The sequence below is a fragment of the Euzebya rosea genome (assembly GCF_003073135.1).
In the GTDB taxonomy this organism is placed as follows: domain Bacteria; phylum Actinomycetota; class Nitriliruptoria; order Euzebyales; family Euzebyaceae; genus Euzebya; species Euzebya rosea.
Genome location: NZ_PGDQ01000003.1, coordinates 1 through 57,671, shown reverse-complemented (window position 1 = coordinate 57,671; position 57,671 = coordinate 1). Strand labels below are relative to the sequence as shown.

General features: G+C 71.2%; 48 protein-coding genes (1 of these 48 running past the window's edge). 9 read left to right on the top strand and 39 right to left on the bottom strand.

From position 1 onward, the window contains the following. Positions 1–713, bottom strand: the 5' portion of a protein-coding gene (locus CUC05_RS03265; RefSeq protein ID WP_108664652.1) for an MFS transporter. 568 nt of this gene lie to the left of the window's left edge; only the first 713 of its 1,281 coding nucleotides appear in the window; it begins with the start codon at positions 711–713; its stop codon lies beyond the left edge, outside the window. A gap of 134 nt (positions 714–847) precedes the next feature. Here CUC05_RS03265 and CUC05_RS03260 point away from each other — a divergent pair, with 134 nt between their 5' ends. Further along, the gene (locus tag CUC05_RS03260; RefSeq protein ID WP_108664651.1) at positions 848–1,495 is read left to right on the top strand and encodes a winged helix-turn-helix domain-containing protein; all 648 of its coding nucleotides are present in this window, start codon (positions 848–850) and stop codon (positions 1,493–1,495) included. 51 nt (positions 1,496–1,546) lie between these two features. Here the strand turns inward: CUC05_RS03260 and infB are convergent, their stop codons facing one another. From infB to CUC05_RS25085, 3 genes are all read right to left on the bottom strand, one after another. Then, positions 1,547–4,489 carry a translation initiation factor IF-2 gene (gene infB / locus CUC05_RS03255; RefSeq protein WP_205712105.1) on the bottom strand — a complete coding sequence of 981 codons (2,943 nt, stop codon included), beginning with the start codon at positions 4,487–4,489 and terminating at the stop codon, positions 1,547–1,549. A 205-nt stretch (positions 4,490–4,694) separates the two neighbouring features. Then, complete coding sequence (gene nusA, locus CUC05_RS03250; protein ID WP_170127904.1) at positions 4,695–5,879, bottom strand: transcription termination factor NusA; 1,185 nt, start codon at positions 5,877–5,879, stop codon at positions 4,695–4,697. A gap of 43 nt (positions 5,880–5,922) precedes the next feature. Continuing rightward, positions 5,923–6,381: a ribosome maturation factor RimP gene (locus CUC05_RS25085; protein ID WP_170127903.1), complete on the bottom strand. Its 459-nt coding sequence runs from the start codon at positions 6,379–6,381 to the stop codon at positions 5,923–5,925. Between the two features lie 361 nt (positions 6,382–6,742). Between CUC05_RS25085 and CUC05_RS03240 the strand changes: the two genes are divergently transcribed. Both CUC05_RS03240 and CUC05_RS03235 read left to right on the top strand, forming a co-directional pair. Continuing rightward, positions 6,743–7,801: a PucR family transcriptional regulator gene (locus CUC05_RS03240; protein ID WP_170127902.1), complete on the top strand. Its 1,059-nt coding sequence runs from the start codon at positions 6,743–6,745 to the stop codon at positions 7,799–7,801. 173 nt (positions 7,802–7,974) lie between these two features. Next, complete coding sequence (locus CUC05_RS03235) at positions 7,975–11,547, top strand: M14 family zinc carboxypeptidase (protein ID WP_108664648.1); 3,573 nt, start codon at positions 7,975–7,977, stop codon at positions 11,545–11,547. Positions 11,548–11,649: 102 nt separating this feature from the next. On the opposite strand, the gene CUC05_RS03230 is transcribed toward CUC05_RS03235, so the two are convergent. From CUC05_RS03230 to ispG, 3 genes are read right to left on the bottom strand one after another with little or no spacing between them, the layout of a single operon-like run. Next, the gene (locus tag CUC05_RS03230) at positions 11,650–12,720 is read right to left on the bottom strand and encodes a potassium channel family protein (RefSeq protein ID WP_157965157.1); all 1,071 of its coding nucleotides are present in this window, start codon (positions 12,718–12,720) and stop codon (positions 11,650–11,652) included. A 10-nt stretch (positions 12,721–12,730) separates the two neighbouring features. Then, positions 12,731–13,579 carry an inositol monophosphatase family protein gene (locus CUC05_RS03225; protein ID WP_108664646.1) on the bottom strand — a complete coding sequence of 283 codons (849 nt, stop codon included), beginning with the start codon at positions 13,577–13,579 and terminating at the stop codon, positions 12,731–12,733. A 12-nt stretch (positions 13,580–13,591) separates the two neighbouring features. After that, positions 13,592–14,761 carry a flavodoxin-dependent (E)-4-hydroxy-3-methylbut-2-enyl-diphosphate synthase gene (gene ispG / locus CUC05_RS03220; protein ID WP_108664974.1) on the bottom strand — a complete coding sequence of 390 codons (1,170 nt, stop codon included), beginning with the start codon at positions 14,759–14,761 and terminating at the stop codon, positions 13,592–13,594. Between the two features lie 128 nt (positions 14,762–14,889). Here ispG and CUC05_RS03215 point away from each other — a divergent pair, with 128 nt between their 5' ends. Together CUC05_RS03215 and CUC05_RS03210 are read left to right on the top strand one after the other, a co-directional pair. Further along, positions 14,890–15,540 carry a hypothetical protein gene (locus CUC05_RS03215; protein WP_108664645.1) on the top strand — a complete coding sequence of 217 codons (651 nt, stop codon included), beginning with the start codon at positions 14,890–14,892 and terminating at the stop codon, positions 15,538–15,540. Positions 15,541–15,585: 45 nt separating this feature from the next. Further along, the gene (locus CUC05_RS03210) at positions 15,586–16,554 is read left to right on the top strand and encodes an endonuclease/exonuclease/phosphatase family protein (RefSeq protein WP_108664644.1); all 969 of its coding nucleotides are present in this window, start codon (positions 15,586–15,588) and stop codon (positions 16,552–16,554) included. Between the two features lie 592 nt (positions 16,555–17,146). Here CUC05_RS03210 and CUC05_RS03205 read toward each other — a convergent pair. The 16 genes from CUC05_RS03205 to CUC05_RS03130 all read right to left on the bottom strand — a co-directional run bounded on the left by CUC05_RS03205 (position 17,147) and on the right by CUC05_RS03130 (position 36,079). After that, positions 17,147–18,325, bottom strand: a complete 1,179-nt coding sequence (locus CUC05_RS03205; RefSeq protein ID WP_108664643.1) for a M50 family metallopeptidase — start codon at positions 18,323–18,325, stop codon at positions 17,147–17,149. A 59-nt stretch (positions 18,326–18,384) separates the two neighbouring features. After that, the gene (dxr, locus tag CUC05_RS03200) at positions 18,385–19,557 is read right to left on the bottom strand and encodes a 1-deoxy-D-xylulose-5-phosphate reductoisomerase (protein ID WP_108664973.1); all 1,173 of its coding nucleotides are present in this window, start codon (positions 19,555–19,557) and stop codon (positions 18,385–18,387) included. Next, positions 19,551–20,813 carry a dual-specificity RNA methyltransferase RlmN gene (rlmN, locus tag CUC05_RS03195; RefSeq protein WP_108664642.1) on the bottom strand — a complete coding sequence of 421 codons (1,263 nt, stop codon included), beginning with the start codon at positions 20,811–20,813 and terminating at the stop codon, positions 19,551–19,553. The genes dxr and rlmN overlap by 7 nt, the downstream gene beginning before the upstream one ends. A gap of 5 nt (positions 20,814–20,818) precedes the next feature. Next, on the bottom strand, positions 20,819–21,673 hold the full coding sequence (locus CUC05_RS03190; protein ID WP_108664641.1) for a phosphatidate cytidylyltransferase: 855 nt from the start codon (positions 21,671–21,673) through the stop codon (positions 20,819–20,821). 24 nt (positions 21,674–21,697) lie between these two features. Next, positions 21,698–22,279 carry a ribosome recycling factor gene (gene frr, locus CUC05_RS03185; RefSeq protein ID WP_108664640.1) on the bottom strand — a complete coding sequence of 194 codons (582 nt, stop codon included), beginning with the start codon at positions 22,277–22,279 and terminating at the stop codon, positions 21,698–21,700. A 72-nt stretch (positions 22,280–22,351) separates the two neighbouring features. Continuing rightward, a complete protein-coding gene (gene pyrH / locus CUC05_RS03180; protein WP_108664639.1) occupies positions 22,352–23,071 on the bottom strand; it encodes a UMP kinase in 720 nt (239 codons plus the stop codon). 160 nt (positions 23,072–23,231) lie between these two features. Further along, complete coding sequence (locus CUC05_RS03175) at positions 23,232–23,852, bottom strand: translation elongation factor Ts (protein ID WP_108664638.1); 621 nt, start codon at positions 23,850–23,852, stop codon at positions 23,232–23,234. A gap of 40 nt (positions 23,853–23,892) precedes the next feature. Next, entirely contained in the window at positions 23,893–24,840 is a 948-nt protein-coding gene (gene rpsB / locus CUC05_RS03170; RefSeq protein ID WP_108664972.1) for a 30S ribosomal protein S2, read from the bottom strand. Between the two features lie 554 nt (positions 24,841–25,394). Then, complete coding sequence (locus CUC05_RS03165) at positions 25,395–26,000, bottom strand: murein hydrolase activator EnvC family protein (protein WP_108664971.1); 606 nt, start codon at positions 25,998–26,000, stop codon at positions 25,395–25,397. Between the two features lie 102 nt (positions 26,001–26,102). Continuing rightward, the gene (gene whiG, locus CUC05_RS03160) at positions 26,103–26,870 is read right to left on the bottom strand and encodes an RNA polymerase sigma factor WhiG (RefSeq protein ID WP_108664970.1); all 768 of its coding nucleotides are present in this window, start codon (positions 26,868–26,870) and stop codon (positions 26,103–26,105) included. A gap of 151 nt (positions 26,871–27,021) precedes the next feature. After that, complete coding sequence (locus tag CUC05_RS03155) at positions 27,022–27,963, bottom strand: tyrosine recombinase XerC (RefSeq protein ID WP_205712104.1); 942 nt, start codon at positions 27,961–27,963, stop codon at positions 27,022–27,024. Positions 27,964–28,082: 119 nt separating this feature from the next. Then, entirely contained in the window at positions 28,083–29,216 is a 1,134-nt protein-coding gene (locus CUC05_RS03150) for a DNA-processing protein DprA (RefSeq protein WP_108664637.1), read from the bottom strand. Further along, positions 29,213–30,697: a YifB family Mg chelatase-like AAA ATPase gene (locus CUC05_RS03145; RefSeq protein WP_108664968.1), complete on the bottom strand. Its 1,485-nt coding sequence runs from the start codon at positions 30,695–30,697 to the stop codon at positions 29,213–29,215. Before CUC05_RS03145 ends, CUC05_RS03150 begins: the two co-directional genes overlap by 4 nt. Beyond that, positions 30,694–31,059, bottom strand: coding sequence for a YraN family protein (locus tag CUC05_RS03140; RefSeq protein WP_108664636.1), 366 nt, complete (start codon positions 31,057–31,059; stop codon positions 30,694–30,696). Before CUC05_RS03140 ends, CUC05_RS03145 begins: the two co-directional genes overlap by 4 nt. A 90-nt stretch (positions 31,060–31,149) precedes the next feature. After that, on the bottom strand, positions 31,150–35,439 hold the full coding sequence (locus CUC05_RS03135; RefSeq protein ID WP_108664635.1) for a cell wall-binding repeat-containing protein: 4,290 nt from the start codon (positions 35,437–35,439) through the stop codon (positions 31,150–31,152). A 97-nt stretch (positions 35,440–35,536) separates the two neighbouring features. After that, a complete protein-coding gene (locus CUC05_RS03130) occupies positions 35,537–36,079 on the bottom strand; it encodes a TetR/AcrR family transcriptional regulator (protein WP_108664634.1) in 543 nt (180 codons plus the stop codon). 158 nt (positions 36,080–36,237) lie between these two features. Between CUC05_RS03130 and CUC05_RS03125 the strand changes: the two genes are divergently transcribed. Beyond that, complete coding sequence (locus CUC05_RS03125; RefSeq protein WP_157965156.1) at positions 36,238–37,650, top strand: vanadium-dependent haloperoxidase; 1,413 nt, start codon at positions 36,238–36,240, stop codon at positions 37,648–37,650. 184 nt (positions 37,651–37,834) lie between these two features. Here the strand turns inward: CUC05_RS03125 and CUC05_RS03120 are convergent, their stop codons facing one another. The 9 genes from CUC05_RS03120 to CUC05_RS03080 form a co-directional block, all read right to left on the bottom strand. Beyond that, positions 37,835–38,155, bottom strand: coding sequence for a DUF2469 domain-containing protein (locus CUC05_RS03120; RefSeq protein ID WP_108664632.1), 321 nt, complete (start codon positions 38,153–38,155; stop codon positions 37,835–37,837). A 31-nt stretch (positions 38,156–38,186) separates the two neighbouring features. Continuing rightward, positions 38,187–38,936, bottom strand: a complete 750-nt coding sequence (lepB, locus tag CUC05_RS03115; RefSeq protein WP_108664631.1) for a signal peptidase I — start codon at positions 38,934–38,936, stop codon at positions 38,187–38,189. Positions 38,937–38,958: 22 nt separating this feature from the next. Then, entirely contained in the window at positions 38,959–39,309 is a 351-nt protein-coding gene (gene rplS, locus CUC05_RS03110) for a 50S ribosomal protein L19 (protein ID WP_108664630.1), read from the bottom strand. A 151-nt stretch (positions 39,310–39,460) separates the two neighbouring features. Continuing rightward, the gene (gene lepB, locus CUC05_RS03105) at positions 39,461–40,249 is read right to left on the bottom strand and encodes a signal peptidase I (protein ID WP_108664629.1); all 789 of its coding nucleotides are present in this window, start codon (positions 40,247–40,249) and stop codon (positions 39,461–39,463) included. Continuing rightward, positions 40,246–40,947, bottom strand: coding sequence for a tRNA (guanosine(37)-N1)-methyltransferase TrmD (trmD, locus tag CUC05_RS03100; protein WP_108664628.1), 702 nt, complete (start codon positions 40,945–40,947; stop codon positions 40,246–40,248). The genes lepB (CUC05_RS03105) and trmD overlap by 4 nt, the downstream gene beginning before the upstream one ends. A 6-nt stretch (positions 40,948–40,953) precedes the next feature. Continuing rightward, positions 40,954–41,469: a ribosome maturation factor RimM gene (rimM, locus tag CUC05_RS03095; RefSeq protein WP_108664627.1), complete on the bottom strand. Its 516-nt coding sequence runs from the start codon at positions 41,467–41,469 to the stop codon at positions 40,954–40,956. 49 nt (positions 41,470–41,518) lie between these two features. Continuing rightward, the gene (locus tag CUC05_RS03090) at positions 41,519–41,755 is read right to left on the bottom strand and encodes a KH domain-containing protein (protein ID WP_205712103.1); all 237 of its coding nucleotides are present in this window, start codon (positions 41,753–41,755) and stop codon (positions 41,519–41,521) included. 15 nt (positions 41,756–41,770) lie between these two features. After that, positions 41,771–42,322 (bottom strand): 30S ribosomal protein S16, encoded by a 552-nt coding sequence (rpsP, locus tag CUC05_RS26010; RefSeq protein ID WP_108664625.1) that lies wholly within the window; start codon positions 42,320–42,322, stop codon positions 41,771–41,773. A 162-nt stretch (positions 42,323–42,484) separates the two neighbouring features. Further along, complete coding sequence (locus CUC05_RS03080) at positions 42,485–43,426, bottom strand: calcium/sodium antiporter (protein ID WP_157965155.1); 942 nt, start codon at positions 43,424–43,426, stop codon at positions 42,485–42,487. A gap of 113 nt (positions 43,427–43,539) precedes the next feature. Between CUC05_RS03080 and CUC05_RS03075 the strand changes: the two genes are divergently transcribed. Further along, complete coding sequence (locus CUC05_RS03075) at positions 43,540–43,884, top strand: metallopeptidase family protein (RefSeq protein WP_205712102.1); 345 nt, start codon at positions 43,540–43,542, stop codon at positions 43,882–43,884. A gap of 291 nt (positions 43,885–44,175) precedes the next feature. Here the strand turns inward: CUC05_RS03075 and CUC05_RS03070 are convergent, their stop codons facing one another. From CUC05_RS03070 to ffh, 3 genes are all read right to left on the bottom strand, one after another. Next, a complete protein-coding gene (locus CUC05_RS03070) occupies positions 44,176–45,630 on the bottom strand; it encodes an HNH endonuclease signature motif containing protein (protein ID WP_108664623.1) in 1,455 nt (484 codons plus the stop codon). 208 nt (positions 45,631–45,838) lie between these two features. Then, positions 45,839–48,451, bottom strand: a complete 2,613-nt coding sequence (locus tag CUC05_RS03065) for a putative bifunctional diguanylate cyclase/phosphodiesterase (RefSeq protein ID WP_157965154.1) — start codon at positions 48,449–48,451, stop codon at positions 45,839–45,841. A gap of 269 nt (positions 48,452–48,720) precedes the next feature. Continuing rightward, complete coding sequence (gene ffh / locus CUC05_RS03060; protein WP_108664621.1) at positions 48,721–50,250, bottom strand: signal recognition particle protein; 1,530 nt, start codon at positions 50,248–50,250, stop codon at positions 48,721–48,723. A gap of 36 nt (positions 50,251–50,286) precedes the next feature. Here ffh and CUC05_RS03055 point away from each other — a divergent pair, with 36 nt between their 5' ends. Continuing rightward, the gene (locus tag CUC05_RS03055; RefSeq protein ID WP_108664620.1) at positions 50,287–50,802 is read left to right on the top strand and encodes a PH domain-containing protein; all 516 of its coding nucleotides are present in this window, start codon (positions 50,287–50,289) and stop codon (positions 50,800–50,802) included. Positions 50,803–50,810: 8 nt separating this feature from the next. Here the strand turns inward: CUC05_RS03055 and CUC05_RS03050 are convergent, their stop codons facing one another. From CUC05_RS03050 to CUC05_RS03035, 4 genes are read right to left on the bottom strand one after another with little or no spacing between them, the layout of a single operon-like run. Continuing rightward, positions 50,811–51,632 carry a GNAT family N-acetyltransferase gene (locus tag CUC05_RS03050; RefSeq protein WP_108664619.1) on the bottom strand — a complete coding sequence of 274 codons (822 nt, stop codon included), beginning with the start codon at positions 51,630–51,632 and terminating at the stop codon, positions 50,811–50,813. A gap of 43 nt (positions 51,633–51,675) precedes the next feature. Next, a complete protein-coding gene (locus tag CUC05_RS03045; RefSeq protein ID WP_108664618.1) occupies positions 51,676–52,470 on the bottom strand; it encodes an ABC transporter permease subunit in 795 nt (264 codons plus the stop codon). Continuing rightward, positions 52,467–53,399, bottom strand: a complete 933-nt coding sequence (locus CUC05_RS03040) for an ABC transporter ATP-binding protein (protein WP_108664617.1) — start codon at positions 53,397–53,399, stop codon at positions 52,467–52,469. The genes CUC05_RS03045 and CUC05_RS03040 overlap by 4 nt, the downstream gene beginning before the upstream one ends. 34 nt (positions 53,400–53,433) lie before the next feature. Beyond that, positions 53,434–54,315, bottom strand: coding sequence for a WYL domain-containing protein (locus CUC05_RS03035; RefSeq protein WP_108664616.1), 882 nt, complete (start codon positions 54,313–54,315; stop codon positions 53,434–53,436). 269 nt (positions 54,316–54,584) lie between these two features. On the opposite strand from CUC05_RS03035, the gene CUC05_RS03030 reads away from it, so the two are divergent. Next, a partial coding sequence (locus tag CUC05_RS03030; RefSeq protein WP_170127901.1) for a cell wall-binding repeat-containing protein occupies positions 54,585–57,671 on the top strand: 3,087 nt, incomplete at its 3' end.

Genomic DNA, 57,671 nt, shown 5'->3' with positions numbered 1-57,671 from the left:
ACCGCCACGGCGAAGAAGGCCGTGTTCCCGGCGTTCATCACCATCGACGCGGTCCCCATGCGCAGCAGCAGCGGATCACGACGCAGCGCAGCGAACCCCTCCGCCACCTCGGTCCCGGCCGGTCGCCTGGGCGCGCGGTCCACGACGGGCAGGCGAAGCGGACGCACGATCGCGGCCGCGACCCCGTAGAGCACCGCGGGCACGGCCATGCCGGCGCCCATCGACCCTGCGGCGATCCACCCGCCGATCGGTGCACCGAGTCCGTCGTTCATGGCCAGCTGGGTGCCGACGAGCCTCGAGTGCGCCGTGGCGAGGGCTGTGCGGGGAACCAGGGCCGGGACCGCGACCTCGGCGGTCGTGTCCGCCACCATCTCCGTGGAGCCGGCCAGGAGTGCGGCGACGTAGACGGCGCCGAGGCGCCAGTCCCCCAGCACCACCGCCGCCACGACCGCCCCGAGCCCGAGGCCACGCAGCACGTTGGACCAGACGAGCAGGCTGCGGTGGTCGTGGCGGTCAACGAGGACCCCGGACGGCAGCGTCGCCGCGGCGACCGCAGTCATGAAGGCCACCTGCACGCCCGCGACGAGGGACGGCGACGTCGTCACGGTCGTCGCCATGACCGGGAGGCCCGCCACGAGGATGCCGTCGGCGAGGTTGCCCGAACCCGTGGACAGCCAGAGCCGGCCGAACCCCGTGCGTTGACGCCTGCCCATGGCCCACCCTCCCCTATCATCGACCGCAGAGGGTTCTCTGCGGTTCGGCAACCGTAGGACCGCAGAGACCTCTTTGCAAACAATTCTCTGCAAACATCTGTTTGCAGTTCACGATCCCCCGAACGAGTTCCGTCATGACCTCCGGCTCCCCACCCCCACCCCCGCCTCGACATCAGGCCGACCGCGCCACCGAACGCGGCCGTCCGCTCACCCCGGAGATGCTCAAGGCGATGGCCCACCCGCTTCGCCTCCAGCTCCTCGAGCTGCTGGAGACGCACGGTGCGGCCACGGCCAGCAGCCTGGGCCGCGAGGTGGACGAGTCGAGCGGCACCACCAGCTACCACCTCCGGCGGCTGGCCGACGTGGGCCTGATCGAGGAGGCCACCGACATCGGCACCGCCCGCGACCGCTACTGGCGTAGCACGCCGGGGGGCTGGTCGCTGGAGCGCGAGCTGATGGACGCCCCCGGGACGAGGAGCGAGGCTCGCATGGTCGTCGAGGAGCTGAGCCGCTCGCGACACCAGCGCCTGATGACCTGGCAGCGCGACCAGGAACGGTGGCCAGCGGCGTGGCGAGACGCCACGATGATCGCCAACTCCCGGCTCAACCTGACGCTGGAGCAGACGGCCGCGCTGACCACACGGCTGCTGGAGGTGGTCGAGGAGTTCCGCGCGCAGCAACACGACATCGGCACAGCCGGCACCGTGCGGGTCATGGTCCTCAACGACGTGTTCCCGACCGGCCCGCCCCCGGACGGCATCTCCGACGACCCCGGGGAATGAGGAACGCCACCCGGCATGGCCGGGTGGCGTCGAGCTGCTGGAGGCGCTGCGCTAGTCGCGCGCGACCTCTCGCTCCTCGTAGACCTCGAACTCGTCCCCGACCTTGATGTCCTGGAACTTGTCGAGGCCGATACCGCACTCGAAGCCCTCACGGACCTCGGCGACGTCGTCCTTGAAGCGACGGAGCGAACCGATGGTGTCATCGGCGACGACCACGCTGTCACGGATGACGCGCACGTTGGCGTTGCGCTTGATCGTGCCCTCGGTGACGTAGGACCCGAAGACGAACCCGGCGCGCGGGACCTTGAAGACCTCGCGAACCTCGGCGCGACCGACGGTGAACTCCTCGAAGGTCGGTGCCAGCAGGCCCTTGACGGCCGCCTCGATGTCCTCGATCGCCTTGTAGATGATCGAGTACTGCCGCAGGTCGACGCCGGTCTCCTCGATCGTCTGCCGGGCGTTGGCCTCGGGACGAACGTTGAAGGCGATGATGATCGCGTCGGAGGCGTCGGCCAGCACGACGTCGTCGTTGGTGACCGCACCGACGCCCTTGCGGACGATGCGGGTGCGAACGCCCTCGAGGTCGAGCTTGTCCATCTCGGCGGCGACCGCCTCGACGGTACCGGAGACGTCACCCTTGACGACCAGGTTCAGGTTGGTCAGCTGACCCTCCTTCACCGCGTCGCCGAGACCCTCCAGGGTCAGGCGGGGACGGTTGGCCAGCTCTTCCTTGCGGGCACGGGCGGCGCGGTCGCCAGCGATGTCACGGGCGGTGCGCTCGTCGTCGACCACGCGGAACTCGTCGCCCGCGTCGGGGACGTCGGACCAGCCGAGGACCATGACGGGCTTGGACGGCTCGGCCTCGGTCACGCGCTCGCCGACGTCGTCGAACATCGCGCGGACCTTGCAGGAGGCCACGCCGGCCACCATGTTGTCGCCGACCCGCAGCGTGCCGTTCTGGACCAGCACCGTGGCCACCGCACCGCGTCCGCGGTCCAGGTGCGCCTCGATGACGGTGCCGCGGGCATCGCGGTTGGGGTTGGCCTTGGTCTCCTCGACGTCGGCCTGCAGGAGGATGAGGTCCAGCAGCTCGTCGAGGTTCTCGCCGGTCTTGGCCGAGACGTTGACCATGGTGGTGTCGCCGCCGAACTCCTCGGCGATGAGCTCGTACTCGGTCAGCTGGGTGCGGACCTTGACGGGGTCGGCGTTCTCCTTGTCGATCTTGTTGACCGCCACCATCAGCGGCACGTCGGCCGCCTTGATGTGGTCGATCGCCTCGACCGTCTGCGGCTTCACGCCGTCGTCGGCGGCCACCACGAGGATGGCGACGTCGGTGACGGACGCACCACGTGCACGCATGGCCGTGAAGGCCTCGTGACCCGGGGTGTCGATGAAGGTGATCTTCCGACCGTCGCGGGTGACCTGGTAGGCACCGATGTGCTGGGTGATGCCGCCCGCTTCGCCCGACACGACGTCGGCGTTGCGGATGGAGTCCAGCAGCAGGGTCTTTCCGTGGTCGACGTGACCCATGACGGTGACGACCGGCGGGCGGTCGATCAGGTCGGCGGGGTCGTCCTCGACCTCGTCGTAGTCGGCGAACAGCAGGTCGTCGGCGTCGACGAAGTTGATCTCCGCGTCCATCTCCGCTGCGACCAGCTCGATGAGGTCGTTGGACATGGACTGGGTCACCGTGACCATCTCGCCCATGCGGAACAGCACGGCCACGATGTCGACGGCGTTGACGCCGATCGCCTTGGCGAACTCGTTGACGGTCACGCCGGGGACGACATCCACGGGGCCCTCGACGGCGGCCTTGACGGCCTCCTTCTGACGGCGACCGCGGCGCGGACGGTTGTTCTGCTCGAACTGCTCCTGCGGCGACAGGTCACCGCGGCGCTTCTTGCCCTTCTTGCCGCGACCGGGACCGGCAGGCGCACCTGCGGGACGACCGGGACCGGCGGGGCCACCGCCGGGACGGCCGGGGCCACCGGGACGGCCGGGGCCACCCGCGGGACGGCTCGGCCCACCCTTGGGGGCGGCCTTGAGGGGCGGCGGGATGGACCGCTTGCCCGATCCCTCCTGGGGCAGCTTGGTCTCGACCTTGCGCACGGGCTCGACGGCCTTGCCGCGGAGCATGCGCTCGGGGATCGTCGGCTGGCCCGGACGGGGCGGACCCGACGTCGCAACACCGGGCGTGCCCATGGGGGGCTGGCCGGGCTGCTGGGGGGCACGCGGGCCGCCGTCCTGCGGGCCACGGGCGGCCGGCTGGGCCGGTCGCGCGGGCTGCTGGGGCGGCTGCTGCTGCTTGGGCTTCTCGCCGGGCCGGTACACGACACCCTGCCGGGCGATCGCCGCGGCACGGCTGGGGTCCAGCGGCGTGTTGCCAGCCGGGCGGGCCTGGTCGCCAGCGGGGGCACCGGGCGTCGCCTGGGCGGCCGCGGGCTGCTGGGCCGGCGGGCTGGCCGGACGCGCAGGCGGGGCACCACCGGGACGTGCCGGCGGCGGTGTGGCTGCCGGACGCGGGGGCGGGCCCCCGGGGCGCGCGGTCTCGCCAGCGGGTGCCGAGGGCGCGGCCGGCGTCGGCTGGCCGCCGACGCTGGTGCTGCCGGAGTCGGCCGGCCGGAACGGCTGGGCGGGAGGACGCATGCGAGCCGCGGGCGGTGCCGCCGACTCGCCGGCTTCCTCGGCCTGCGCAGCCTTGCGCAGGTGAGGGGGAAGGATGCGGCTTGCGGTCCGCTCCTTCGGCTTCGCCTCCGTCATGGCCCGTTCGTACTCCTCGGCCTCACGGCGCTGCCGTTCCTTCTCTGCGGCTTCACGCTCTGCCGCGGCCTTGCCCAGGCTCTCGCGGAAGCGCAGCGCATCACCCTCCGATACGGAGGACGAATGCGACTTCGCCTCGATTCCGAGCTCGCTGACACGATCCAGGACCTCCTTGTTGGACAGACCTGTCTCCTTGGCGAGTTCGTAGATGCGGACCTTGCTCAGTGCAACCACTCCTGTGGATGGATCGCGCCGCTGTCAGCGGCGCACAAACCCACCGTACGGACGGGGCCCGCAGGTGGGGGTGAGGGTTCGTGAAGTTGTTCGGGGTGTCGGCCTCTCGGCGACGGTGTCCCTGGCTGCGGGTGTCATGTGCAGCGCGTGTGGGCCTCCGTGGCGCCGACGTCGTCCCGTTGGGGGCGGCGGCCGAGTGACCAGACTACTCCTCCCCTGCCGACCCTGCTTCCCCACCATCGGCCGGGTCGGCCTGGGCGGGGACGTCGGTGGGGGTGTCGACGGGGGTGTCGGTCGAGGTCTCGACGACGTCGTCGCTGGGGGCCACCGCCGGCTCGGCGCCGGGTTCGGCCGGGGCGATGGGGTTGCCGTACTCGTCGATCTCGCCGCGGTCGAGGGCGGCCTGGAAGGCGGCCTGCTCCTCGGCGAACTGGGTCTCGGACTTGATGTCGATGCGCCAGCGGGTCAGGCGGGCGGCCAGGCGGGCGTTCTGCCCCTCGCGGCCGATGGCCAGCGACAGCTGGTAGTCGGGCACGACGACCAGCGCGGTCTGCTCCTCCGGGTAGAGGTACACCTCGCTGACCTTGGCCGGCGACAGGGCGTTGGCGACCAGCTGGGCCGGCTCGTCGGACCAGGTGACGATGTCGATCTTCTCCTGGTTCAGCGCCTCGACGATCGACCGGACCCGGCTGCCACGGGGCCCGACGCAGGCGCCGACGGGGTCGACGGCCGGGTCGTTGGTGGCCACGGAGATCTTGGTCCGGTAGCCGGCCTCGCGGGCGACCGCCTTGATCTCGATGACGCCCGCCTCGATCTCGGGGACCTCCAGGGCGAACAAGGACGCGACCAGGTCCGGGTGGGACCGGCTGACGATGATCTGCGGGCCCTTCAGGGACTTGCGAACCTCGGTGACGATGCAGCGCATGCGGGCACCGTGCTCGTAGCGTTCGGTGGACACCTGCTCGGCGTGGGGCAGCACGGCCTCGGCGTTGCCCAGGTCCAGGACGACGACGCGGTTGTCGTGGATCTGGATCGTCCCCGACACCAGGTCGCCCTGCTTACCGGAGTACTCGCCGTAGGTCAGCTCGCGCTCGGCCTCGCGCAGGCGCTGGGTCAGCACCTGCTTGACGGTCTGGGCGATCATGCGGCCACCGGCGTCGGCGGGGGTGTCGACCCACTCGTCGACGACGTTGCCCTCCTCGTCGAGGCGCTGGGCGAACACCGTGACCTCGCCACTGGAGCGGTCGATGACCACGCGGGCCTCCTCCGCCTCGGCGTTGGACCGCTTGTAGGCGTTGGCCAGTGCACCCTCCATCGCCTCGAGCACCGTCTCGAACGACAGGCTCTTCTCACGCGCGATCGCCTCGAGCGCTGGGATCTCTACCTTCATCGCGGCTGTCCTTCCGATGTCTCTTCGTCCCTCACCACCAGGCTCACCAAGGGAGCTGCTGTGTGGCCTTCATGATGCGGTCGTAGCTGATCTCGTGGGTGTCGCCGGCCTCGTCGCGGACGACGACGGCCTCGGCCGTGGTCGAGGCGATCTCGCCGATGACCTCGGCGGAGTCCTCGTCGTCGCCGTGGACGACCTTGACCAGGCGGCCCTCGACGCGGTCGAAGTCGCGCTGCGTGCGCAGCGGCCAGTCGGTGCCGGGTGAGGTGACCTCGAGGGTGTAGCGGTCCTTGACGGGGTCGTGTTCGTCCAGCAGCCGGGCGAGCTGCTTCGACAGCTTCTGGCACGTGCCGACGTCAACACCGCCCTTGCGGTCCACGATCACGCGGATCCGGGTGCGGCTGCCGCCGCCCTTCACCTCGATGTCGACCAGGTCCAGCGCTGCCTCGTCGGCGAGCGGCCGGGCGAGCTCGTCGATGGTGTCGGTCAGCGTCGCGGCCATCGGGTGCTCCTTCGGGTGGTTCGGTCGAGTCTGCAGTGGAGAACAAAAGAAGCGGGCGCAAGCGCCCACTTCGTGCCACCCGGTCAGTTGTCCAACACACGTCATCGGCGTGCCGGCCAGCCGCCGGTGCGGCAGGCAACTCAACAGCGTAGCAGCACCCTTTCTCCTTGCCGTGGCAAGCGCGCCGGTTCTGTCCGCGTCGTGACCCGCAGTGCGACCGAGGGGGTCGCCTGGGTGGAACACGGTGTCGAGGAGAGGAACCTCGGTGCGTGACCGCGCGACTGCACCCCGTGAGACCGACGGTTCGAGAAGGGGTAGGATGCGGCCGCCGTCCCCCGGAACCCACGGATCCCGCCGACCGATGAGTCCCCCATTCGACCGACAGGCCGAGGACCGCCCGTCCTCCCTCGGCTCGACAGCCATGGACGGCGATGGTTCGTCGACGTCCGTGCGCACGTCGGCCGCCACCGTCCCCGACGAGGTCACCGTCCCCGCCGAGGTCACTGTCCTCGACGAGGTCACCGTCCCCGACGAGATCGTCCTGGACCAGCCCGCCCCGGCTTCTCGCCAGGAACGGGTCCGTCGCACCGTGGAGCGCATCCAGCGCCTGCACGAACGAGACGTCCGGACCCTGCTGCTCGGCGACCGTGAATCCCGCCACCAGTCCGCCGCCGACCTGATCGACGACAACGCCTACCCGGTCGGCGTACCCGTGACCGCGGTCGTCGTGATGGCCGGGGCGGACGACAGCCACGTCAACGGCCTGACGGCGGACCTCATCCACCAGGTCCTGCGCCGCAGCGTCCGTCGGGCCGACCGCGCCGGGATCCTCCACCTTCCCCGTCGGACCCACGGCGTGCTGCTCGTGCCCTCGCTCGCTCCCGGCACCGAGGAGCCCGACGGCGGTGTGGCACGCCAGCTGCTGGAGGAGGCAACCGCCCGATGGGCCGAGGCCGGCGCCATCGGGGACCCGCCGTCGGTCGGCGTCGGGGCCGAACGTCGTAACCTCAGCTGCGCGGTGTACTCCTACCGACAGGCGATGGGGGCCGCGCGCATCGCCGGGACCATGCCGGCCTTCGCCCCCCTCGCCTCGTGGGGAGACCTCGGTGTGTTCGGCATGCTGTCGGGCCTCGGTCCCGATCAGCTGTCGGCGATGGTGCCCAAGGCGATCCGGGCGCTGCAGCGCATCGAGGACGGGGTGCTGCTGGACACCCTCGAGGCGTTCCTCGACAACAGCGGGCAGGTCAAGGCAACCGCGTCGACCCTGTACCTGCACCGGGCGTCGCTGTACCAGCGCATCCGTCGGATCGAGGAGATCACCGGCATGCGCCTGGACGACGGCCAAGCGCGGCTGCACCTGCACCTCGGGGTCAAGGCCGCCCGGGTGCTCCAGGCGATGACCCGGCCGCCGCAGGCCTGAACACCGTTCGAACACACTGTCGCGCGGCGGACACACAGGACGCGACCTCGTGCTGATACCGGTCCACCGGGGGCCCTTCTAGCGTCCACCTCGCGTTCACCCGGCCTCGCCCGAGGGGCTGGACACGCCGCGGTCGCGCACCGCGACCGTCCCGTCGCTGAAGGAGTCAAGACATGCCGTTGTCCCCTGTCCGCACACGGTTGGTGTCGCGTATCGCGGTACTGATCCCGGTCGCCGCGTTGCTGCTGGCGACCCTGCCCCTGTCCGGTGATGCCGACGCCGACCAGCGGGTCACCGATGAGTCCGTGACGCAGTTCCTGCTGGTCCACGTGCCCGACTCCACCCACATCCAGATGCTGGAGACGGCCGGCTACGACGTCGCCGAGGTGAACGCCGCCGACGACGGGGGCTGGGAGCTGAGCGTCCTCGCCAGCGACGGCCAGGCCGAGGCGCTGCCCGGGTTCGCACGGATCGTGGACAGCGCGCCCGCCCCCACCCTGGAGGACCTGCAGGACGACCTGTACGGCAACGTCCTCGTCGAGCCGGAGGAGATGCAGGAACGCGTCGTCGCGGAAGCCGAGATGGCGGCCTTCGCCGAGAGCACCCCCTCACCCGCCCCGGTCGTGGAGGATCGCTACATCGACGTCCTGCGGGCCGACTGGTTCGCCAACAGCGTCGGGATCTTCATCTCCGTGGAAGCGCACTCCGAGGAGGGATCGGGCGACGTCCTCACCGTGACCGCGAACGGCCAGGAGTTCCCGATGTCGCGCTTCACCGACGCCGGGCAGTACATGTACCACCGCTTCAGCTCGCCCGAGCGCGTCGTGTCGCCGCCGGCCCAGGTGACCGTCAGCAACGACGACGGTGAGTCCACGACCGTGCCGACCCGCCAGTGGACGTCCGGCTCGGTGACCCCGTTCCCCGCCGAGTTCGAGTGGGGCTTCACCAACGAGGGGTACATGGACGCGGTCCAGATCACCCAGGAGATCATCGAGATCGCCGCGTACAACCCGGGCATCACCGAGATGATCGACCTGCCGTACCTCACCAACGGCTACCGCCGCCAGGCGATCGCCCAGTCCGCGGGCACCAGCTCGAACCAGGTCATGTACCTGCTGAGCGACGCCTACGGCAGCGAAGGGGGCAACGACTGGACGCTGGTCCTGGAGAACCCGGGCACGCCGGACGCCACCACCGCCGTGGCGGTCGACGGAACGACCATCACCGTCACGCTGGCCACCGACGGCGACAGCAACGCCATCGCCACCGCGGCGGAGGTCGTCGACGCCCTCAACGGCAACCCGGCCGTCGCGGCGATGGGCTCGGCGCACACCTACCGGGGAAGTGCCGGCACCAGCCCCGTCCTCGCCGGGACCTACCCCCTCAGCGACCGCCTCTCCGCACCCGAGCACATCTCCCGTGAACCTGCCCAGGTACGGGCCCTCCGCATCGGTGCCCAGCGCGACGGAACCCGGCCCGGCGTGATGATCTACTGCCAGGAGCACGCGCGTGAGTGGGTCACCCCGCTGGTGTGCCTGGAGACCGCCCACCGCCTGACCGCCAACTACGGCACCGACCCGGCCACCACCACGCTGGTCGACACCCTCGACATCTTCATCGTGCCGACCGTCAACCCCGACGGCACGAACTTCTCGATGTACGACTACAACTTCCAGCGCAAGAGCATGACCAACTACTGCACCCCGGACAACTCCGACACGGGTCGGTGGAACTCCATGGGTGTGGACCTGAACCGCAACTACCGGGTGGGCAGCGCCCACGACGGCTACGACGGCGCTAGCACGACGTCGTGCACGAGCGGCACCTACGCCGGTCCTGCCGAGGGCAGCGAACCCGAGGCCCGCAACGAGATGTGGCTGGCCGCGACCTACCCCAACATCGAGTTCGCGATGAACACCCACTCCCACGGTGGGTACTTCATGTGGGCCCCGGCGTCCTACATCCAGGAGGGACGCGTCACCCTGCCGCGTCCGACGGCCGGTATCGAGGAGTACTTCGAGGTGACCGCCGAGTCGATCCTGCAGGACATCAAGTCCTTCCGCGGCACGGTGATCGAGCCGGGTCGTGCCGGCCCCGTCATCGACGTCCTGTACTCCGCCGCCGGCAACTCCGCCGACGACCACTACTACGAGTACGTCGACGAGGAGACCGAGGTCGGTCGCGACCCCGACATCTTCGCGTTCAACTTCGAGGTCGGTGCGCGCATCTACGACGCCGTCGACGACTCCTGGGACAGCACCGGGTTCCAGCCCGACTTCGAGGAGGAGGGCTTCTACCAGGCGATGGAGTTCGCCAGCGGCATGTACGGCCTGCTGGAGGTCGTCAAGGCCTTCGGCGAGGACACCCAGGCGCCGGTCACCTCCACCAACATCGCCGACGACCAGTGGTTCGAGGAACCGGTCGACGTCACCTTCGATTCCGACGAACCGGCCACCATCCACTACACGACCGACGGCAGCGAGCCCACCCTGGACTCGCCGGTCATCGAGCGGCGCTACATCCGTGACATCCCCATGCCGCTGACCATCAGCGAGCAGACGGTCCTGCGCTGGATCGCCGTGGATGCGTCCGGCAACGTGTCGGACCCCCAGCAGGTGACCGTCCGCTTCGAGCCGGCACCGACGCCGACCCCGACGCCGACCCCCACCCCCACGCCGACCCCGACCCCGAACCCGGGTCCGGGCCCCAACCCCGGTCCGGTCACCCCGACCGAGACGCCCACCGAGGAGCCGACGGAGGGTCCCGACCGGGTCCTGTCCATCACCCCCGGCGGCGTCGACGACGCCGACCCGACCGACCTGTCCATCGAGCTGTCGAAGCTGACCAACCCCGGCACGCGGGCGTTCGCCCAGGCCGGTGACAGCGCACTCGTCGCCTCCGACACCGTCTTCGCCGACGCCCTTGCGTCGGGGACCCTGCAGACCGACGGCCGTTCGCTGCTGCTGAACGAGGCCGACGAGCTGGAGCCGGAAGTCCTCGCGGAGCTGCAGCGGCTCGGTGTCGACGACGTCATCGTCCTCGGTGGCACCGCGGCCATCAGCGAGGCCGTCACCGACGAGCTCGAGGCGGAGGGCTTCTCCGTCACCCGCATCGCTGGTGCGACCCGGACCGAGACGGCGGTTGCGATCGCCGAGGCGGCTGCCGACGACGCCGGGCTCCTGCTGGCCCGGGCCTATCCCGCCGACGGGTCGTCGGACGCCACCCAGGCGTTCGCCGACTCGCTGGCTGCCGGTGGGTGGGCGGCACAGGCCGGCACCGGCCTGCTGCTGACCCAGTCCGACGAGCTGAACGGCTCGGCGGCGACCCACCTCCAGTCCACGTCGGCCGACGACGTCACCGCCATCGGTGGCGCCGCAGCGATCGCCGATGTGGTCCTGGACGCCGTCGAGGCGCTGGGTCTGTCGACGGATCGCGTGCAGGGCCCCAACCGGTTCGCGACCGCGGTTGCGATCGCCGAGGCACGTGGCTTCGACGCGAGCAACCCGGCCGAGCGCGTGATCGTGGTCGAGGGACAGGACGCGCAGTCGTGGGTGGCGGGCTTCACCGCTGCCGCGCTGTCGGCGTCCACCGACGCCCCGATCCTGCTGGCCAACGGCGACGACCTGCCGACGGAGACCATGTCCTTCCTCGAGTCGGCGTTCGCGCCGGCCGAGTCGGGCACCGTCGTGGTCTGCCTCGCCGCGCAGGCGGCGTGTGACGCCGCCGAAGCCGTCTTGGAGTCCTAGCCCTCCACGACGCAACCACGACGGCCGCCGGCACCTGCCGGCGGCCGTCGCTGGTTCTCGGCTGCCGGTGGCTGCTTCGGCTCCGGTTCGGGCCCGGCGGGATCAGCCGGTGGCCGGGCGCCGTCGCTCGTGGGTCGGGCGGCCGTTGTCGGCGTTGAGGCGGTCGAGGTCCTCCCGCGCGCCGATCAGGACCAGCACGTCGCCCGTTCCGAGGGGCACGGCCGGGTCGGGGCGGGTGCTGAGGCCGGCCACACCGGCCCGGCGGATCGCGACGACGTTGATGCCGTAGGTGTCGCGCAGGCGAGCGGTGGCAAGGGTCAGGCCGACGACGGGGGCGTCACTTCGGAGCTCGATCTCCTCCAGGACGATGTCGACGTCGGAGGCGTGGGTGACCACGTCGAGGAAGTCCACGACCGACGGCTTGGTCAGCAGTGCCGCGATGCGATGGCCACCGATCTCGCTCGGGGAGATCACCCGGTCCGCACCAGCCGCATGGGCCTTGGAGCTGTTGCGCGCGTCCTTGAGCCTGACCACGACGAAGAGGTCGGGACGCATCAGCTTCGCGGTGAGCGCGATGAGGACGTTCTCGGCATCGTCCTCGGTGACGGCAGCCACGCCGTAGGCCCTGCGGATTCCGGCGTCATCGAGGACCGACTCCTCCGAGGCGTTGCCGAGCAGGTGGGGCAGCCCCCGCTCGGCGGCGTAGTGCAGGCGGTCGGGGTCCACGTCGATGACCACCTGCTGGGTCTGGTCGCGGAGGAGGTCGTCGGACACCTGCCGTCCGACACGCCCGAACCCGCAGACGATCATGTGCTGGTCGAGGGCCTCGAGCTGCCGGTTCATTCTGCGTCTCCCCACGAGGTCGAGGAGGTGTCCCTCGACCAGGAACTCGATGACGTTGACGGTCAGGAACGTGAAGCTGCCCACGCCGAGCACGATGATCGCGCTGATGATGGCGCGGCCGGTGGCGTCGAGGTCGACGATCTCGGTGAAGCCGACGGCAAACACCGTGATGACCACGAAGTAGATCGCGTCACCCACGGTCGCGCCCTGGGTGGCCATCAACGCCACGACGCCCGCGACGGACACCGTGACGAACAGCCCGAGCGCGAAGAACAGGCGTCGGGTCACCGGCAGGCGACCGACGTTGATCTCCGTCGGGGGTGAACTCACCCGGGGGATGCTACGGCCCGATGGTGATCAGGCGGCGCAGCTCGTCGTGCACGGCGGGCGGGGACGCCAGGAAGTCCGTCGTGACGGTCGTCACGGCGTTGCCGTCGACGTCGGTGACCCGAGCCCCTGCCTCCAGCACGATCGTCAGCCCTGCTGCCACGTCCCACTTGCCCATGCCGCCGGCCCACGTCGCGTCGATGCGGCCGCTGGCGACGCTGGTCAGGTCGGCGACCGAGCACCCCTGCATGCGCGTGCCGAGCGCTCGCTGGACGAGGGCGACGTAGCCCGCCCGCATCCGCTCCTGACCGCCCCAGGCCTCGGGCGCACGGGGGGTCAGCGCGTAGCACATCAGCGTCCGGTCGACCCGGTCGACGGTCGAGGCATGGATCGGCACGCCGTTGCGCGTCGCGCCCATCCCCCGTGCTGCGCTGAACACGGTGTCGTGGCGTGGCAGGACGATCACGCCGACCAGCAGCTCGTCGGCGGGGCCGGCAAGGCCGATGGACACGCCCCAGTCGGGCAGGCCCTTGAGGAAGTTGGTCGTCCCGTCGATGGGGTCGACGTACCACCGCCGGGCATCGTCGAGGGCGACCGAGTCGGGCCCCGTCCCCTCCTCCCCCACCACGGCGTCGTCGGGGAACGCCTCGATCAGGCGTCGCTTGACCAACGCCTCGACCTGGCGGTCGGCCTCGCTCACCAGGTCGGCGTGGCCCTTCTCCTCAGTGGCCACGCCGCGGTGGTACCAGCTCATCGCCAGGTCACCGGCTTCCACGGCGATGGCCGTGGCCACCTGCCGGGCATGCCGCAGGGCAGCGTCGTCGTGATGGGCGGGGGCGGCGGTGCGGGCGATGCTGCTCACTGGCCCCGCAGGCTAGCTGACGACGGCGGGGGAACCGTCACCGCGTTCGGCGCGGATCTCCTCGGCCATCTCGTTGGCCATGTAGACCAGCGTCTCGACGATCTCGTCCTCGGCGACGGTCCACAGGACCTCGCCCTTCTTCAGGATCTGGCCCTTGCCCTTGCCGGCGGCCACGCCCAGGTCGGCCTCGCGAGCCTCACCCGGACCGTTGACGACGCAGCCCATGACGGCGACGCGGAGCGGCACGTCGATGCCCTCCAGGCCCTTCTGGACGTTCTCGGCGAGGGTGTAGACGTCCACCTCGGCCCGACCGCAGGACGGGCACGAGACGACATCGAGGCCACGCTCGCGCAGGTGCAGGGCCTCGAGGATCTCGATGCCGGCCTTGACCTCCTCGACGGGGTCGGCGGACAACGACACGCGGATGGTGTCGCCGATGCCCTCGCTGAGGAGGGCACCGAGGCCGACGGCGGACTTGACCCGACCGGTCTTCAACGGCCCCGACTCGGTGACGCCGAGGTGGAGGGGGTAGTCGGTCTGCTCGCTGAGCAGCCGGTAGGTCTGGATCATCGTCCACGGGTCGGAGTGCTTGACCGAGATCGCGATGTCGGTGAAGTCGACGTCCTCGAGGATCTTCACCTCGTCGAGGGCACTCTCGACCAGCGCGGCCGGCGTCACGCCACCGTGCTTCTCCAGCAGGCGTGCCTCGAGCGACCCGCCGTTGACGCCGATGCGGATCGGGATGCCAGCGTCCTTGGCGGCGTCGCCGATGACCTTCACCTTGGAGGTGTCGCCGGCCTTGTGGATGTTGCCCGGGTTGATCCGGACCTTGGCCACGCCTGCCTCGATGGCCGCCATCGCGTACTTCCACTGGAAGTGGATGTCGGAGACGACGGGGACGGTGGACTGCTTGGCGATCGCGGCCAGCGCGTCGGCGTCCTCCTGTCGGGGGACGGCCACGCGCACGATGTCCACGCCAGCGGCGTTGAGCGCGGCGATCTGCTGCAGGGTCGCGTTGACGTCGTGGGTCGGTGTGGTCGTCATCGACTGCACGCTGATGGGTGCGTCGCCGCCGACCTTGACGCCGCCGACGTCGATCTGGCGGGTCGTTCGACGGACGGGAGGGGTGAGGTGCTCGGGCTGGGCAGGAGCGGTGGACAGGACCGGAAGCGACGTGACCATGGTGGCCACCAACCTACCCAGATCCGCGCCCGTGCCACTCGTCCACTGCGCCACGGTCGTCGGCCGGTTGTCCACAGGTGGAGGCATCTCGTCGGCCGTCGGGCTCGCGGATCGGTCAGTGTCGGGCCATGGACCAATCACGCCACACCACCGCTCCCGCCTGGGAGGACCAGCAGCAGCTGCTCGTGGACCTCGCCGTCGACGACCTCCGCGCCGGCCTCGACATCCGCCCGACCATGGTGGCCTTCGACGCCGACGGCCCGCTGTTCCTCGCGACCGTCCGCCCCTTCGACAAGGGCCGGCACCACGACGCCATCATCGAGGTGGGTGCCCTGGCGATGGCGCTGCAGGCCCGCCGGCTGGCCATCTCGCTGGGCGGGCGGGCGTGGTCGCAGGACGACCCGATCCCGCCCGTGCTGCCCGACGTCGGGGACCTACGGCAGCGAGTGCTGGTCGTCCACAGCGTCGACGCGGCGAACGGGCCGGCCGACTGCCGCACGACGGTGTGGCCGGTACGCGGCGCCCGGGTCGGCGAGGACGTGTCGCTCGGTGATCCCGTGGCGTCCGACGACGGGGTCGGATGGGTCGTCGACGCGATGGCGGTCATGGTGGACCCCCGCAACCAGGAGCCCGTCAGCGAGCAGGAGGTCGCCGAGCAGGTCATCCGCTGCGACCGCCTCGGTCACCAGCTGGCCTGGTCCGGCCCGGGGCTTGTTCGGCTGGACCGCGCGATGACCGCCCACTTCGGCGGCCCCTGGCTGGCCGGCGAGGCGGCCTGACCCGCCGATTGGCCGCGACCCCGCAGGGTGTGATGCGGTGGGGACGTGCGCACCGCCCTCGCCCTCCTCCTGCCGTGGAGCATCCTGCTGCTGCCCCGCGTCCCCGTCGTGGGCGAGCTGGTGGGCGTCCTGCTGCCGGTGATCGGGCTTGCCGCGGCGGTCGCTGCGGTGTGGGTGCACCGACGACGCCCGCCGGCGGTGGACGGTCGGGCCGTGCCGACCGTGGTGGCCGCCGCGACCCTCGCGCTGGCCTGCGTCGCCGGGACGGTGCTGCCGTGGACCCCCATGGACCTCGACGCGCCCCGCGGTCCGACGGTGGAGATCGTGTCGGCCAACATCCGGTCGGCCAACGACGGCGATGCCGCAACCGACGAGCTGCTGGCCACCGGCGCCGACGTCGTGGTGACGGTCGAGACGCCGATCCTCGCGATCGAGGGGTTGCAGGCGGTGTACCCGCACCGCACGACGGCCCTCCCCCGGCGTCTGGGCGGGGTGACCGTGTGGTCGCGGTACCCGCTGCAGCGCCTGCCCGACCTCGACGGGCTGCAGGAGGCCCGGTCGGTCGTGGTCCGGGTCGACGCACCCGCCCCCTTCGTGCTGGTGGCCATGCACCTCCCGCGGCCGTGGGCCACCAGCCGAGGCCTGGTCGGTGACCCACCGCACGCGACCCGATACGAAGCCGACCTGCTGACCCAGCAACGACTGGCCGAGTCGCTGGCCGCCGGCCTGGCGGACGTCGAGGGTCCGGTCGTCGTCGCGGGCGACCTGAACCTGACCGACCGCGGGTACGGCTACCGCCAGCTGACGACGGTGGTCGACGACGTGATCCGGTCCTCGTGGGCGTTGCCCACGTCGACCAAGCCGCTGTTCCTGCCGCTGCGGCTGCGCATCGACCACATCATGGTCGGCGGCGGCTGGTGCGGCCGGAGCCGCGGCCACGTCCCCCTCCCCGGCAGCGACCACGACGCCATCGGGGCTGCCGTCGGCCCCTGCCCCCGCACCACCACCGCCTGACCCACCCTCCAGCCGGCCCGCCTGCGCCTCGGCCCCGGCGCCCCGGCCCCGACCCCCGACGCCCCGGCCCCGACCCCCGGCGTGTGCGATCCCCACCCACCTCGGACGTCCAACTCGCACACCCTCCACGTGCTGACCGGCCCCGACTCCCGGCGTGTGCGATCCCCACCCGCCTCGGACGTCCAACGCCCACACCCTCCACCCGCGTGTGTCATCCCCTCCCACTGGGGGCGTGCATGCCACACGGCAGCCGACCCCGTGTGCGATCCCCACCCGCCCAAGCTGCCGATCGCGCACGCCCAGTCAACGGGCCAGCGCGCACGCGGTCCACCCGCTGACCGGCCCCGACCCCCGACGCCCCGGCCCCGACCCCCGGCGCCCCGGCGTGTGCGATCCCCACCTGCCTCGGACGTCCAACGCCCACACCCTCCACCCGCGTGTGTGATCCCCTCCCACTGGGGGCGTGCATGCCACACGGCAGCCGACCCCGTGTGCGATCCCCACCCGCCCGAGCTGCCGATCGCGCACGCCCAGCCAGCGGACCAACCCGCGCCAGCGGACCAACCCGGACCAACCCGGCAGCGCGCGGCGGCTACTGGACCAGCTGGGACGCCGGCTGGGTGATGTCGAGGTAGAGGGCGGTGGTCGTGAGGACCACGAAGAAGGCGATGACCGCGAGGGCGATCGGCGTGACCACCGACGGGTTCAGGCGGAACTTGGGACGCGAGCGGCCGTCCTTGCGCAGCTTGCGGACGCCCTCGACGCCCTCCTCGACGGCCAGCACGGCAACGTGACCGCCGTCCAGCGGGGGCAGCGGCAGCATGTTCAGCAGCCCGAGCACGAGGTTCAGCTGGGCCAGCACGACCAGCACGGCGAAGACATCGCCCTGGTTGCCGAGCTCGTTGACGATCTGCCCGGCCCCGACCAGGCTCGTGGCGCTCTCCGCGGGGCGGGGTTCGTCACCGGCGACGGAGCCGAAGAACGAGGTCAGCCCGTCGAGGCTGAAGATGCGGGTCAGCCCGTCGACGGTCGCGCGGGTCATGAACCACATCGAGTAGTCGCGCCCGGTGATCTCCACGCTCGCCGAGGGGCTGAAAGCCGTCCGGGTGCCGTCGACCAGGCCGAGGGGCTGCACGGCACCCTCCGGGGCAACGCCGAGGAACCCGGCGCCAGCCCGCTCGGGGTCGGGGTGGTCGGCGTCGAGCACGGCCTCGGTGGTGATGGTCTCGCCGTCACGTACCACCGTCAGCGCCAGCGTCTCGCCGGCCGCACCCTCCACGATCTCGCGGATCGGGGCGAACCCGTCGACCTCCTGCCCGTCGACGGCCACGATGACGTCGCCCGCCTGAAGGCCGGCGGCGGCGCCGGGGCTGTCCTCCACGACCATGGCCACCTCGTTGGTGGACATCGGCAGGCCGACGAAGGCCAGGCCGCCGATGAGGAGGAGGAACGCCAGGAGGAGGTGCGTGGCCGACCCGGCGGACAGCACGATGACGCGCTTCCACGGCTTTTGCTGGTAGAACAGCCGGCCGTCGTCGGCGGGGTCGACCTCCTCCCACGGGGTCATCCCGGCGATCTTGACGAACCCGCCGGCGGGGATCGCCTTCAGGCCGTACTCGGTCTCACCGACGTGGCGGGACCAGACCGTCGGCCCGAAGCCGATGAAGTACCGCTCGGCCTTCATGCCGAACGCCTTCGCCGTGACGAAGTGCCCCAACTCGTGCAGGGCGATGGAGAACACGATGGTGAAGACGAAGATCGCGACGAACATGCGGTTGGGTCATCTCCTGGTCGTGTGGCGGGCCGGTCCGGTCGGTCGACCGGGCCCTGTCACCGTCGGCGGATCAGCGCTGCGGCGGTGCGTCGTGCGTCGGCCTCTGCGGCGAGCACCTGCTCGACCGATTCCGCCGCGTGCACGTCGTGGGACTCCAAGGTTGCCGCGACGACCTCGGTGATGCCGAGGAAGTCCAGCCCTCGTTGCAGAAACGTCTCCACCGCCACCTCGTTGGCGGCGTTGAACGCCGCCGGCGCGGTGCCGCCGGCTCGGCCGGCCTGAACTGCCAGGCGGACCATCGGGAAGGTGTCGTCGTCCAGGGGCTCGAAGGTCAGGTTCTGCGCCGTCGTCCAGTCCATCGTGGTCGGCGCGAACGCCAGCCGCTCCGGCCAGGTCAGGGCCAGCTGGATCGGCAGCCGCATGTCGGGCGGCGACAGCTTGGCCACCGTGGCGCCGTCGACGAACTCCACCATCGAGTGCACGATCGACTGCGGGTGCACGACGACGTCGATGCGGTCGTAGTCGATGTCGAACAGCAGGTGGGCCTCGATGACCTCCAGGCCCTTGTTGGCGAGGGTCGCGGAGTTGATCGTGATGACCGCACCCATGTCCCACGTCGGGTGGGCGAGCGCGTCGTCGACGGTCACCGTCTTCAGCTCGTCACGGGTCCGCCCGCGGAAGGGCCCGCCGGAGGCGGTGAGGACCAGCCGTCCGACCTCCTCGGCCCCGCCGCTGCGCAGGCACTGGGCGATCGCGGAGTGCTCGGAGTCGACGGGGACGACCTGGCCGGGGGCCGCCGCGTCGTGGACCAGCTGGCCGCCGACGATCAGGGACTCCTTGTTGGCCAGCGCCAGCTGGCTGCCGGCGTGCAGGGCCGCCATCGTCGGGGCCAGGCCGATCGAGCCGACCATGCCGTTGACGACGACGTCGGCGCCACAGCCGGCCACGATCGCCGCGGCGTCCGGGCCGTCGACGACCTCCACGCCGGGCAGCGCCTCCCTGATCTCGCGGGCAGCGTCGGCATCGGCCACACCGACCAGCGACGCACCCGACCTGCGGGCCTGCTCGATCACGTCCGTCGAGCGGCCGCATGCCAGCGCCACGACCTCGAACCGGTCCGGCCAGCGCTCCACGACGTCGAGGGTCTGGGTGCCGATCGACCCGGTGGCCCCCACGAGGGCGACGGTGCGTCGTCCCGTGGTGGGCGAGGGTTCGACGGGGCTCACGATCGTCCGGTGATCCGCTCGGCCGCCCCGACGGCGACGGGCAGGATCCTGCCGCTGGCGACCTGGTAGTTGGCGTACAGCTGTCCGCAGGCCGCGTCGATGTCGTTGCCGCGGTTGGCCCGGATGGTGGCGGAGATGCCGCCGTCGACCAGCACGTCGGCGAACGCCCGCTGCTGCTCCACCGTCGGCGCCGACCACGGCACGGCCGGGGTCGGGTTCATCGGGATGAGGTTGACGTGCGCGGAGCCGCCGGGCATGTGGTGGCTGAGCAGTCGGCGCAGCTGGTGGGCCTGGGCGACGTCGGTGTTGACGTCGGCGATCATCACGTACTCGAAGGTGACGCGGCGACCGGTGGCCTCCAGGTAGTCGCGTGCGGCGGCGAGCAGCTCCTCGAGGGGATGCTGGCGGTTGACCGGGACCAGGTCGTTGCGCAGGCCGTCGTCGGGGGCGTGCAGGCTGACCGCCAGTGTGATCGGCAGGTCCAGCGCCTGGAGCTTGCGGATGCCGGGGACCAAGCCGACCGTCGAGACGGTGATCGAGCGCGCCGACAGGCCGAACGGGCCGTGCAGCCACTTCACGCAGTCGAGGGTCACGTCGAGGTTGGCCAGCGGCTCGCCCATGCCCATGAACACGATGTTGGTGACGTGGTCGGGCACGCCGTCGGGCAGGGGGGACAGCTCGGGCCAGTCGGCGGCGCTGCCCTCGGGGTCGGTCAGGAGGCGCTGCATGACGGTGACCTGGCGAAGGGTCTCGCCGACGCCGAGCTGGCGGCGGAAGCCGATCTGCCCGGTCGCGCAGAACGGGCAGCCCATGGCGCAGCCCGCCTGGGTGGAGATGCACACCGTGGCCCGCGCCGCGCGCTTCTCGGTCCTCGGGTAGAGCATGAGGACGCTCTCGATCTCCTCCTTGCGCTCGCCGTTGCCGCACTCGAGCAGGACCTTGCGGGTCAGGCCGCCGTCGGCCTCGCTGACCTTGACCACCCGCGGACGCGTCTGCATCGCCGCCGACAGCTCGTCACGCAGCGCCGCCGGCAGGTTGGTCATCTCCTGCGGGTCCTCGACCCCCTTGGTCAGCCACTCCGTCAGCTGGCCGCGCCGGTACCCGGGCTGGCCCTCGAGCAGCACATCGAGTCCGGCCTCGGTGTAGGGGTCCGGCGGGGTCTTGCCGGGGTCCGGCGGGGTCTTGCCGGGGCCAGGAGGGGTGGTGACGGCGCCGGACGGGGGTGACGTGGTCGGCGTGGCGTCGGACGTGTCGGACATCGGTATCAGATCCCGAATGCGAGGAGGACGAGGTGGGTGACGGGCAGGGCGAACAGCAGCGCGTCGATGCGGTCCATGACGCCGCCGTGTCCGGGGAAGATGCCGCCGAGGTCCTTGATACCCAGATCACGCTTGACCAACGATTCGGCGAAGTCACCGAGGGTCGCGGCGACCACGACCGCGGCCGCGAGGGCGAGGGCGGGGACCAGGTCGACCCCCGGAACGGTACGCGTCGTGACCAGCGCCGCCATCAGCAGCGTGGTGGCCATCGCGCCGGCGAAGCCCTCCCACGTCTTGCCCGGGCTGACGGCGGGGGCGATCCTGTGCCGGCCGAAGTTGCGGCCGAAGGCGTAGGCCCCGATGTCGTTGGTGACGGTCAGCGCGGTGCCGGCCAGGACGTACCAGTGCCCGTCGGGACGACGCAGCAGCATCGCAAGCGAGCTGGCGGCGACGACGACCCACACCAGCATCAGCGCCAGCGCCGCCATGCGGGACACCGCGTGGCCGGCCGCGTTGGTCACGAGGACGACGACGAAGCCGGCGAGCAGCGCGACGTACAGCCCGTGGACCTGCACGTCCGGCCCCCACCAGTAGGTGCCGAGGAGCATCACCGGTGCCGCCACCGCCGCGACGATGGTCGGTGGACGTGCCTTGGTCCGTGCGAACGCGCCGTCCAGCTCGTACAGCGCGATCACGACGTTGACGGCGACGAACACCAGGAACAGCACCGGCTCGAGCAGGAGGCTGCCGATGTACGCACCGGCAAGGCCCAGGCCCACGCCGATCGCGACGGGCAGGTTGCGACCGCCCCGTGGCGTCGCAGCCGCCGGGGCACCGTCAGCGGGTTCGGGGACCGCCATGAAGGATGAGGATGCAGGAGGTGGTCAGACCTCCAGCAGCTCGGCCTCCTTGACCTTCAGCAGCTCGTCGATGCGGGCGGTCGCCGCGTCGGTCCGCTTCTGCAGGTCGTCCTCGGCGCGACGCAGGTCGTCCTCGGTGATCTCGCTCTCGCCCTCGAGGCGCTCGAGCTCGGACTTGGCGGCACGGCGGGCGTTGCGGACGGCGATGCGGCCGTCCTCCGCACGCTCGCGGGCGATCTTGACGAACTCCTTGCGGCGTTCCTCGGTCAGGTCGGGGAACACCACGCGGATGACGTTGCCGTCGTTGTTGGGGTTCAGCCCGAGGCTGGACATCATGATCGCCTTCTCGATGTTGCTGAGCGCCCCGCGGTCATAGGGGGAGATCAGCAGCACGCGCGCCTCGGGTGCGGTGACGCCGGCGATCTGCTGCAGCGGCGTCATGGTGCCGTAGTACTCGACCGGCAGCTCGGTGAGCAGCTGGGGGTTCGCACGGCCCGTGCGGATCTTGGCGAACTCGGCCTTGGTGTGCTCGACGGCGCCGTCCATCTTCAGCTCTGCGTCGTCGAGGATGTCGTCGGTCACGTCGTAGTCCTTCGCTGGATCCATCGGCCCGGGACCTGCCGGCTGCTCTGTGTGTCGTCCCGTTGCTCAGCTGTAGCCATCGCTCAGCTGTGTGTGTCACTCAACTATCGTCCCGATCGGCTCGCCCGTCACGGCCCGGCGGATGTTGCCCTCCGTCCGCAGGTTGAACACGATGATCGGCAGGCCGTTGTCCATGCACAACGAGATGGCCGTGGCGTCCATGACCTTCAGCCCGTCCTTGAGCACCCGCAGGTAGTCGAGGCGGTCGTACTTCGTGGCGTCCGGGTGGATCGCCGGGTCGGCATCGTAGACGCCGTCGACCTTCGTCCCCTTCAGGATGGCCTGGGCGCCGATCTCCAGCGCGCGCTGGGCGGCGGCGGTGTCGGTGGAGAAGTACGGCGCACCGAGGCCGGCGGCGAAGATGACCAGCCGCTTCTTCTCCAGGTGGCGCACGGCGCGGCGGCGGATGTAGGGCTCGGCGAGCTCCTGCATCGCGACGGCGGACTGCACCCGGGTGTCCAGTCCACGCTTCTCGCAGGCGTCCTGCAGGGCCAGGGCGTTGATGACGGTGGCCAGCATGCCCATGTGGTCGGCGCTGGAGCGCTCCATGCCCGAGGCCTGGGGCGAGGCACCACGGAAGATGTTGCCACCGCCGACGACCACCCCGATCTCGACGCCAAGGCCGGCGACCTCGACCAGCTGGTCGGCGACGGAGGCCACGACCTGCGGCGAGATGGAGTTCGCTTCGTCGGCGAACGCCTCACCGGACAGCTTGAGGAGCACTCGGCGGTACTGCTTGTTGGGCGAGTCGGCCATCAGGGATCTTTCCGTTGGGATGGGACGGCGGTGGCGCGGGGGCCCCGTCGGAGCGGGGTCGGCGTCGGGGCCGGCGGCGATGGTAGTGGACGTCCCGGGGGTCGGGGCGAACGAACGCCCCTGCGCGACGAGTCGGGCAGGGGCGTTGACGTTGGTGGCGCTAGGCGCCGATGGAGAAGCGGGCGAACCCGCCGATCTCGATCTTCTCACCGGTACGAGCGCTGGCCTCGGTGACGAGCTGCTCGATGGTCTTGCTGGTGTCCTTGACGAAGGGCTGGTTCAGGAGGACCTGCTCCTTGAGCAGCGAGTTGACCCGACCCTCGACGATCTTGTCGATGATGTGCTCGGGCTTGCCCTCCTCGATCGCCTGCTGGCGAGCGAAGTTGGCCTCCTTCTCCTTGAGCGCCTCGTCGACCTCGTCCTCGCTGACCGCAACCGGCTTGGCCGCCGCGATGTGCATCGCGATGTCCTGGGCCAGGACCTTGAAGGACTCCTCCTTGGCCACGAAGTCGGTCTCGCAGTGCAGCTTCAGCATGACGCCGACCTTGGCCGGCATGCCGGGGGTGGGGGTGTGCAGGTAGGCGTGCACGAGCCCCTCGTTGGCGGTGCGGTCACCGGCGCGCTCGGCGGCCTTGCGGCCGGTCTTGGCGCGGACGATGTCGGCGGCAGCGTCGAAGTCGCCGCCGGCCTCCACCAGTGCGTTCTTGCAGAGCATCATGCCGGCGCCGGTGGCCTCGCGAAGGGCCTTGACGTCGGCGGCGCTGATCTTGACGTCGCTCATGTCTGGGTTCTCTCGATCGTGGTTGGGGTGTGGCCAGGCGTTACGCCTGGGCCTCTTCCTGCGGGGCGGCCGGGGCCGGCTCCTCGGTGGGCTGGGTGTCGGCCTGGTCGGCCTCGGAGGCGGATGCACCGGCGGCGGCAGCGGCCGACGCGGCCTCTTCCTGCTGCAGGGCGATCTCCCACTCGGCCAGCGGCTCGGCGGCCGGCTGGGCCGGAGCGGCGGGGGCCTCGGTGGACTCCGTCGGGGTGGACGCGGCAGCCGCGGCAGCCTGCTCGGCGACGACGTCGTCGGAGGTGCGAGCCGCACGACGGGCGTACCCGGTGGCGCAGGCGTCGGCGATGAGGTGGGTCAGCAGCGCGCCGGAGCGGATCGCGTCGTCGTTGCCCGGGATGACGTAGTCGATGACGTCGGGGTCGCAGTTGGTGTCCACGACGGCAACGACGGGGATGCCCAGGCGGTTGGCCTCGGCGACGGCGATGTGCTCCTTGACGGTGTCGACGACCCAGATGGCCGACGGCAGCTTCGTCATGGTGCGGATGCCGCCCAGGTTGCGCTGCAGCTTGTCCAGCTCACGGGTGAGCAGGAGGCCTTCCTTCTTGGTCAGCAGCTCGATGGTGCCGTCGTTGACCATGTCCTCGAGCTCGCGCAGGCGAGTCAGGCGGGTCTTGATGGTCTCGAAGTTGGTCAGCATGCCGCCGAGCCAGCGGAAGTTCACGTAGGGCATGCCCACGCGCATGGCCTGCTGCTCGACTGCTTCCTGCGCCTGCTTCTTGGTGCCGACGAAGAGCACGGTGCCGCCGCTGGCGACGGTGTTCTCGACGAACTCGTAGGCACGCTCCAGCATGCCGACGGTCTGCTGCAGGTCGAGGATGTAGATGCCGTTGCGCTCGCCCCAGATGTACCGCTTCATCTTGGGGTTCCAGCGACGGGTCTGGTGTCCGAAGTGGACACCGGCTTCCAGGAGTTGCCGCACGGTGACGACGCCCATGATCTGTTCCTTTGTGTTCGCGGTTGGACCTCGCGCGCGTACCTGACGGTCGACGGTGCCCCGCTCGGGGGTGACGTCGCTCGCCGGTCGGGCCTCCACCATGTGGTGGACCGCTGGCCCGGCCGCGCGCTGTGTGATGTGGTGGTCTGCATCGCCGACATGGCCCGCGAGCAGCCTGAACCGTCCGATGCGTGCGCACGACGACGTGCCGGCCCGGACGGGCGCCGAATGGTACACGCGATGTCGGGCGGTGGCCATCCGGGACGATCGGTCAGGGGCCCTCCGGAGCGGCTGGCACACCGGACTCGGGGCGGCCGGGCCGGGAACTCGAGTTGTGCACCTCGGCCGACGGGTCGATGAAGGTGCACGAGACGCACGAGCAACTGTGCAGCTCGGCCGGCATGGCGGCTGAGGTGCACGAGACGGCCGGGACCGCGCCGGTCCGCTGACGCCATGGAGGACACGCGAGACCGCCTGGGGCGGACGGGGGCGGTCAGCGCTCGACGGCCTCGCCGCGGGGGGCGCGCGGGACCGCCTGGGGCGGACGGGTCGGGTCAGCGCTCGACGGCCTCGCCGCGGGGGACGCGCGCGGGAGAGGTGAGGCGGGGGCGCCAGCGTTCGAGCAGGGAGAGCGGGTCGATGTAGTCGCCGGGGTCGCCCGGCCCCTCGGTCCCTCCGCCGATCCGCGCCAGCCGGGCGCCCCAGTCCAGGTGGCGGGCGCCGTCGGCGAGCTGGCCGATCACGTCGCCGGCACGTACCTCGTCATCGACCCCCACCGACGGGACGACGTCGCCGTACGTGGTTCGCAGTCCCCCACCGTGGTCGACGGTGACCCACCCGCGTCCCGCGACCGGACCGGCGAACGCCACGGTGCCCGGAAGGGCCGCGCGAACGTGTTCGCCGGGAGTGGCCGCCAGGTCGACACCTCGGTGACCGGCGCCGTAGGGGTTCTCGGGCGGGTCGAAGGGTCGGACGACCGCGCCGACGACAGGACGGACGGCGCCCGAGGCGGTGACCTGCACCAGCGGCACGTGCCCGCTGGCCGGGAGGGGAGGTGTGGACGCGCTGATCGGGCCGGCGGCCACGGTCGCCCTCGGGCCGGCGAGCACACCCAGGACCACCAGCAGGAGGAGGGGGACGGCTCCCGGACGAACGACCATGACCGGCACGCTAGGCAGCTACGGCTCGACGCGGGCGACGCATCGACGCCCACCTGTGGACAACCTCGCCGGGGCGATCAGCGCGTCAGCGCGTCCAGCCGGTCACCGCGTCCAGCGCGTGCGGGCGGCCATGCGGGTGCGCAGGCCGAGGACGGCCTTGGTGTGCATCTGGCAGACCCGCGATTCGGTCACGCCGAGCACCTCGCCGATCTGGGAGAGGGTCATGCCCTCGAAGTAGTACAGCACGATCACGGTCTTCTCGCGGTCCGTCATCCGGTTGATCGTCTCGGCGAGCAGGCGCCTGATCTCGGCGTCCTCGAGTGCAGCCTGCGGGTCGGGGGCGTCATCGTCGGCGAGCGTGTCGACCAACGACTGGCGGTCCCCCTCCTCCCCCTGGATGCTCTCGTCGAGGGCGGCGATGGAGGTCAGCGACACTTGGGTGAGCACCTGGCGGAGGTCGGCCACCGACATCTCGAGCTCCTCGGCGAGCTCCTCCTCCGTCGGGGTGCGGTCCAGCTTGGCCTCGAGCTCGCGCAGGGCCTTCTCGACCCGCTTGGCCTTGGTGCGGACGCTGCGAGGGATCCAGTCGATGGACCGCAGCTCGTCGATGATCGCGCCCTTGATCCGGGTGATCGCGTAGGTCTCGAACTTGAAGCCCTTGGAGAGGTCGAACTTCTCCAGCGCGTCGATCAGGCCGAACATGCCGTAGCTGACCAGGTCGCCGTGCTCGACGGAGCTGGGAAGGCCGACCGACACACGGCCGGCGACGTACTTCACCAGCGGCGAGTACTGCAGGATCAGCCGTTCGCGGGCGTCGGGGTCGGCGTCGTCCTTGAACCGCGTCCACAGGTCGACCACGCCCGGGTCCATGGAGGACGTGGGCGTGGTCGTGTCAGTCGGTGCCGTGGAGGTCACTTCTTCGGAGTCTACGGGTATCGACCGCCAAGCTGGTGGTAGGTCGCGACGGTGGTGGGAGATGACACGGACCGTCGGGTCTTGGCGGGCCGACCCATCCCCTGTCTCACGCCCGCGGGTGTGCCTGAGTGTAGACCGAGCGCAGGTGTGCACGGGAGACGTGGGTGTAGGTCTGCGTGGTGGCCAGCGCGACGTGGCCCAGCAGCTCCTGGACGCTGCGCAGGTCGGCGCCGCCCTCGAGCAGGTGGGTGGCGAAGCTGTGGCGCAGCAGGTGGGGGGTGACGTGCCCGATCCCGGCGGCCATCCCGTGGGCACGGACCATCCGGTAGACCTCGTCGCGGCTGATCCGTCCCCCTCGCCGGGCGAGGAAGACCGCCTCGGCGTGCCCGTCATCGGGACCGCCCGAGACACCGACGGGCCGACGCGGCAGGTGGGGCCGGCCACGATCGAGCCAGGCCTGTACCGCCGCGATCGACGGGGCACCGAGCGGGACGAGCCGTTGCTTGTCGCCCTTGCCGTGGAGGGTGGTGCGGGCTCGGACCAGGTCGAGCCGGTCGGCGTCGAGGTCGACGAGCTCGCTGACCCGGGCGCCGCTGGCGTACAGCAGCTCGAGGATCGCCCGGTCGCGAAGGCCGACCGGGTCGTCGGCCGGGGGCTGCCGCAGCAGGGCGTCGACCTGGTCACGACGCAGCACCTTCGGCAACGACTTGTCCAGCTTGGGGGTGTCCAGCAGCGCAGCCGGGTCGCTGGTCACCCTTCCCCGCTTGACGAGCAGCCCGAAGAAGGCCCGCAGCGACGCCCGCTTGCGCGCGATGGACGACCGGGCGAGCCCGCGTCGGCGGCCGTCGGCGACGAACCGGCGCAGCACCTGCAGGGTGACCTCGTCGGGGTCGACGATGCCGAAGTCGGCGCACCACTCCGCCAGCTGGCCGACATCGCGCAGGTAGGCCTCGACGGTGTTGTCCGACAGCCCTCGTTCCATGGCGAGGTGGCGCCGGAACTCGTCCAGCGCGGCGACCCATGCGCGGGGAAGCGGGTCATCGCTCACCTCGCCAGCCTGCCCGTTCGCCAGACGTTGTCCAAGCACCGCCCACGGCCGGGCACCCAGAGCACCGCCCACGACAGAGCACCGCCCATGACCGCGCAGGCGCAGGGCGGAGCCAACGATCAGCGTCGCACCGCGACCACCCCCGCGGGAACCTGGCGCACCAGCCCGGCCTCCTCCAGCCGGGCGACGGCGACGAGGACCTGCCGCACGGGGAGCCCGGTGGCCCCCGACAACGCCGACACGCTCGCGGGGACCGGGCCGAGCCGGTCGGCCAGCAGCTCGGCGTCGCACCCGAGGCCGCGTGCCGCCACCCCGATGGCCGCACCGACCGGTTCGTCGTCCACCGAACCGACCGGATCACCCAGCACGTCGAGCACGTCGGCGGCGTGGCGGACGGGGACGGCCCCGTCGCGGAGCAGCGCCAGCGCCCCGGCCGCCGACGGCGTGGACGGGCTGGCCGGCACGACCATGACGTCGCGGCCGAAGTCGGCGGCCCACCGGGCGGTGCTCAGCGCGCCGGACCGCTGTCCGGCCTCGATGACGACGATCGCGTCCGACAGCCCGGCGAGGATCCGGTTGCGGGCGATGAACTGCGTGGGATGCCGCACACCACGGTCGTGGGCGTACTCGCTGATCAGCCCACCGCTGGCCATGATGGCGAGGCGCAGCTCGCCGGACCGCGCGGGGTAGTCGACGTCCATGCCGGTGCCGAGCACGGCGGTGGTCGAGCCCCCCGGTACCGACAGCGCGCCCCGGTGGGCCGCCTGGTCGATGCCCCTGGCGAACCCGGAGACGACCTCGATTCCCGCCTCGGCGAGGCCCGCCGCCAGGGTGCGGGCCAGCTCGGCCCCGTCGAGGGTCGGCCGTCGCGTCCCGACGATGCCGACCGTCCGCCGGGGTGCCGTCCCGGGCCCGATACGTCTGCGGTGCACCCACAGCGGGCCGCCCTCCTCCCATGCCGCGGCCAGCCGCTCGGGCATCCCGGGCCGTCCACCGTGCACCAGCAGCTCGTCGACCACACCGTCCGGGCGGACCCCCGAGGTCCGGCCGGTCCCACCGGGGCCGTGGGACAGGCCGGGCAGCCGGTCCTGGCGGTGACCTGCCCGTCGCTGGAGGACTGCGACGACCGCCGACGGGCTGGCCTGGGGGCCGCACGCCGTCCGTGCCCGCCCCAGGTCCTCCGGGCTGCACCCCAGCGCGATCAGGCGGGCCACCGCGTCCTGCAGGGCCTCCGGTGGGAGCTCGGCGTTCATGCCGCCACCTCCCACACCCGGTCCAGCCGCCCGCGATGGGCCACCGCCTCGAGGGCGTCGTCGGGGCCGACCACGTCGCTGCCGGCCAGGTCGGCGCAGGTTCGGGCGACGCGCATCGCCCGGTCGAACCCGCGGGCGCTGAGTCGACCGCGTCGGGCCGCGTCGACCAGCACACGCAACGCGTCGCGGGACATCGTGTCTCGCACGACGCCAGCAGCGGCACGGGCGTTGAGGACCCCGAACCGGTCCAGCGCACGTTGCCGCGCCCGGGCCACCCGTCCGCGGACCGCCTCGGTCGGTTCGCCGCGGGCGCCGCTGGCCAGGGCGTCGGCCGGGACCTCCTCCACCAGCGGGGCCAGGTCGAAGCGGTCGGCCAGCGGGCCGGTCAGCCGGGCTCGGTACCGCTCGACGTGGTCGGGACGGCAGCGACAGCCGGTGCGGGCCGGCCCGCACGGGCACGGGTTGCTGGCCCCGACCAGCAGCACCTGCGCAGGGTAGGTCACGGTGGCCGCCGCCCGCGCGATCCGGACGTTCCCCTCCTCCAGCGGCTCCCGCAGCCCGTCGAGGACGTGGCGCTTCCACTCGAACAGCTCGTCGAGGAACAGCACGCCGTGGGTGGCGTGGCTGACCGCGCCCGGCCGGGCGATGCCGCTGCCCCCACCCAGCAGGGCAGCGGCGGAGGAGGAGTGGTGCGGGGCGGCGAACGGTGGACGGACGTCGAGTCGGTCGACCGCGCCGACGCGGCCGCTGACCGATCGCACCGCCGCCACCGTCAACGCGGCCTCGTGGTCGAGGTCCGGCAGCAGCCCGGGCAGCCGCTTGGCCAGCATCGACTTGCCGGATCCGGGCGGGCCGAGCAGCAGCACGTGGTGGCCGCCGGCAGCCGCGACCTCGATCGCGCGGCGCGCCTCGGGCTGCCCGACCACATCGGCCATGTCCGGCGGTGGGTCGAGCGGGTCGGCCGGTGGCAGCGGTGGCCGGAGCACCTCGACCTCCCCCTTCAGGATCGCGAGCAGCTCCTCGACCGACGCGACGCCGACGGGCGCGGACGCCCCGCCGACGGCAGCCTCGTGGACGTTGGCGAGCGGGACCACCACGTCGTGGAGCCCGCGGATGCTCGGCAGCACCCCGGGGACCCCTCGCACCCCACCGTCGATGGCGACCTCGCCCACGAACACCTGGTCCCCCGCGGGCAGCTCACCGAGGGCTCGCAGGACGGCCACGACCATCGCCAGGTCGAACCGGGCACCGCGCTTGTCGACGTCGGCGGGGGCGAGGTTGATCAGGACCTTGCGCTGGATGACGGAGTGCCCGACCGCACCCAACGCAGCCCGCACCCTGTCCCCCGCCTGCCTGAACGACGGCCCCGTGCCGCCGAGCACCGTCAGGCCGGGAAGCCCGACGCCGACGTGCGCTTCGACGGTGACCGGGGTGGCCTGCAGCCCGAGCAGTGCCACGGAGCGGGCGACGCCGATGCTCACCACGCACCCCGGTGGTGGGTGATGGCCCAGCGCCCGTCGTCGGCGAGGTCGAGGGCCACGACGTCACCGCGGACCGGTCCACGGTGCGGATGTTCGGCCAGGTACAGGCCGGTCAGCCGCCGCAGGCGACGCCGCTTCTGCCAGCCGACCGCCTCGCTGGCCGTGCCGGCGAGGGTGCTGCGGCGGGTCTTGACCTCGACCACGACCAGCGTGCCCCGGTCGAGGGTGACGAGGTCGAGCTCACCGCGCACCCCCTCGACGGAGGTGCGCCAGTTGCGGTGGAGGATGTCGTGGCCGGCGGCACGCAGGTGGTCGGCCGCGAGGGCCTCGCCATGGGCGCCGAGCTGCTGTCGGTCGTGCATGTCCGCACCGTAGGAAGACGCCAGCAGGCGCCGCCGGAAAACCCGGCGGCGCCTGTGGACAACCGGCGCGGGGGTCGCCGGTCGGGTCGATCAGCCGCCGAACCCGTGCCCGGGGACGACCTGGAAGGTGATCGTCGTGCTGGCCGCGGGGGCGGTGACCGGGACGGAATGGGTCCCGGTACGGGTGTCGGTGGAGATGCCGAACACCTCGAAGTACACCGGTTCGCCCGCCTCCAACCCCTCGGGGTCAGCGGTGTAGGTCAGGGTTGCCTCGGCACCGACCACCTCCACGTCCACGGTTCCCGACGGGTAGAGGTAGTCCTCGAACGCTGCGGAGTAGTCCACGCCGGCCGCCTGCGCCGCCGACAGGTCGAAGGTCACGGTCTCGCCCGGTCCGAGCGGGGCCACCAGGCCGAAGGTGCCGAACTGGTACTGGTCGGACTGGTTGACGCCGAGGTCGCTCAGGTAGGGGACCCCGACGAAGTCGCTGCCGGCCCCGATGTCGAACAGCGCTCGGCCGTAGCCGCCGGAGTCGTAGCGGTACCACTCCGTCAGGTGGGTCTCGTCCACGGCGTCGGTGTTGACCCCGTCCACCTCGATGACGATCTCGCTGCCGTCGGCCAGGCCGCCCTCCGGGGCGGTGTAGGTCACGTCGGCGTACTCGCCCACCCAGACGAACATCGAGCTGGTGCCGCCGCCCGGAGAGGTGACCCGTGTGGTCGCCCCGCCGTAGCGGCCGCCACCTCGTTCCGCTCCGGACAGGGAGATGGAGATGCTCTCGTTCGGGCCGAGCGCACCCCGGATCACGGCCCGAAGCGTCTGGGCCTGTCCGTTGGCGCCGGACTCGAGGGAGGTCGCCGAGATGGCGTCGAAGCCGGCCTGGGGCCGCACGGCGAACGAGGTGCTCGCGGTGCGGCCGTCGCCGAGGGTGAACGGCACGTCGTAGGTGTCGGTGCCGGCATCGGTCCGGTGGCCGTAGGCGTTGACGTACACCTCCGAGCCCGAGGGCAGGCCGCCGGGTCCGGCGGTCCAGGTGAGGACGGCGGACACGCCGTCGACGGTCACCAGCGACGGGGTGCCGGGGTCGGCACCACCGAAGGCGTAGGAGTCGGTGAGGGCGCCGTCGTAGGCGACCAGGCCGGCTTCCGCCGCGGACAGGTCGATGGTCACCGTGTCGCCCTCGGCGAGGTCGTCGGTGAGCAGGAACGACATCGACTGGTACAGGTCGGTGGCGTCGTCGGGCAGGTCGGTCACCGTCAGCCCCGCGAGGGCGCTCCCGGCCCCGACGCTGAAGATGGCGCTGCGGCTGATCACGCCGTCGTAGCGATGGGCGCGGACGACGTGCGAGCTGTCGTCGGGGCCCGTGTCGACTCCCTCGATGGCGAAGGTGATCGTGGCCCCATCGGTGTCGCCCGCGGAGTCGTAGGCGAGCACGGTGATCCCGTCGTAGGTGTAGGGGAAGACCGTGCCGTTGCCGTCGACGACGACCGCGTTGATGTCGGAGTAGTCGACCTGGGAGGTGCGAGGCAGCTCGACCTGGAGGCCGCCGCCGGCTTCCATGTCCCCGTCGAGGGTCATCGTGATGGTCTGGACCTGGCCAGGGGTGGCCGCGGCGAGGTCGGATGCGGACAGGCCGACGACGTCACGGCGCTGGGTGGTGAAGGTGGTGGTCGCGACCTCGCCGGTGGCGAGCCTGACGAAGTCCACCGGGGTGGTCGCCACCGTGTCCGCCACGACGATGCCGCCGACGAAGACGGTCAGCGTCGGCCCCTCGGGCTGGACGGTGGGGATGCCGTCGGGCCCGGCGATGAAGGTGACCACCGCCCGTTCGTCGTGGTCGACGTCGATGAAGACGCTGCCGGGCGGCGGGGGCGGCGGACCGTGGTTCGGCGCCGCCCCGTGCCCACCGTCGCCCTGCAGGGCGACGAAGGCGTCGGCGTAGTCGATGACGGTCTGCTCGGCCTCGGACAGGTCGATGTCGACCCGCTCGTAGGGTGCCAGCGGTTCGCGCATGGCGAAGGACAGCAGCTGGAACGTGTGGCCGCTGCCGGCCGCCACGTCGGAGGCGGTCGGGCTCGCGATCGAGGGCCCGCTGCCGATCGCGAACACCCGCTGGACGCCGTGCATGATGTCGTAGCGGAAGAACTGCCCGACGTGGGTCTCGTGGACGTTGGCCGTGGTGATGTGGTCGATCCGGAACGTCAGGAGTGGGCTGACGCCGGGCGCGGGGACGCTGTCACCGGGGCCGGCGGTGTACTCGATGCGGGCGGTTCGGTCCCGGACGACGACCAACGTGGCGGTGCCGTTGCCGTTGAGCAGCGTCACCTCCGCATCCAGCGGGTAGTCCGCTCCACCCCGCTCGGCCGACGAGAGGTCGATGTCGAGACGGACGCCGTCGGCAAGGCCACCCACCGGGCGCACGGCGATCAGCTGGGACTGGTCGGCCACGTCCTCCACGAGGGCGGAGATCAGGGGCGGCGGGAACGTCAGGGCCACGGTGACCACCGCAGGCAGGACCACCGACGTGGACGACGCACCGGCACGCTGGGCGGGGCCGGCGCCGGCGGCCCTCGTCGCGGGCAGGAGCGTGACCCTGAGGTCCAGCACGCCCTGGGCGAGCGGGGCGTTCAGCTGCACGACCTGCGGCCCCGTCCCGACGCTGCCGGTGGCGGTGCCGTTTGGGAACGGCAACCACGTGCTGTCGCCGGCCGCCCGGTACTCGATGACGTAGGTCCCGGGGGTCGAGGTGGTGAACCGGACGGGGAAGCGATCACCGGGGCGCAGGTTGAGGGGTGCGCCGGGTGTGGGCGAGTCGACGACGACCGGTGCCGCACCTCCCCCTCCCCCGCCGCCGGGGCCACCGGGGTCGACGGCGTCGCGGGCGGCGAAGGGCATCGCCGGGGTGACCGCTGCGTCCCTGAAACGGTCGGGGTCCGGGGCGATGTCACGGACGATGCGGCCGAGGTGCTGGGCGACGCCGTCACCGACCGCGGCCGGACCGCCGAGCACGGTGGCGGTGCCGACGTCGAGCCGGTCGAGCTGCTCGGCCACGGGGGTGGGGATCGTGTCGTGCCCGACCAGCATCAGGGGCCCACCGGACCGGACGGCGGCCGGGGTGCCGGAGAGGGCGTCGGGGAAGCCGTCACCGGTCGCGACGAACACCGCGTCGACGTCAGCCGGGTCGAACATGGCTGCGACGACCGCCGCGGAGGTGCTGTAGCGGTCCGGTCCTGCGTGCCTGGCCACCCCGCCCGGCGCGAACGCGGCCAGCTGGCCGGCGACGACGTCGCTGATGGCGGCGGTGCCGCCGAGCACGACGATCCGGGCGGGCTGGAGCGCACGCAGCGCTGCCGCCGTGGCCTCGGGAACGGTGTCGCGGTCGACCAGCAGCAGCGGACCACCGTGATGCCCGGCGGCGGCCCCGCCGGAGAGGGCGTCGGCGAAGCTGGACCCGGTCGCGACGACCACGATCGGGACGGGGGCGGTGAAGGTGTCGGTGGCCACCGCGGCGGCGGTGGCGAAGCGGTCGGGACCGGCCACCCGAACGACCTCGGCCCCGGGGACCGCTGCGGTGATCTGGTCGAGGACCGGGTCGGCGACCGCGGCGGTGCCGCCGAGCACGACGACGCGGGTCGGGGTCAGCCGGGCCAGCTCGGTCGCCGTGGCGTCCGGCAGCGCGTCGCCGGCGGTCAACAGGATCGGGCCACCGGCCAGGCCTGCGGCGGGGCCGGCGCTGAGCGCGTCGGCGAACTCGTCCGCGCGGGCGACCCAGACGGTGTCGGCACCGCCGGGGAAGGCCCCAGCGGACACGGCGACCGCGGTGGCGATCCGGTCCGGCCCGGCCCGCCGGACCACCTCGGCCGCGTGTTCGTTGGACTCCACCAGCCGGGCCGTCAGGAACCGGGTGGCGGTGTCCGGCGCGCGCAGGTGGAGCGTCAGGGACAGCCCGGCGTCGTCGACCAGCTCGGGGTGGGTGGCGACGGTGAGCGGCGGCTGGTCCATCGTCGGCAGGACCACACGTCCGTCGCCGTCGACGTCCACGGCGACGCCGTCGATGGACACACCGACGTCGTTGAGCGGACGCCCCGACTCGTCGGTGATGCGGACGACCGCGCGCAGCGGCGTCGTGTGGTCGGTGCGCTCGTCGGCGGTCAGGTGCAGCTCGACGGCACCCGCTTGGTCGACGACCAGGCCGTCCAGGCCGTCGACCGCGACCGTGCCGACCACGCCCGGGCGCGGGGCGGCCAGCACCCCGCCGCTGGTGGCGAGCATCTGGCCGAGGACCAGCAGCGCAGCGAGCGCGGCGATCAGGCCTCGGCGTGCGGACGTGTGGTGCCGGGTGCCTCCGGCCAGGACGTGACTACCCCGTGCGGCTCGCATGACGGGCCGTGCCTTTCTGGACAGGACGGCCACGGTGGCCGTCGCAGCATCGCCGGCCGAGCGCCGACGAACACCTTGGGCAACACCGCGCTGGGGGTCATCGGACCACCCGCAGCGGCGCCAGCGCCGACTCGATCATGAGGTCCCGGTTGCGCGACACGTCCTCGAGCGGGACGTTGCGGACGGGACGCCACAGGGCCCCGAGCGCGACGGCGGCGGCCACGCGCGCGCGAGGATCCAGCGGCCGGCCGACGAGGGCCCGCCGCATGCGGTGGTTGATGTGGGTCAACCGGCGACCGATCGGCGAGTTGATCCGCACCGACCGGTCCCCCTCCAGCCAGGTCGCCACCTCCGGGTAGGTCAGCAGCACGTCGAGGTACCGCTCGATGAGGTGCTGCACGCCCTCGGGCCACGACAGGAGGGCGTTCTCCTCCGGGACGACGGCGTCCAGCGCATCGAGGAGCGGTTCGGCGAGCTCGGCGGCGAGGTCGTCCTTGGCCGGGAAGTGGTAGGAGACGGCGGCCTTGCTGACGCCCACCTCGTCGGCCAGGGTGCCGACGCTGGTGCCCTCGTACCCGTGCTGGACGAAGTGTTCGAGAGCCGCGTCGAGGAGGGCCTGCTTGCGGTTCTGGCGCGCCATCCATCTCCCTCCTCGAGCCTGCCGGCAACTTCTGGCGTCTCCTGTGTGACGCTAGTAACTTACTGGACGTCCGTCAAGTCATGACGGCATCGACTTGCTGAGAGGGAGGCTGGGAGATGGACGCTGTGCACGACACAGGCGGTTCGCACGTGACGGGGATGAGCCGTCGTCGGGTGCTGCAGGGCGTGGGTGCCGGGCTCGGCCTCGCGATGGTCGGGGCGGGGCCGGCCCTCGCGACGCCGGCGACGCTGGCCAAGCACTACGACCCCGCCGTGCTGCACGGATGGGTCGGCGCGCTGTACCGCTCGCAGGCCCAGGCCTTCGCCTGGCCGACCATGGCCGCCCGGTTCTACGGCCTGACGATGCTGGCCGGGTGGGAGGCGATCGTCGACGGCGTCCCCAACCGACGGTCGCTCGGGGGGAGGCTGAACGGCCTGGGTGCCTCCCCTGTGGCCGGGGCGAAGAAGATCCACTGGCCCATCGCCGCCAACGCCGCCATCGGCCACGTGGCCGCGGCTGTAGCGGTGGGTGTCCCGGACTCGCGGACGCAGGCCGTCCGCGACGGCCTGCAGGCCCACCGCCAGTCCACCCACACGACGCTCGCCCGCGGGGTCTCGGCCGCCAACGTCAACGCGGCGGTCCGCCACGGCGAGGCCGTCGGGCGCTGGCTGGTGACATGGGCCGCTGGCGACGGCTTCGCCCAGCGCAACGCGGGCCCCACGTACGTGCCGCCGGTCGGACCGGGCCTGTGGGAGGTGACGCACCCCAACTTCGGTGCGGCGATCGAGCCGAACTGGCACCGCGTGCGGCCGTTCGCGCTGCAGGTCACCCGTGACGACCAGGGCCGTGCGATCTGTCCTGCGGCCCCCGTTCCCCACATCCCGTACAGCCCGACGGAGGGGTCGGACTTCCACCAGCAGGCGATGGCGGTGGTCGAGGCGAAGGCCAACCTGACCGACGCCCAGCGGATGACCGCGATGTACTGGCGCGACAACCCCGACGGGGTGACCGGGCTGCCGTCCGGCCACTGGCTGCAGGCCGCCAGCGCAGCGTCGGAGGACCTGGGCAAGGACCTGGGCGACACGGCCGAGGCGCTGACGCTGATGGCCATCTGTGTCGCCGACGCCTTCACGTCGTGCTGGATCGAGAAGTACCGGACGAACCTGCTGCGGCCGATCACCTACATCCGCCAGCACATCGACCCGACCTGGACGACGTTCGTGAACACCCCGGCGTTCCCGGAGTACACCTCCGGCCACTCCGTCAGCTCGGCGGCCGCGGCACATGCGCTGACGACCCTGCTGGGCAACCGCCCCTTCGTCGACCGCCACAGCGAGGGCCGTGTGGTCACCGGCAACCCGGTCGTCAACGGGACCCCGACGCCCTTCACCCTCACCGCACGCCGGTTCGAGAGCTTCACCCACGCGGCCGACGAAGCCGCCATCTCACGGCTCTACGGCGGCATCCACTACCCGATGGGCATTACCAACGGCCTGACCCAGGGGCGGCGCGTGGCCGAGCTCGTCCTGGCCACCGCTCGCACGACGCCGGGCAACAGCACGCCTCGCTGACCAACGGGGCCGTCGGCGACGACCCACGACCCCTGGAACTAGAAGACGCCGACGGCCCAGGCCAGCAGTCCGCCGACGATGACGATGGCGGCGATCAGCAGGCTGATGTCACGCCACTTGGCGTCGCGGTACTTGCGTGTGGCGTTGAATCCCATGGCGCGATCGATCCTATCGGCGGCCCGGCCTACGACAGCAGGTCGCGGGCGTCGGCCGGGTGGGAGGAGTGGTCGAGCTTCTCGACGTTGACATCGCGGAAGGTCAGCACCCTGACGGTCTGGAGGAACCGGACGGGGCGGTACATGTCCCACACCCACGCGTCGGACAGCTCGACCTCGAACCAGGTGTCCCCGTCGACGACCCTGGGCGTGACCTCGACGTTGTTGGCCAGGTAGAAGCGTCGTTCGGTCTCCACGACCCAGGTGAACATGCCCACCACGTCGCGGTACTCGCGGTACAGCGACAGCTCGAGCTCGCTCTCGTACCGCTCGAGGTCCTCCATGCTCACTGCCGATGCCCCTGGGTGCGCAATGGACCGCTCACTGCTCGGCGGGCACAGCGTCGTACTCGGCGATGTCGAGGGTGCCGATCTGGTCCAGGGGCCAGATGGTGACGAACGCGCGACCGAGGATGTCCTCGCGGGGGATCTGGCCCAGCCCGAAGCGGCTGTCGGAGGAGTTGGGGCGGTTGTCGCCCATCATGAAGTAGTGGCCCTCCTCGATCGTGACCGGACCGAAGTCGTTCAGGTCCGGACGCGAGAGGTAGCCGCCGTCGGCCGTGGCGGCCTCGGGGATGGGCTCACCGTCGATGTAGACGACGCCGCCGCGCATCTCGATGGTCTCGCCCGGCAGGCCGATGATGCGCTTGATGAAGTCGCGTTCGTCACCGGCGCCGAACCCCAGGCCCGAGGCCAAGGAGGACACCAGGTCACCGAAGCCCCCCTCGTCGGTCCCGCCGATGGTCTCCTCCGGCGAGTCGCGGAAGACCACGATCTCACCGCGGCGCGGTTCCCGGTACAGGTACGCCAGCTTCGTGACGAGCACCCGGTCCTGGACCATCAACGTGGGTTCCATCGACGAGGACGGGATGTAGAAGGCCTGGACGACGAAGGTCTTCAGCAGCATCGCCAGGACGAGCGCGACGACGATCAGGAACGGCAGCTCGGCCCAGAAGGCCCGCTTGTCCGATCGGTCGTCGCGGCCCCGTCGGCGACGCGACGAGTCCGAGGAGTCCTCGGAGTCGAGCGCTGAGGAACCCTCTTCACTCGAGTCCAGGTGCAAGTCCGCCACGCAGTAGGAGGCTACGCGCGTGTCAGTTGACGCGCTTCTCCTTGATCTTGGCCTTCTTGCCGACGCGGTCGCGCAGGTAGTACAGCTTGGCGCGACGCACCTTGCCGTGACGGGTGACCTCGATCTTGTCGATGATCGGGGCGTGCACCGGGAAGATGCGCTCCACGCCGATGCCGTTGAAGGAGATCTTGCGGACGGTGAACGTCTCGCGCGGACCAGAACCCTTGCGGGCGATGACGTCGCCCTCGAAGACCTGGATACGGGAGCGCTCGCCTTCGGTCACGCGGACGTGGACCTTCAGGGTGTCGCCGGGACCGAAGTCCGGGACGTCGTCACGGAGGGTTTCGACGTCGACGAAGTCGGTGCGATTCATTGGTTGCTCACGCTCCAAGCAGGGGCTTTGCCGGGGGGTTCGTTGCCTCCGCGGCGGAGGCGCCGCCCGGCACAACGAGGACAGGAAAAGAGGCGCCGGAAGCGGCGCGAACGGCGAGCATAGGTCGCCGGGGCCGCGTCGTCAACCGCGGTCAGCCACCGTCGGTCGCCGGGACGGAGCTGCTGGCCCCCAGCGGGACCGGGGTCTCGCCCACGTTGGGGTAGTCCTGGTCCATGTGCAGGGTGGCGTTGCTGGGCGGCCAGAGGATGACGAACGCCCGACCGATGACGTTCTCCTCGGGGATGGTCCCCAGGGCGAAGCGGCTGTCCAGGGAGTTGCCGCGGTTGTCGCCGAGCACGTAGTAGTGCCCGCCCGGCACGGTCACGGGCGGGAAGTCCCGTGACTCGGCCCGGGTGTAGGGCTCGTCCAGCGGCGTGCCGTTGATGTGCACGACCCCGTCGATCATCTCCACCGTCTCGCCGGGCAGGGCGATGACCCGCTTGATCAGGTCACGGTCCTCGTCGGGTTCGACGAGGCCCAGTCCCTCCAGGAACGACGTGGCGGTGGCGGTCAGCGAGAAGCCGTCGTCCTCAAGTCCCGGCCGCCGGAAGACGATGATCTCCCCGCGTTCGGGCGGGCGGACGCGGTAGGTCAGCTTCTCCACCAGCACCCGGTCCTGCAGCTGCAGGGTGTCCAGCATGGAGCCCGACGGGATGTAGAAGGCCTGGATGGCCACGGTCTTGAGCACGAAGGCCATCAGCAGCGCCACGACGATCAGCTGCACGCCCTCACGGACGTTCCGCAGGGCCCGCAACGCCAGCCCCGGACCCTGCTCGTCGGCGTCGGGATCACCTGCGGTGGCCGCGTCCCGTTGCCGACCCGTCAGGTCGGCAGGTCGGACCGACTCGCGTCGCGACGGCGTGTGGCTGGAGCTGGTCACGATCGGTCGTCGGGTCTCTCGTCGGCGAGCAGGTCTGGACGCATCAGGCGCGTGCGGGTCCGTGCGTGTGCCGTGCGCCAGGCGGCGACACGGCCGTGGTCCCCCGACCGCAGGATGTCAGGAGAGCCCCAGCCACGGTACGTCGCCGGGCGCGTGTACTGGGGGTGTTCGAGCAACCCGTCGGCGAAGGACTCGTTCACGCCGCTCTCGGCGTTGCCCATGACCCCGGGCACCAGGCGGGTGACCGCCTCGATGACGACGGCGGCCGCCACCTCTCCCCCGGCCAGCACCACGTCGCCGATGGAGATCTCGTCGTGGGCGAGGTGCAGGTGCACCCGTTCGTCGATGCCCTCGTAGCGGCCGCACAGCAGCAGCAGGGCGGGTTCGGTGGCCATCCCGGTCACGGTCGGCTGGTCCAGCCGGCGCCCGCGGGGGGTCATCAGCAACGTCCGCGGGCGTGCCTCGACCGAGCCGTACAGCTCCTCCACGGCGCGGAAGAACGGATCGGGGCCCATCAGCATGCCGGCGCCGCCCCCGTAGGGCGCGTCGTCGACGGTGCGGTGGGCGTCGTCGGTCCAGCGGCGCAGGTCGTGCGCGCGGAGCTCGAGGATGCCCCGGTCCACGGCCTTGCCGAGCAGCGAGGTCGTCAGCGGCCCGGAGAACCACTCGGGGAAGATCGTGAGGATGTCGATCCGCACGGGCGGCTACCAGGCCTCGTCGGGGTCCAGCAGGCCGGGGATCGGGCTGACCACGATCGGGTCAGCTGCCCAGTCCAGCAGGGCCTCGACCATCGGCAGCTGCACGCTGCCGCCGTCGGGGCGGGCCACGACGAGGTAGTCGTGGGCGTGGCCGTCGATGACGGTCTCGACGACGCCGACGAGGTCGCCGTTGTCGTCGATGACCTGGCGGCCCTTGAGGTCGGCGACCCAGATCATGTCCTCGCCGAGCTCGACGCGGTCGGACTCCACCGTCAGGATGGTCCCGCGGAGCGCCTCGGCGTCCTCGCGGGAGTCCACGCCGGCGAAGGCCACGACGGTGCGCCCCTTCTGGGTGCGCACCGCGACGACCTCCAGCGACCCGTGGCCCTCGGCCAGGTAGGTCGCCCCTTCCTCGATGGAGTCCTCGAGGTCGGGGTCGGTGAAGACGTACACCTGGCCGCCCAGACCGAACGGCTTGCCGATGCGGCCGACGACGACCCGGGGGTCGGAGTGTTCGGTCATGGGTTCACCATCCGATCGTGCGGACGGGGGCGGGAGCGGCAGGACGCCGTTACTCGATGATCTCCACCGAGGCGTTGACGCCTTCGCGCGTGGCGGCGGCCTTGACCATCGTGCGGATGGCCTTGGCGGTGCGCCCGCGCTTGCCGATGACCTTGCCCATGTCGTCGGGGTGCACCCGGAGCTCGAGGACGATCGTGCCGTCCTCCTCTTCCGTGGTGGTGATGTCGACGTCGTCGGGGTGGTCGACGAGGTTCTTGGCGATGAAGTCCAGGACGTCGGAGGTCATGTCCATACCGACCGCCTACGCGTCGTCGCTGGTGGCGGCCTCGGCGTCGGCCTCGGCCGGCGCGTCCTCGGCGGGAGCCTCGGCCGCAGCCTCGTCACCCTCGGTGGCCTCGGCGGTCTCGCCGGACTCCTCAGCAGCAGCCTCGGCGGCAGCGGCTTCCTCGGCAGCCTTGCGCTCGGCCTCCTCGGCGGCGGCCTTGTCGGCCAGCTCCTTGGCGGCAGCAGCCTCGGCCTCGGCGATCTTCTTGTCGCGCTCCTCCGCGGCCTTGCGACGCTCCTCGATCTTGGCGGTGCGGTCGCGACCGGGGTCGCCCGGCTTGAACTCCTCCCAGATGCCGGTCACGCGCAGGAGCTGCTTGACCTGATCCGACGGCTGCACGCCGTTGCCCAGCCAGTAGAGCGCACGCTCGGAGTTGATCTCGATGGTCGAGGGGTCGTTCAGCGGCTGGTAGTAGCCGATGTCCTCGATGTAGCGACCGTCACGGGGCGACCGGGCGTCGGCGACGACGACACGGTAGAACGGCTGCTTCTTCTTGCCCTCGCGCCGCAGGCGCATGCGAACTGCCATCTGGTGTACCTCTTTCGGGGGTCTACGCGTTGTTTGGATCTACCGCCGGAGGACTCCGGCGGCAACGCAAGGTGGGGAGCCACCTTCGAAACACGGCTCGTGCGTGGGGATCACTCTGGTGTGGAGACGGATCACGCCCGCACGTGGCGTCCGAACAGCGTATCAGAACGTCAGGACGGTGGCCGCGACGAAGGCGCCGAGCAGCACGAGCCCCTCGGTCCGTTCGATCTGGAAGCCCCGCCGGGCGAATATCGCGAAGAGGACGCACACGCCGACCATCAGGCCGAGGCTCAGGGTCAGCTTGCCGTCCAGCGGCGTGGTGTCCAGCAGACCGGCGACGCCGGCGACGGGCAGGGAGTTGAAGATGTTGCTGCCGACCACGTTGCCGACGATGAGGTCGCGTTCGTCCTTGCGGGCGGCGGCCACGGCGGTGACCAGCTCGGGCAGGGAGGTGCCGACCGCGACGATGGTCAGGCCGATGACGGCCTCGGGCACGCCCAGCGTGGCGGCCAGGCCGGCCGCACCCGTGACCAGCATCTGGGCCCCGCCGAGCGTGCCGAGCAGGCCGAGGCCCGTCAGCGTCCACGCCCGTCGCAGGGTCAGGTCCTGGACGTACTCGGCGACCTCGTCGGACAGGTCGTCCTGGCCCTGGGCCCGGTCCTGCGCCGCCCAGCGCATGATCTGTCCGATGGCGAGCACGGCGGCCACGAGCAGGACGACGGCTTCCCACGCCTCGATGCGCAGGTCGATGCTGACCAGCGCGAGGAGGCCGACGGCGAGCAGCATCAGCCGGATCTCGCGTTGCCAGATCCGCAGGGTGATCGGCAGGGTCGCGAAGGCCGCAGCCGCACCGGCGACCAGCGTCAGGTTCGCCATGTTGGACCCGACGATGTTGCCGATCGCGATGTCCTGGCGACCGTCGATGCTGGCGAGGGCCGAGACGAGCAGCTCGGGGGCGCTGGTCCCGAACCCGATGACGACGGCACCCACCACGACGATGGGCACGTTCATCAGCGTCGAGACGCCGGCCGCCCCTTCGACGAAGCGGTCGGCGGAGAACGTCAGGACGGCAAGGCCAGCGAGCAGGAAGAGGGCGTCGGACACCCGGCGCAGAGTAGCGTCAGCGGCCGACCAACCCTCGACCGGGAGACCCATGGACGTGGCCAGGCACACCGATCACACGCGTTGTCGACGAGGACCGGAGGTGAACGACGGTCGTGGACGCCGTTGATCGCGAGACGTTCGACCGCCTGGTCGACGACGGCCTCGAGCGGGTGCCGCAGGCGCTGCTGGACATGCTGGACAACGTCGTCATCGTCACCGAGGACGAACACCCCGACGAGCCGGACCTGTTGGGCCTCTACGAGGGCATCCCGCTGACGGAGCGCGACTTCTACGCCGGGGCCCTGCCAGACCGGATCAGCATCTACCGGCTGCCGCTGTGTGCCATGTGCGAGACGCGGGAGGAGCTGGTGGAGGAGGTCGCGATCACCGTCGTGCACGAGATCGCCCACCACTTCGGCATCGACGACGACCGCCTGCACGAGTGGGGATGGGCTTGAGCCGAACGGCCCGGTCGGATCGTTCCGGGTGGTCGAGGAAAGGGGCGCTGGTCGCACCTCGCAGCGACTCGACCGGGGAAGGCCACTCCCGACATCTGGTCAACAGGGTGCGTCTGTGGATCCTCGTGTGGGCTCCGGTCGGTCAGCAGTCTCCTCGGTCGCACCTTGCAGCGACAGGCGGGGTGCCGATCGGGATCGGGCCGACCGTGGGTACGGCGCTCGGGGTGTCGGCCTCGGCTGCGCAGTGCCCCGATGGTCCTGCTGGGACTCCGTCGCGTGCCGTCCGCCTCGTCAGGCGGCGAGGGGTGGGTCGCGGCTGATCTCCACGCCGCTCTCGGTGGTCCAGATGCGTTGTCCGGGTGGGCCGTGGAGCTGGTGGTTGCGTCTGGTCTTGTCCCGATGATGCGCCGTACACAGCCAGGCAAGGTCGTCCAGTCGGGTGGTTCGGGTGATGGCCCATCCGGTGACGTGGTCGATCTCCAGCAGGTGATCGGCGGTGCAGCCGGGTACCTCGCATCGGTAGCCGCGTGCGTGGAGTGCGGTGCGTTGTTTGGCGGTGACCTGTCGGCCGAGGTGGGCGACGGTGACATCGGTGGCGTTGGTGATGACGTAGGCGATGTGGGCATCCAGCATCTGCTCACGCACCGCAGACAGGGCGACGGGGCCGATGCCGGCGATCTCGCAGATCTCGTCGTCGGCGAGTTCGCCGCGGACGAGGGCTGAGCCGTCGACGCGGATGATCACCTTGGTCTGCCTGCCGGAGGGCCGATGTCGCCGCGACGCCGGATGGCCGCCCGATCCGGCGCTTGGATCGCTCGTGGTCGGATCCGAGCCCTTGTGCCCGTCCGGGCCGGTGCGGTCCCGCTGGGGGTCGCTGGTACCGATCCCGCTCGTGTCCGCAGCGTTGCTGCTCGGGTCGGCGGTGTCGTCGGTTCCGGGGAACGTCGGCTGGGCCGGCGTGGTCGTGGAGACCGCTTGGGAATCCTCGCCAGTCGGGCTGGACGAGTCGATGGTGATCGGGCCTGTGGTGGGGTGGTCGAGCAGGTTGAGGAGGGCATCGAAGCGGTAGCAGGCATCGTCCTCCCGCCGGCCGGCGGCGTGGGCGGCACGAAACACCGCATCGTGCTCGCCCCGTAGTGCCGCCTCGATCCGGGCACCCAGGTCTCCGGGGGCCTGCAGGAACGCCTTCCACTCGCCATCGGTCTCCGTCCACGACCGAAACGCCCGCCGTGCCAGATGCCGACGGCGGGTTGCTTCCCGGTCCGGATCAGCAGCGGTGCGGATGTCACGCGCCTTCTTCCGCAGCTCCGGCAACGTCTGGGAGGTGGCGTCCACGATCAGCTCACCGGCACGATCGGGTGCATCAGCCACGGTGTCGGACACCACCACCGCCTGGTCGGTGGAGAGGGTCCCGTCGGTCACCGCCCGGTCCACCTCGGGCTGGTCGACCAGCTGTGCGGAGGTGCGCAGCACCTTCCTTGCCGCCGCAGGGGTGGTACCGGTGGCGGTGGCGATCAACGTCACCGCATCCCTCACCCCAGCTGTGTCGTGGGCGTCGGCCTCGGCAGTCCGTCGGGCCGCCCTGGTGAGCATCCCATCAACGATCCGGCCGGCACGACCCAGGTCGGCAACCAGCCCGGCGACGTCGCAGTCGGGGATGGCATCGGGGTCGAACCGGGAGGCAAGGGCATGCAGGTGGGTGACCAGCTCGGTCACCTCACCCGCCTCCACCACCCCTGACCCCATACGCCCGACCCCACCTCTCACCTGTCTCGATCGTGTGTTCGAGTATACCGCCGCGCCGGTCTCGGATCGGGTGTTTCCCCAGCTCAAACGGTATTTCTGACGTTTCGTCAGTGGTGATCGTTTCCGCTTCGTGGCTGCTGATCGCCAGTGATGCCCAACGTGGTCCACCGTGCCGACGACCGCACCCGAGGCCGCCCAGGTCGCGACATCAGCGTGTCCACATGGCGCCCTGCGCGCCGGGGTGGCGCACTCCCCAACGCCGGTCGCGCTTGCTGTGGCTGTCGCGGAGGACCTGAGGCTCACGCAGGCTCGGGGTGGAGTTCCCGAGCCAGGCGAGCAGCTCGTCGGCGGGCAGTGGCCTCGACCACAGGTATCCCTGGGCCTCCTCGCACCCGAGCGCCATCAGCGCAAGGACGGTGTCGTCGTCCTCGACGCCCTCGGCGACGCAGGCCATACCGAGGTTGTGCGCAAGGTCGACGATGCTCTGCACGATCACCCGGTCGTTCTCGTCGCTCAGCATGTGGCGCACGAACCCTTGGTCGACCTTGATCTCGTGCAGCGGCAACCGCTTGAGGTACGCCATCGACGAGAAGCCCGTGCCGAAGTCGTCGATCGCAAGCCGGACCCCCATCGCGGCCAACGCCTCCAGCGTCGCCACGGCGCGGGCAGGGTCGGTCAGCATGCTGGACTCCGTGACCTCGAGGGTCAGCAGCTCGCCCGGGAACGCCGTCTGCTGCAGGACCTCGGCCACATCGGAGGGGAACGACTGGTCCATGACGCTGCGGGCCGCGATGTTGACCGACAGTCCGATTCGCTGCCCGTCGCAGTGCCAGCGAGTCGCGTCGGCGATGGCCCTGGCCAGCACGATGCGCGTCACCTCGTCGATCAGGCCGGTCTCCTCCGCGATGGGGATGAACTCCTGGGGTGAGATCGAGCCGAACTCCGGGTGGGTCCACCTCGCCAGCGCCTCGACCCCCGTCACCATGCCGTCCGCGAGCCGCACCCGTGGCTGGTAGTGGACCTCGAGCGCCCCCTGGTTGAGGGCGGTGCGTAGTTCCGCCGCCAACGCCAGGCGACGATGCGTGAAGACGTCCAGCGACGGGTCGTACAGGCGCGGCCGACCGCCGGCTGCCTTGGCGGCGTACATGGTGACGTCGGCGCGCTGCATGAGGTTGTCGGGATCCGTCGCGTGATCGGGGCACAGGGCCACACCGATGCTGGCGCGCACGTCGACCGCGATCCCGTGGAGCACACACGGCTGCTGCAGCTCGGCCGTGATCCGGTCGGCGATCGCGAGGGCACCATCGTCGTCGACGTCAGCGACGAGCAGCGCGAACTCGTCCCCGCCGAGGCGGCTCACGATGTCCCCCGGCCGCAGCAGCCGCTGCAGCCTCGCCGCCACCTCCTGCAGCAGCAGGTCGCCGGTCCCGTGACCGAGCGTGTCGTTGACCTGCTTGAAGTTGTCGAGGTCCAGCAGCAGCACCGCGAAGCGGCTCCCGTCCCGACGCGACCGGTCACAGGCCAGACCCAGCTCGCGCTGCAGCAGGGTGCGGTTCGGCAGCTGGGTCAGGCTGTCGTGGCTGGCCTGCCGAGCCTTGTCAGCCGCTTCGTGACGCAGCCGTTCGACCAGCTGTCCGTTCTCCAGCGCAACACCGGCATGGCGGGCCAGGGCACCGACGAGCTGGGCGTCGCCCTCGTCGAACGTGCTGATCTGGCTGCTGCGGTTGGCGGCGGTGATGACCCCGCGAAGTCGCTCGACCAGCTCGAGGTCCAGGGACGCAAGGACCGCGTCCTTCACGGGCACATCGGCGAGGTAGTGCGTCAGCGCAGTGTGCGGACCCTTTCCGTGCGGGAACAGGGCCGGCCCGCCGGACACGCGCGCCAGGCACCACTTGACCGCTGCGGGAGATGCCACCGGCAGGTCGTCGTCGTGCAGCAGCAGACCGTCCTGCTGGCGCATGCGCAGGACGATGCGACCGTCCTCGCCGACCAGCACGAACTCGGCGATGTCGCAGCGGAGCAGCTGGCAGACCTCGTCGAGCATCGCCGCGGCTGCATCACGCGTGTCACCGGACCGGGCTGTGGCGCTGGTGAACTGGTAGAGCGTCTGGAGGTTGGCGTGTCGCTCCCGTAGCGACAGGTACGCCCGGTAGCCGACGTACAGGAACGCCGTCACCGCTGCGAGCGGGGGCAGTGCGGCGGGGGCGGTCCAGGCGATGCCGAGCACGAACGCGCCCAGCGCCGCGTTGCCGATCGCCAGGATCGAGCCGATGGACACGACCTGGCGAAGCATCCCGAGCTGCACACGCCCCTCGGTCAGCCAGATCACGCTGGACACCGACACGGTGCCGAGGAGGTTCGTGGCGAGTATCGAGAGGACCGCAGCCGCCCATGCGCGCGGACCGAGCGGCGCATGGCCGTTCAGCACGCTCCTGAAGATCAGGAGGCCGAGCGTGGCCTCTGCGGCGAACAGCGCCAGGTTGAGCGCGAGCTTGGTGAGCTCCTGCCGTTTCAGGACCCCCAGCGTGAAGGCCGACCCGAGCAGCCGAGCACCGATCAGGGCGATGGGGCCCAGCATGCTGTAGCCGAGCAGCAGCGGCAGCTCGGACATCGAGAGGGAGTGGGCGTCACGCCTGCGGTGCAGGTGGATGACGAAGTGCTCGGTCGCCGCGAACGCCAGCGCGAACACCCAGACCGGGGCGACGAACGGCGGTGTCGCGAGCGGCAGCCTCTGCAGGTCGAGCCCCAGCAGCAGCGCCGAGCTCAGGACCACCAGCGCACCGGTGACGAGCCAGACACCCCCCTGCCCGCGCGCGCTCACCACCACGACGCGACGATCGCCGAGACGTCACGTGCCCGAAGCGCAGCTACCGACCCGACGCGCGCGAGGACATGCACTCGACAGGACACGGGACTGCTCCGAACGGCTACCGAACTTCACCCAGTACCTCGGCCACATCCCGGCTGACTTGAGCCTCGGTTGTGTCGCATGCCCGACGCTCGGTTTCTCACCCTGAGAGTTGCTCCGCAACCCTCAGGCCCCCAGCGCTCCGCTACGAGCCTCGCTGACGCTCGTGTCCTCGCTGCGCGCTACCGGCGCTTCTTCTTCTTGCGCTTCGGGACCTTCTTGTTCCTCCGAGGTCCGGCGCCGCCGCCGCTGGGGCCACCCATGCCCGGCATGCCCGACATCGGGTCACCGGCGTTCATGGCGGCGAGCTGCTCCATGAGGTCACCCTCTCCGCCGGCCATGGCCTTCTGCAGCTGCCGGGCGGCCTTGGCCTGCCCGAGCATGCCGCCCCCGCCGCCGCCCATCCCCATGCCCCCGAGCATCGGCCCGAGGTTCTTCATCATCTTGCGCATCTCCTCGTAGGAGCGCAGCAGCTCGTTGATCTCCTGGGACGACCGGCCACACCCCTTGGCGACGCGCTTCTTCCGCTTGCCGTTGAGGATCTTGGGGTTGCGCCGTTCCTCGAGGGTCATCGACTGGATGATGGCCTCGATGCGCTTCAGGTCGTCCTCGTCGACCTCGGCCTGGGCCTCCTTCATGGCCTTGCCCATGCCGGGGATCATCTCCAGCAGCTTGCCGATGGGCCCCATCTGCTTGACCGACTGCAGCTGGTTGAGGAAGTCCTCGAGGGTGAACTCACCCTTGATCAGCTTCTCGGCCTGCTCCTCGCGCTGCCCCTCCTCGTAGACCTCCTCGGCCTTCTCGATGAGGGTCAGCACGTCACCCATGCCGAGGATGCGGCCCGCCATGCGGTCGGGGTGGAAGGCCTCGAACTCGTCGAGCTTCTCCCCCACCGAGGCGAACTTGATGGGCCGGCCGGTGACCTCGGCCACCGACAGCGCGGCACCACCGCGGGCGTCGCCGTCCAGCTTGGACAGGATGACGCCGGTGAAGTCGACGGCCTCCTGGAAGGCCTTGGCGACGTTGACGGCCTCCTGGCCGATCATCGCGTCGATGACGAACAGGGTCTCGATCGGGTTGACCGCGGCCTTGATGTCGGCCGCCTGCTGCATCATCTCCTCGTCGACGTTGGTCCGGCCGGCCGTGTCGACGATGACCACGCCGCAGTTGAGGCGCTTGGCCTCGGCGATGGCGTTCTGGGCCACCTCGACGGGGTCGCCCTCCAGCTTGGGGGCGTAGACGGGCACGTCGATGCGCTCGCCCAGCACCTTGAGCTGCTTGACGGCCGCGGGACGCTGGAGGTCGCAGGCGACGAGGAGGGGCTGGCGGCCCTTGGCCTTCAGGTACTTGGCCAGCTTGCCCGACGCGGTCGTCTTGCCGGCACCCTGGAGGCCGGCCATCATGACCACCGCTGGCGACGCCGAGCCCAGGTCGAGGGGCGCGGACTGCTCGCCCAGGATCGTCACGAGCTCCTCGTTGACGATCTTGATGATCTGCTGCCCGGGGTTCAGCGCCTCGGAGACCTCGGCGCCCACGGCGCGTTCGCGGATGCGGCCGACGAAGGTCTTGACGACCTTGAAGTTGACGTCGGCCTCGAGTAGGGCAAGGCGGATCTCGCGCAGGCCCTCGCCGACCTGCTCCTCCGACAGGGTCTTGGACCCCCGGAACCGGTCGAAGACGGCGTCGAGTCGTTCCTGAAGTGCGTTGAACATGGGATCGACGAGTGTAGCGGTCTACCGTGGGCGGCTGTGACGCGTCTGTTCATCCCCCGGGTGGTGTCGATCGGCCTGCTGCTGGTCGGCGCCGTGACCGTCGTCGTGGCCGGGATCGGGCTGTCCCGACGGCTGGCGGCCCTCGGCGGCAACGAGATCACGCCGTTGACCTCGCCGTTCGGGATGGTGTGGACGGGGGTCGGCCTTCTGGTCGGGCTCCTGCTGCTGCGCGTCGGCCTCCGCTGGCTGGTGACGTCGGTCACGGTGGACGACGAGGGGGTGCACGTCCGGCGGCTGTCGGGACGGATCGACCTGCCCCACGAGGCGCTGAAGGGTGTGGTCCTGCAGCAGGCCGGTGGCACGCCGACCCTGCGGCTGGTCCCCCACGAGGGCGAGACGATCGTCCTGCCCGGCTGGTCGTTGCGGGCCGTGCACGACGACGGCGAGGTCGAGCCGGCCGGCCCGGCGCTGCAGCGGCTGGGTGCCATCCACCGGTTCAAGGTCAAGCACGCCACGCTGCTCGGCCCCGTCGAGGGTGGCCCCCGCCCCTGACCGTCGGCTCAGGCGTGCTGGTCGGCTGACTCGCGCTTTCGGTTCCATTCCCACCCGGCAGCGACCTTCAGGAACCCCAGCCTCCCGTACCAGTGCTGCGGCCAGCCGTCGGCGTCGGCGATCAGGAACAGCGTCTCGGCGTCCGCGCACTCGCGCATGGCTGCGGCCATCAGGCCCTCGCCGAGCCCGCGGCCGCGTGACTCCGTCAACACCCCGACGGCCTCGATCTGGGCGATGGTGCCGTGCCGGTAGACGTGACAGCCCGCGTCGGCGTCGGGGGCCAGCACGAACCTCGCGTCCATGCGGGCCTCCAGGCGTGCGTCGCGACGGACCATCTCCTCGGCGACCGGAGGGCTGCCCCACTCCTCCTCCAGCACGAACGGGCGGGTGAAGACGGCGTACTCCGCCGCGTCGACGGTGCGGAACCCAACGGGGGAGACGTTCGGGGCGGTGGTCCGATCGTGGACCATGAACACGACCCGGCTGAGCGTCCAGCCGTCCTCGGCCATGACCCCGCCCAGGGACCAGGCCACCTCCGCGCGGGTCGTCCACAGGCTCTGGTTGGGCAGGTCGCCCATCCAGCGGTCGACCGCGGCGCGAAGCTCGGGCAGCGCGACGGGACGGTCGATGTGCATGCCGCTGAGGGAGTAGACCAGGGGCAGGTCCGGGGTCAGGCGGACCGAGCCGAACGGCAGCCGCTCGGTCGAGGAGGCCATCCGCTTGTGCAACGCGTCGTCGAAGCCGACCACCCGGCGGGCCAGGAGTGCCCGAGAGGGGCGGTCGTCGGGGTGGTCGGTGTCGGGGTGTGCGGCAGCGTGGTCGTCGGTCACGGCGCGATCATCGCATCGAGGTGCGACATCCGTGGGGGCCCCGTCAGGACAGGTCCCGCCGGTCGAAGGCGGCCACGCCGACCGCGACCAGCAGCACCACGAGGGCGGCGAACACGAGCGGCGTGCCGGCCCCCAGCCCCTCCGACAGCACGACGGTTCCGTCGTAGGCGGAGAAGGGGCTGATGGCCGACAGCGGCTCGAGCCAGTCGACGAGGGAGGCGAACCCGGTCAGGAGGAACAGCCCGCCGGCCAGCCCTCCCGCGATGCCGACCGCGGCGCCCCGACTGCCCGTCGCGGCGCCGACTGCGAAGGCCAGCCCTCCGAAGAGGGCGCTGAGCAGGTACACGCCGACCGAGGCCGCCAGGACGTTGCCGACGGCGAAGTCCAGGTCGACCAGCGGCATGGCGACCAGCAGCATCACCAGCTCGAGCACCACCAGACCCGACAGTCCCAGGAGCATGGCGACGACCTTGTCGACGGCGACGGCGGTGCGGCTGACCGGCAGGGTGACCAGCAGCTCGAGGGTGCCGTCGCCCTCCTCCCCCGCGATGCCGCGGGCGCCGCGCGAGACGGCGTAGCCGATGAACAGGGCCATGCCGATCGTGCCGTACAGCCGCGAGCCGACGATGGCGGCGGCGGAGAAGCTGGCGATCCCCTCGCCGAAGAACGCCGTCAGGGCGGCCGGCAGGTTGGCGAGGATCTCCTCGAAGTCGGCGCTGGACTCCGCGATGCCGGGCCACGACGCGACGGTGATCAGGGTGATGAGCGCGACGCCGACGACCCAGCCGAGGATCGGCCGGCGTTCGCGGGCGAGAGTGCGGCCGAGGACGGGCGTCACCGCTCGACCCCACCGGTGGGCTCGTCGGCGTAGTAGCGCAGGAAGATGGCCTCGAGGTCGGCGTCCTCACCACGAAGCCCCGTGACGGTGTGGGCCGCCAGCGCCTTGACGAAGGTGTCCACGAACGGCCGTCCGTCGGGTCCGGCGCCGCCGGCCACCTCGTACCGGCCGACGCGGCCATCGGTGACGAGGACGGACACCCCGGGGAGGTCGGCCAGCCCCGGCGGTGGGTCGTGGGCGAACGTGACCTCCAGGGTCCGGCTCGCCTGCGCCTTCAGCTCGGCCACCCCGAGCACGTCGACCAGCCGGCCGCGACGGATGATGCCGACCCGGTCGGCGACGTGCTCGACCTCGCTGAGCACGTGGGAGGACAGCAGGACGGAGGTGCCATCGGCAGCGGCCTCGCGGACGAGGCGCACGAACTCGACCTGCAGCAGCGGATCCAGCCCGCTGGTCGGTTCGTCGAGGACCAGCAGCTCGACGCGGGGGGCGAAGGCGGCGACGAGGCCGACCTTCTGCTTGTTGCCCTTGGAGAGGTTGCCGACCTCACGGTCGAGGTCCAGGTCCAGCCGGTCGGCGACGTCGGCGATGCGGGAGGGGTCGACGCCGCCGCGCATGGCGGCCAGGTAGCCAACGATCTCGCGGGCCGTCCAGCCCGACCAGAGGTTCAGCTCGCCCGGCACGTAGGCGATCCGCCGGCGGATGGCTGGATCGCCGTGGCGCGGGTCGTGGCCGAGGACGGTGGCCGTGCCCCGGGTGGGGCGGACCAGGTCCAGCAGCATGCGGATGGTGGTGGACTTGCCCGAGCCGTTCGGCCCGAGGTAGCCGAAGACCTCGCCGGCGTCGACGTGCAGGTCGAGGTCGAAGACGCCGTGGCCGTCGCCGTAGTCCTTGGTGAGGCCGCTGGTGATGATCACCCGGTCGGTCATGGATTCCCCTCCCCTGTGGACGGCGGCGGTGGCGCTACTCGGCCGGCTCGTGGGTGCGGTGGGTGCTGAGCAGCCTCGCCCGGCCGATCCGGTCGACGGCGAAGGTCCGCTCGCCCTCGCGCAGGTGGCAGTAGCCCTTGAGGAGGTCGTCGGCGAAGGTCCACGGGTCGACGACCCGTTCGGTGGCCTGTCCGCCGCGTGAGGACGCGAAGTACTCCAGCCGGACCTGCCGCTGTTCCTCCAGGGACTGCTCGAGCAGCCGGCGGATGGCGCGAGGGCCGACGGCTTCCTGCTCGGTGCCGGGCAGGCCGAGGGTCATGGCCTGCGGGGCGTCGGCGGTGGCGGCGGAGACCGTGGCGCCGGCGGACTCCAGCGCCGCGTGGACGGCGGCGGGCGAGCGGTCGCTGACGGCGACGGTGGCCGAGACGGCGCGGAGGGCGGCGCCGGGCACGGCGGTCGCCCGGTCGAGCGCCCCCTCGTTGGGTGCGATCACGACGGTCCGGGCGGCCTCGACCATCAGCGGGGCGTCGTCGATCGGTGGTTCCTCGGGCAGGTCGAGGACCATCGTGGCGAACCCCTCGCGGGCGGCGTCGGTGGCGTGCACCAGCCCCTCGCGGCCGACGATGATCATGGCGCGACGCTGCAGCCAGTCCAGCGGTTCGGGCAGCCGACCGACGCCGGCCCAGCCACGGGACAGCAGGTCCTCGACCGAAGCGGCACCGTCGACGGCGATCCGGCGGAACGCCTCGGCCGCACCGTCGGGGGCACGGTCCAGCAGGTCGGTCACGCGGCCCGGGGCGACCAGCTGGTCGCGCAGCGCACGCCGGTTGCCGCTGGCGATGGCGGCGTCCTCGGCACCGAGCAGCCGCAGGGCATCGCGGACCTCGTCCGCGGACAGGTCAGCGATGCCGGGCATCGGCGGGACCTCGGGCGCTGCGCAGGATGGACTCGGGCATGGGGGCAGCAGGCTACCCCCGAGGTACCGGGTTCGGCGACCTCAGAGGCGTGTCGACTGCGACCGAGCAGCGACACGCGAGCACGATGTCCTCTCCCACCCCTCACGATGCGCAGGGTGACTCGGGCGCCACTTGCTCGACGTCCTCGGGGACGTCCATGCCGTTGTCGTCGACGGGCGACAGCGCAGTTGCTAGCGTGCTCGTTTCCTACTGCGGGAACGGGAAGTCGATGAGCTCGAGGGTGCTGTGGGCCGGGGTACTGATCTGTGCGCTGCTACAGGTGGTGGCGGTCGGACCAGCTGTGCTGGCCGACGCCGGACCGTGGACGCGAGCCTCCTCGGGTGGGGCAGCCACCGAGCCGGAACCGACGACCTTCGATCAGACCGGCGGATGCCTGACCGACGCGGAGGGGGACGTTGAGGACCTCGGCGACGGGTCCACCGGTGGACCGTCGACCGTCGACATCACGAGGTGGTGTGCTGACCTCGGGGCGGACGGCATCGCCCTGTCGCTGACGACGGTCGCCGCGTCGGGTACCGGCTTCGTGCACGACACGGGTACCCATGCCTGGGAGTTGGTCACCAGCAGCATGGCTCGGGTCGTCAACGTCGACCGGATCGACGGCGAACTGGCCGCCCGGCTGTACGAGATCGGCAACGACAGCCTCGTGTGCACGGTGCCGGCCACGATCAACGGGACGACAGTGACCACGACGATCCCGTCGAGCTGCATCGGGGGGCCATCGTCGATGGAGGTTGCGGCGTTCGTCTACCTGGCCGACGGGGACGCCGCGTACTACGACGAGCATCCGGACCGACCCGGTCGGGTGCGGTTGGATGCACACGCCGGGCCCGCCAGCCTGCCGGCCGCGGATGCCGGACCGCCACCGCCGTCCGCGGGGGACCCACCCCCGCCTCCCACGGAGGAACCGCCGCCCGTTGGGCCGGCACCGACGGTCGACGTCCCGGCTGGCGCCACGCGAATCGACGGCGGCGACGACGTCGCCACCTCGGTGATGCTGGCACGCCGTGCGTTTCCCCACGGGGCTGACCGGCTGTACCTGGCTCGCGAGGACCTGGTGGCCGACGCGTTGGCCGCGGCTCCGCTCGCCGACGGACCCGTCGTGCTCGTCCCGCCATGCGGAACCCCTCCGCGCGTCGTGGTCGACCTGGTGCAGGACCTCGGCGCTGGAGAGGTCACGGCGCTCGGCGGCACGAGCGCGATCTGCGAATCCCTGCTGGTCGACCTGGCCGGCGGCCGCAGCCGCAGTCGGCTGTGGGGCCCCTCCCGGTACGACACCGCAGCCACCATCGCCCTGACATCCCACCCCGACGGGTCGGACCTCGTGTACGTCGCTGCAGGTGAGCAGCGACCGGACGCGGTCGTCGGTGGAACCATGGCGGGTGGACCGATGCTGTTGGTCCCGGGGGCCGGCCCGGTGCCTGACGTCGTGGCCGATGCCCTTGACGACCTGTCCCCCAGCCGGGTCGTGGTCCTGGGTGGTTCAGCTGCGGTGTCCGACGGCGTCGTTGGGCATCTGGCCGACTGGGCGCCCGTCACCCGGCTGTGGGGCCCGACCCGCTTGACGACTGCAGCGGCCATCTCCGAGTTCGGGTTCGGCCTGTCGGCCCGTGGGGACTTCACCACCGCTGCCTACCTGGTCGGCCACGACGAGCTGGCGACGGCCGTCGCAACCGGAAGCGTCACCGATGGTCCAATCCTTCTGGTCGATACCTGCGGGACCCTGGACCCAGCCGTGCAGCACGAGCTCGGACGGCTCCTGCCTGCCGAGATCGTCGCCGTCGGCGACGCCCCGTCGGTCTGCAACGCAACCCTGGAGGCCGCCGTTGCCGCGGCGACCCCTCCGCCGCCACGGGTGGCTGGTGACGTCGTCGCCCTCGAGTCACGCGAGGCGCGCGTGATGTCGGCCACGGCCGACACCGTCGTCCTGGAGCGCACGACCAGGAGCGCCGGCATCACTGCCGGCAACCTCGTCGCGCTGGAGCCCGATCCAGATGTCCTGCCCGGCGGCTGGGTTGTCGAGGTCCTCGCCGTGACGACGAATACGGACACGGTCGTCCTCGGGGTCAAGGCGGCCGAGATCGGTGATGTGCTGGAGGACGGCGTCATCCGCTCCACGCCGGCACAGCGGTCGGCACGGGCCTCCGAGCGGGTCGTGGACTTCGGTGACCTGGGCTGCTCGACGGCCAAGCCGGAGAACTGCACCGACGCCCAGATTCGCATCGACGGCTCGATGGCCGTCTCCTTCGACCCCTTCTTCGACATCAACACCGACCAGTCCAGCATCGAGACCGGCGTTCGGATGTCGATCGGCATGGACGCCCGGTTCGCGGGGCGCTCGGGCCAGAGCTACGAGCAGGAGTACGGCCGGATCGACCTGCCGAAGCTGCCGGTCGGGACCGCGATCAGCTTCGGACCGTTCGCCCTCGGCGTCATCTTCGTCCCGACGATCGTGGTTGGCGCCGACGTGTCGGGCCACTCCGAGATCGCCTCGGCGCGGATCACGTACACCTCGGCAGAGCGGGTCGTGGGATTCCGAGCAGGGTTGGACGGCATCGGGCTGACCGGCGTCGCCTACGAGTCCGACACCTCGGGCTTCCGCGTGCACGACGGCATCAACCTGTCCGGCCAGGCACAGTTCCGGCCCTTCGCGAAGCTCGAGGGTGCGCTGTTGATCGGCGTCGGCCCGCTCGACAGCCGTCGGATCCTCAGCGGCGAGGTCGCCATGGGTATCCGCATGCCGTGGACGCTGCGCTACGACAGTCCCCCGCCCTCGGCCATCGTCGCGACGGTGGCGCTGGAGGCGTTCGGGTCGGTTTCGGGTCGCGTCGGGCGGGTCGAGCTTTCCCACGAGGTGTCGGGCACGCTGCTCGGCCCCTACGAGATCTTCCGTCACGCCCTTGCCGAGCAGGACATGCCCGACATGCGTGATCGGGTCATCCGGGTGCCCGACGGCCGCTCGTGGTACGTCGACGAGTCCAACGTCCGTCATCACATCCCCGACGGCGGCACCTACCTGTGCCTGACCGCCTGGAAAGGAAAGGACGTCGTGCAGCTGACGTCGGCACAGGCGGACCAGCTTGCCGAAGGGGCTGCGGCCTCCTGCGTGGTCACCGCTGCCCGCGGCCACGTCATCCGCCAACCCGACGGCACCACCCACTACGTGGACGACAACTCGGTCCGCCACTGGATCCCCAACGGCGGCACCTACCTGTGCCTCACGGCGTGGAAGAACAAGCCGGTGATGAACGTCACCAACGACCAGGCCAACGCACTCACCGAGGGCACCCACCAG

Coding starts and splice junctions, on each gene's coding strand:
- CUC05_RS03165 (WP_108664971.1), bottom strand. CDS start 26,000: ATGGTCGTTCGTCCGGGAGCCGTCCCCCTCCTCCTGCTGGTGGTCCTG.
- pyrH (WP_108664639.1), bottom strand. CDS start 23,071: ATGGCCGACTCGCCCAACAAGCAGTACCGCCGAGTGCTCCTCAAGCTG.
- CUC05_RS25085 (WP_170127903.1), bottom strand. CDS start 6,381: ATGGCCGCGACGCTGACCGACACCATCGACGAGCTCGCCCGGCCGCTC.
- rpsP (WP_108664625.1), bottom strand. CDS start 42,322: ATGGCAGTTCGCATGCGCCTGCGGCGCGAGGGCAAGAAGAAGCAGCCG.
- CUC05_RS03130 (WP_108664634.1), bottom strand. CDS start 36,079: ATGGCGCGCCAGAACCGCAAGCAGGCCCTCCTCGACGCGGCTCTCGAA.
- CUC05_RS03040 (WP_108664617.1), bottom strand. CDS start 53,399: ATGACCGACCGGGTGATCATCACCAGCGGCCTCACCAAGGACTACGGC.
- frr (WP_108664640.1), bottom strand. CDS start 22,279: ATGGATCCAGCGAAGGACTACGACGTGACCGACGACATCCTCGACGAC.
- whiG (WP_108664970.1), bottom strand. CDS start 26,870: ATGGACCCGGGCGTGGTCGACCTGTGGACGCGGTTCAAGGACGACGCC.
- CUC05_RS03190 (WP_108664641.1), bottom strand. CDS start 21,673: ATGGCGGTCCCCGAACCCGCTGACGGTGCCCCGGCGGCTGCGACGCCA.
- rlmN (WP_108664642.1), bottom strand. CDS start 20,813: ATGTCCGACACGTCCGACGCCACGCCGACCACGTCACCCCCGTCCGGC.
- ispG (WP_108664974.1), bottom strand. CDS start 14,761: ATGGTCACGTCGCTTCCGGTCCTGTCCACCGCTCCTGCCCAGCCCGAG.
- rpsB (WP_108664972.1), bottom strand. CDS start 24,840: ATGGGCGTCGTCACCGTGCGGCAACTCCTGGAAGCCGGTGTCCACTTC.
- CUC05_RS03070 (WP_108664623.1), bottom strand. CDS start 45,630: ATGGGGTCAGGGGTGGTGGAGGCGGGTGAGGTGACCGAGCTGGTCACC.
- CUC05_RS03140 (WP_108664636.1), bottom strand. CDS start 31,059: ATGCACGACCGACAGCAGCTCGGCGCCCATGGCGAGGCCCTCGCGGCC.
- CUC05_RS03240 (WP_170127902.1), top strand. CDS start 6,743: ATGAGTCCCCCATTCGACCGACAGGCCGAGGACCGCCCGTCCTCCCTC.
- CUC05_RS03235 (WP_108664648.1), top strand. CDS start 7,975: ATGCCGTTGTCCCCTGTCCGCACACGGTTGGTGTCGCGTATCGCGGTA.
- CUC05_RS03205 (WP_108664643.1), bottom strand. CDS start 18,325: ATGTTCGTCGCGATCTTCGTCTTCACCATCGTGTTCTCCATCGCCCTG.
- CUC05_RS03125 (WP_157965156.1), top strand. CDS start 36,238: ATGAGCCGTCGTCGGGTGCTGCAGGGCGTGGGTGCCGGGCTCGGCCTC.
- CUC05_RS03260 (WP_108664651.1), top strand. CDS start 848: ATGACCTCCGGCTCCCCACCCCCACCCCCGCCTCGACATCAGGCCGAC.
- CUC05_RS03090 (WP_205712103.1), bottom strand. CDS start 41,755: ATGACCTCCGACGTCCTGGACTTCATCGCCAAGAACCTCGTCGACCAC.
- nusA (WP_170127904.1), bottom strand. CDS start 5,879: ATGAAGGTAGAGATCCCAGCGCTCGAGGCGATCGCGCGTGAGAAGAGC.
- CUC05_RS03175 (WP_108664638.1), bottom strand. CDS start 23,852: ATGAGCGACGTCAAGATCAGCGCCGCCGACGTCAAGGCCCTTCGCGAG.
- CUC05_RS03035 (WP_108664616.1), bottom strand. CDS start 54,315: ATGCCCGGCATCGCTGACCTGTCCGCGGACGAGGTCCGCGATGCCCTG.
- rplS (WP_108664630.1), bottom strand. CDS start 39,309: ATGAATCGCACCGACTTCGTCGACGTCGAAACCCTCCGTGACGACGTC.
- CUC05_RS03215 (WP_108664645.1), top strand. CDS start 14,890: ATGGACCAATCACGCCACACCACCGCTCCCGCCTGGGAGGACCAGCAG.
- rimM (WP_108664627.1), bottom strand. CDS start 41,469: ATGACCGAACACTCCGACCCCCGGGTCGTCGTCGGCCGCATCGGCAAG.
- ffh (WP_108664621.1), bottom strand. CDS start 50,250: ATGTTCAACGCACTTCAGGAACGACTCGACGCCGTCTTCGACCGGTTC.
- CUC05_RS03150 (WP_108664637.1), bottom strand. CDS start 29,216: ATGAACGCCGAGCTCCCACCGGAGGCCCTGCAGGACGCGGTGGCCCGC.
- CUC05_RS03135 (WP_108664635.1), bottom strand. CDS start 35,439: ATGCGAGCCGCACGGGGTAGTCACGTCCTGGCCGGAGGCACCCGGCAC.